At 74.9% G+C, this 57,671-nt stretch carries 46 protein-coding genes and 2 riboswitches; of the genes, 35 read left to right on the top strand and 11 right to left on the bottom strand.

Annotation, left to right across the window (positions count from 1 at the left end; translation table 11 throughout):
* The first annotated feature begins 166 nt into the window (after nt 1-166).
* The 8 genes from EBM89_RS00225 (at nt 167) to EBM89_RS20950 (ending at nt 13,055) form a co-directional block, all read left to right on the top strand.
* A complete protein-coding gene (locus tag EBM89_RS00225; RefSeq protein WP_147463397.1) occupies nt 167-2,995 on the top strand; it encodes a LamG-like jellyroll fold domain-containing protein in 2,829 nt (942 codons plus the stop codon).
* 31 nt (nt 2,996-3,026) lie between these two features.
* Entirely contained in the window at nt 3,027-9,338 is a 6,312-nt protein-coding gene (locus EBM89_RS00220) for an RHS repeat-associated core domain-containing protein (RefSeq protein ID WP_122147451.1), read from the top strand.
* 163 nt (nt 9,339-9,501) lie between these two features.
* Nucleotides 9,502-9,744, top strand: coding sequence for a hypothetical protein (locus EBM89_RS20855; protein ID WP_147463396.1), 243 nt, complete (start codon nt 9,502-9,504; stop codon nt 9,742-9,744).
* A 264-nt stretch (nt 9,745-10,008) separates the two neighbouring features.
* The gene (locus tag EBM89_RS00210) at nt 10,009-10,779 is read left to right on the top strand and encodes a DUF1206 domain-containing protein (protein ID WP_233571436.1); all 771 of its coding nucleotides are present in this window, start codon (nt 10,009-10,011) and stop codon (nt 10,777-10,779) included.
* A 36-nt stretch (nt 10,780-10,815) separates the two neighbouring features.
* Entirely contained in the window at nt 10,816-11,412 is a 597-nt protein-coding gene (locus tag EBM89_RS00205) for a dihydrofolate reductase family protein (RefSeq protein ID WP_122147449.1), read from the top strand.
* A gap of 91 nt (nt 11,413-11,503) precedes the next feature.
* On the top strand, nt 11,504-12,490 hold the full coding sequence (locus EBM89_RS00200; RefSeq protein ID WP_122147448.1) for an LLM class flavin-dependent oxidoreductase: 987 nt from the start codon (nt 11,504-11,506) through the stop codon (nt 12,488-12,490).
* Complete coding sequence (locus EBM89_RS00195) at nt 12,490-12,852, top strand: hypothetical protein (protein WP_122147447.1); 363 nt, start codon at nt 12,490-12,492, stop codon at nt 12,850-12,852. The genes EBM89_RS00200 and EBM89_RS00195 overlap by 1 nt, the downstream gene beginning before the upstream one ends.
* Before the next feature lie 59 nt (nt 12,853-12,911).
* Nucleotides 12,912-13,055: a hypothetical protein gene (locus EBM89_RS20950; RefSeq protein WP_158609418.1), complete on the top strand. Its 144-nt coding sequence runs from the start codon at nt 12,912-12,914 to the stop codon at nt 13,053-13,055.
* Here EBM89_RS20950 and EBM89_RS00190 read toward each other — a convergent pair.
* Nucleotides 13,052-13,567: a hypothetical protein gene (locus tag EBM89_RS00190; RefSeq protein WP_122147446.1), complete on the bottom strand. Its 516-nt coding sequence runs from the start codon at nt 13,565-13,567 to the stop codon at nt 13,052-13,054. The two genes, EBM89_RS20950 and EBM89_RS00190, sit on opposite strands and share 4 nt — an antisense overlap.
* Nucleotides 13,568-13,745: 178 nt before the next feature.
* On the opposite strand from EBM89_RS00190, the gene EBM89_RS00185 reads away from it, so the two are divergent.
* Nucleotides 13,746-14,651: an endo alpha-1,4 polygalactosaminidase gene (locus tag EBM89_RS00185; protein ID WP_122147445.1), complete on the top strand. Its 906-nt coding sequence runs from the start codon at nt 13,746-13,748 to the stop codon at nt 14,649-14,651.
* A gap of 63 nt (nt 14,652-14,714) precedes the next feature.
* Here the strand turns inward: EBM89_RS00185 and EBM89_RS00180 are convergent, their stop codons facing one another.
* The gene (locus EBM89_RS00180) at nt 14,715-17,084 is read right to left on the bottom strand and encodes a hypothetical protein (protein WP_122147444.1); all 2,370 of its coding nucleotides are present in this window, start codon (nt 17,082-17,084) and stop codon (nt 14,715-14,717) included.
* Between the two features lie 256 nt (nt 17,085-17,340).
* Between EBM89_RS00180 and EBM89_RS00175 the strand changes: the two genes are divergently transcribed.
* Nucleotides 17,341-17,730: a winged helix-turn-helix domain-containing protein gene (locus EBM89_RS00175; protein WP_122147443.1), complete on the top strand. Its 390-nt coding sequence runs from the start codon at nt 17,341-17,343 to the stop codon at nt 17,728-17,730.
* A gap of 327 nt (nt 17,731-18,057) precedes the next feature.
* Here the strand turns inward: EBM89_RS00175 and EBM89_RS00170 are convergent, their stop codons facing one another.
* Nucleotides 18,058-18,633 (bottom strand): GNAT family N-acetyltransferase, encoded by a 576-nt coding sequence (locus EBM89_RS00170; RefSeq protein WP_122147442.1) that lies wholly within the window; start codon nt 18,631-18,633, stop codon nt 18,058-18,060.
* Nucleotides 18,634-18,693: 60 nt separating this feature from the next.
* On the opposite strand from EBM89_RS00170, the gene EBM89_RS00165 reads away from it, so the two are divergent.
* From EBM89_RS00165 to map, 3 genes are read left to right on the top strand one after another with little or no spacing between them, the layout of a single operon-like run.
* A complete protein-coding gene (locus EBM89_RS00165) occupies nt 18,694-19,548 on the top strand; it encodes an alpha/beta fold hydrolase (protein ID WP_122147441.1) in 855 nt (284 codons plus the stop codon).
* Nucleotides 19,541-20,146, top strand: a complete 606-nt coding sequence (locus tag EBM89_RS00160) for a TetR/AcrR family transcriptional regulator (protein WP_122147496.1) — start codon at nt 19,541-19,543, stop codon at nt 20,144-20,146. The genes EBM89_RS00165 and EBM89_RS00160 overlap by 8 nt, the downstream gene beginning before the upstream one ends.
* 9 nt (nt 20,147-20,155) lie before the next feature.
* Nucleotides 20,156-20,926: a type I methionyl aminopeptidase gene (gene map / locus EBM89_RS00155; RefSeq protein WP_122147440.1), complete on the top strand. Its 771-nt coding sequence runs from the start codon at nt 20,156-20,158 to the stop codon at nt 20,924-20,926.
* A gap of 207 nt (nt 20,927-21,133) precedes the next feature.
* On the opposite strand, the gene EBM89_RS00150 is transcribed toward map, so the two are convergent.
* Nucleotides 21,134-22,012 carry an NAD(P)H-binding protein gene (locus tag EBM89_RS00150; protein ID WP_122147439.1) on the bottom strand — a complete coding sequence of 293 codons (879 nt, stop codon included), beginning with the start codon at nt 22,010-22,012 and terminating at the stop codon, nt 21,134-21,136.
* Nucleotides 22,013-22,176: 164 nt separating this feature from the next.
* Between EBM89_RS00150 and EBM89_RS00145 the strand changes: the two genes are divergently transcribed.
* From EBM89_RS00145 to EBM89_RS00120, 6 genes are all read left to right on the top strand, one after another.
* The gene (locus tag EBM89_RS00145) at nt 22,177-23,706 is read left to right on the top strand and encodes a SulP family inorganic anion transporter (RefSeq protein ID WP_122147438.1); all 1,530 of its coding nucleotides are present in this window, start codon (nt 22,177-22,179) and stop codon (nt 23,704-23,706) included.
* Between the two features lie 50 nt (nt 23,707-23,756).
* The gene (locus tag EBM89_RS00140; protein WP_122147437.1) at nt 23,757-24,257 is read left to right on the top strand and encodes a low molecular weight protein-tyrosine-phosphatase; all 501 of its coding nucleotides are present in this window, start codon (nt 23,757-23,759) and stop codon (nt 24,255-24,257) included.
* A gap of 54 nt (nt 24,258-24,311) precedes the next feature.
* Nucleotides 24,312-25,496 (top strand): pyridoxal phosphate-dependent aminotransferase, encoded by a 1,185-nt coding sequence (locus EBM89_RS00135; protein ID WP_122147436.1) that lies wholly within the window; start codon nt 24,312-24,314, stop codon nt 25,494-25,496.
* A gap of 88 nt (nt 25,497-25,584) precedes the next feature.
* A complete protein-coding gene (locus tag EBM89_RS00130; RefSeq protein ID WP_122147435.1) occupies nt 25,585-25,989 on the top strand; it encodes a TFIIB-type zinc ribbon-containing protein in 405 nt (134 codons plus the stop codon).
* Between the two features lie 55 nt (nt 25,990-26,044).
* Complete coding sequence (locus EBM89_RS00125) at nt 26,045-27,136, top strand: lactate/malate family dehydrogenase (RefSeq protein WP_122147434.1); 1,092 nt, start codon at nt 26,045-26,047, stop codon at nt 27,134-27,136.
* Entirely contained in the window at nt 27,133-27,459 is a 327-nt protein-coding gene (locus EBM89_RS00120; RefSeq protein WP_122147433.1) for an ACT domain-containing protein, read from the top strand. Before EBM89_RS00125 ends, EBM89_RS00120 begins: the two co-directional genes overlap by 4 nt.
* Here the strand turns inward: EBM89_RS00120 and EBM89_RS00115 are convergent.
* On the bottom strand, nt 27,446-29,152 hold the full coding sequence (locus EBM89_RS00115) for an RNA-binding domain-containing protein (protein ID WP_122147432.1): 1,707 nt from the start codon (nt 29,150-29,152) through the stop codon (nt 27,446-27,448). The genes EBM89_RS00120 and EBM89_RS00115 overlap by 14 nt on opposite strands.
* Before the next feature lie 165 nt (nt 29,153-29,317).
* A riboswitch (glycine riboswitch) is annotated at nt 29,318-29,439 on the top strand.
* 201 nt (nt 29,440-29,640) lie between these two features.
* Here EBM89_RS00115 and gcvP point away from each other — a divergent pair.
* The 4 genes from gcvP (at nt 29,641) to EBM89_RS00095 (ending at nt 34,684) form a co-directional block, all read left to right on the top strand.
* Nucleotides 29,641-32,619, top strand: a complete 2,979-nt coding sequence (gene gcvP / locus EBM89_RS00110) for an aminomethyl-transferring glycine dehydrogenase (RefSeq protein ID WP_122147431.1) — start codon at nt 29,641-29,643, stop codon at nt 32,617-32,619.
* Nucleotides 32,616-33,782, top strand: a complete 1,167-nt coding sequence (gene gcvT, locus EBM89_RS00105; RefSeq protein WP_255414322.1) for a glycine cleavage system aminomethyltransferase GcvT — start codon at nt 32,616-32,618, stop codon at nt 33,780-33,782. The genes gcvP and gcvT overlap by 4 nt, the downstream gene beginning before the upstream one ends.
* A 44-nt stretch (nt 33,783-33,826) precedes the next feature.
* On the top strand, nt 33,827-34,198 hold the full coding sequence (gcvH, locus tag EBM89_RS00100; protein WP_122147430.1) for a glycine cleavage system protein GcvH: 372 nt from the start codon (nt 33,827-33,829) through the stop codon (nt 34,196-34,198).
* 246 nt (nt 34,199-34,444) lie between these two features.
* Nucleotides 34,445-34,684 (top strand): helix-turn-helix domain-containing protein, encoded by a 240-nt coding sequence (locus EBM89_RS00095; protein ID WP_122147429.1) that lies wholly within the window; start codon nt 34,445-34,447, stop codon nt 34,682-34,684.
* A 158-nt stretch (nt 34,685-34,842) separates the two neighbouring features.
* Here the strand turns inward: EBM89_RS00095 and EBM89_RS00090 are convergent, their stop codons facing one another.
* Entirely contained in the window at nt 34,843-35,772 is a 930-nt protein-coding gene (locus EBM89_RS00090) for a LysR family transcriptional regulator (RefSeq protein WP_122147428.1), read from the bottom strand.
* Between the two features lie 69 nt (nt 35,773-35,841).
* Between EBM89_RS00090 and EBM89_RS00085 the strand changes: the two genes are divergently transcribed.
* The 3 genes from EBM89_RS00085 to EBM89_RS00075 all read left to right on the top strand — a co-directional run bounded on the left by EBM89_RS00085 (nt 35,842) and on the right by EBM89_RS00075 (nt 37,985).
* Complete coding sequence (locus tag EBM89_RS00085) at nt 35,842-36,912, top strand: YeiH family protein (RefSeq protein ID WP_147463395.1); 1,071 nt, start codon at nt 35,842-35,844, stop codon at nt 36,910-36,912.
* A 28-nt stretch (nt 36,913-36,940) separates the two neighbouring features.
* Nucleotides 36,941-37,357 carry a (deoxy)nucleoside triphosphate pyrophosphohydrolase gene (locus tag EBM89_RS00080; RefSeq protein WP_122147426.1) on the top strand — a complete coding sequence of 139 codons (417 nt, stop codon included), beginning with the start codon at nt 36,941-36,943 and terminating at the stop codon, nt 37,355-37,357.
* A gap of 175 nt (nt 37,358-37,532) precedes the next feature.
* Nucleotides 37,533-37,985 carry an Hsp20/alpha crystallin family protein gene (locus tag EBM89_RS00075; RefSeq protein WP_122147425.1) on the top strand — a complete coding sequence of 151 codons (453 nt, stop codon included), beginning with the start codon at nt 37,533-37,535 and terminating at the stop codon, nt 37,983-37,985.
* A gap of 69 nt (nt 37,986-38,054) precedes the next feature.
* Here the strand turns inward: EBM89_RS00075 and metE are convergent, their stop codons facing one another.
* The gene (gene metE / locus EBM89_RS00070) at nt 38,055-40,403 is read right to left on the bottom strand and encodes a 5-methyltetrahydropteroyltriglutamate--homocysteine S-methyltransferase (RefSeq protein ID WP_122147424.1); all 2,349 of its coding nucleotides are present in this window, start codon (nt 40,401-40,403) and stop codon (nt 38,055-38,057) included.
* Nucleotides 40,404-40,411: 8 nt separating this feature from the next.
* Nucleotides 40,412-41,449 (bottom strand): methylenetetrahydrofolate reductase, encoded by a 1,038-nt coding sequence (locus EBM89_RS00065; RefSeq protein WP_233571435.1) that lies wholly within the window; start codon nt 41,447-41,449, stop codon nt 40,412-40,414.
* Nucleotides 41,450-41,454: 5 nt separating this feature from the next.
* Nucleotides 41,455-41,551: riboswitch (SAM riboswitch) on the bottom strand.
* Nucleotides 41,552-41,690: 139 nt separating this feature from the next.
* Between EBM89_RS00065 and EBM89_RS00060 the strand changes: the two genes are divergently transcribed.
* Nucleotides 41,691-42,662, top strand: a complete 972-nt coding sequence (locus EBM89_RS00060; RefSeq protein ID WP_122147422.1) for an SMP-30/gluconolactonase/LRE family protein — start codon at nt 41,691-41,693, stop codon at nt 42,660-42,662.
* A 52-nt stretch (nt 42,663-42,714) separates the two neighbouring features.
* On the opposite strand, the gene EBM89_RS00055 is transcribed toward EBM89_RS00060, so the two are convergent.
* On the bottom strand, nt 42,715-43,371 hold the full coding sequence (locus EBM89_RS00055; protein WP_122147421.1) for a DNA-3-methyladenine glycosylase I: 657 nt from the start codon (nt 43,369-43,371) through the stop codon (nt 42,715-42,717).
* Nucleotides 43,372-43,601: 230 nt separating this feature from the next.
* On the opposite strand from EBM89_RS00055, the gene EBM89_RS00050 reads away from it, so the two are divergent.
* From EBM89_RS00050 to EBM89_RS00040, 3 genes are all read left to right on the top strand, one after another.
* Nucleotides 43,602-44,984, top strand: a complete 1,383-nt coding sequence (locus EBM89_RS00050) for an MFS transporter (RefSeq protein WP_199731915.1) — start codon at nt 43,602-43,604, stop codon at nt 44,982-44,984.
* 152 nt (nt 44,985-45,136) lie between these two features.
* Nucleotides 45,137-45,778 carry a GNAT family N-acetyltransferase gene (locus EBM89_RS00045; RefSeq protein ID WP_122147419.1) on the top strand — a complete coding sequence of 214 codons (642 nt, stop codon included), beginning with the start codon at nt 45,137-45,139 and terminating at the stop codon, nt 45,776-45,778.
* Between the two features lie 11 nt (nt 45,779-45,789).
* A complete protein-coding gene (locus tag EBM89_RS00040) occupies nt 45,790-46,395 on the top strand; it encodes a TetR/AcrR family transcriptional regulator (protein WP_122147418.1) in 606 nt (201 codons plus the stop codon).
* 118 nt (nt 46,396-46,513) lie between these two features.
* Here EBM89_RS00040 and EBM89_RS00035 read toward each other — a convergent pair whose 3' ends face one another.
* Both EBM89_RS00035 and EBM89_RS00030 read right to left on the bottom strand, forming a co-directional pair.
* A complete protein-coding gene (locus tag EBM89_RS00035) occupies nt 46,514-50,983 on the bottom strand; it encodes a DUF3418 domain-containing protein (RefSeq protein ID WP_122147417.1) in 4,470 nt (1,489 codons plus the stop codon).
* Between the two features lie 68 nt (nt 50,984-51,051).
* Nucleotides 51,052-51,555, bottom strand: coding sequence for a VOC family protein (locus EBM89_RS00030; RefSeq protein ID WP_122147494.1), 504 nt, complete (start codon nt 51,553-51,555; stop codon nt 51,052-51,054).
* On the opposite strand from EBM89_RS00030, the gene EBM89_RS00025 reads away from it, so the two are divergent.
* The 5 genes from EBM89_RS00025 to EBM89_RS00005 all read left to right on the top strand — a co-directional run.
* Entirely contained in the window at nt 51,523-52,428 is a 906-nt protein-coding gene (locus EBM89_RS00025) for an AraC family transcriptional regulator (RefSeq protein ID WP_233571434.1), read from the top strand. The genes EBM89_RS00030 and EBM89_RS00025 overlap by 33 nt on opposite strands.
* A gap of 108 nt (nt 52,429-52,536) precedes the next feature.
* On the top strand, nt 52,537-54,822 hold the full coding sequence (locus EBM89_RS00020) for an ATP-binding cassette domain-containing protein (RefSeq protein ID WP_199731914.1): 2,286 nt from the start codon (nt 52,537-52,539) through the stop codon (nt 54,820-54,822).
* Between the two features lie 160 nt (nt 54,823-54,982).
* Nucleotides 54,983-55,426, top strand: a complete 444-nt coding sequence (locus tag EBM89_RS00015; RefSeq protein ID WP_233571433.1) for an STAS domain-containing protein — start codon at nt 54,983-54,985, stop codon at nt 55,424-55,426.
* 80 nt (nt 55,427-55,506) lie between these two features.
* The gene (locus tag EBM89_RS00010) at nt 55,507-56,700 is read left to right on the top strand and encodes an exonuclease SbcCD subunit D (RefSeq protein WP_122147415.1); all 1,194 of its coding nucleotides are present in this window, start codon (nt 55,507-55,509) and stop codon (nt 56,698-56,700) included.
* A partial coding sequence (locus EBM89_RS00005; RefSeq protein ID WP_147463394.1) for an AAA family ATPase occupies nt 56,700-57,671 on the top strand: 972 nt, incomplete at its 3' end. The genes EBM89_RS00010 and EBM89_RS00005, both read left to right, overlap by 1 nt.

Genomic DNA, 57,671 nt, shown 5'->3' with positions numbered 1-57,671 from the left:
TCACCCGAACGGCTGCTGTCCAGCAGCGACAGGTGGGCTCTAGGTTCCTCACAGATCGCGCACAGGACTCTCGTGGTACCTCGTGACGGTCGCGGCAGGGGTGCTCGCTCGTGCCGCCGTCATGCCCGGACGCGCAGGCGCCGGGTACCGCAGGGGGAGTTCGCGCGTGTCTCGTGCTGTGTCCACGTCGTGCGCCGCGGTGATCACCGCAGCGCTGGTCGCCACGTTGGCGGCCCCGGCCGGAGCGGTGCCGACCAGCACCGCCGATCCCGTCGCACCGGAGGTCGCATGCACCTCCTCCGCGGCGGACGCGGCGGAGGCCAGCCTGGTCGCGTCGTCGTGCGACACCGACGTCGAGGTGGTCGACGAGCGCACGGAGTGGAACACCCTCTACGCCCAGGCGGACGGGACCTGGCGCCTCGACGTCTCCGCCGTTGCGGTGCGCACGCAGGTGGGCGGCGAGTGGGCCGACATCGACACGGCCGTGGTGCCGGGTGAGGGCGGCCTGACCGTGGCCGCCCCGGTTCGCCCGATGGTCTTCAGCGACGGCACTCCCGGGGTCCCGCTCGCCCAGATCGAGCGCGACGGTCACACGCTGTCGTTCGACGTCCCCTTCGACCTGCCCGCGCCGGGCGTCGAGGGTGACCAGATCACCTACGACGAGGTGCTGCCCGGTGTCGACCTCGTCGTCACGGTGAACGGCGACGCCACCGGCTTCTCCGAGGTCCTGCGGGTGGAGAGCCCGGAGGCCGCTGCGGACCCGCGGCTCGCCGAGCTCACCTTCCCGGTCGAGACCTCGGACGGGCTCGCGCTCGAGGAGGACGACGGCGGGTTCGTGGCCGTGGACGGGGACGGCGAGCGGGTGTTCACGAGCCCGATGCCGGCGATGTGGGACTCGCGCGAGCATCCGGAGGTCCCCGTCGCGGCGCAGCGCAGCAGCGGGGCGATGCTCGCGGACGCGCCCCAGGGCGCCGCGGACGCCGCCGGTGACACCGACGTCGACCTGGAGCAGGCGCCGTCGCTCGCGAGCCAGGTCAGCCACCTGCCGGCCGACCTGGGCGCGGACGGCGTCTCCATCACCCCCGACAGCGGGATGATCGAGGGCGACGACACCGTGTGGCCGCTGTACATCGACCCGGCGATCAGCGGGTCGCTCAACGAGTGGACCGCCGTCCGCGACGTGTTCGGCCAGTCGTACCGGTTCAACCCCGACGAGGGCGTGGGCCTGTGCAACCGTGCGACGTCCACCTCGTGCAGTGCGACGTTCCGCAGCCGGATCCTCTGGAAGTTCGGCGGGCTCGCGTCGATCGGCGCCCTCGAGGGCAGCCACATCACCGGGGCGACCTTCGCCGTCGTCGGCACGCACTCGTACGACTGCACCGCTCGCCCGGTGACCGCGTACCGCGTGGACAACTGGAGCTCGGCGACGCCGTGGCCGGGCGGCCCCACGTGGATCCCGCAGTCGACCATGAACGTGGCGCACAAGTCGAGCTGCGCCGGTCAGCCCGTCCGGTGGCTGGAGTTCTCGGCGCTGGAGGCCGGGCAGGCCGTGGCGATCGCGAACTCGAGCCAGCTGACCATGGGGCTCGCGGTGGACGAGGGGAGCATGGCGTACTGGAAGCGCTTCCGGAACGACGCCGGCCTCTCCATCAGCTTCAACCGCCCGCCGAACCGCCCCACCGAGGTCAAGTTCGCCGATCCCGCCGCCGCCTGCGTGACGGGGGCGAGCCGACCGGTGCTGCGGGTCGTGAACCCGGTGCTCTCCGCGATCTTCACCGACCCCGACGGCGACCCCGTCCAGGCCAACGTCGACGTGTACACCGCCGGTACCTCGAACCCGATCCTGTGGCACGCGCGTCCGGCCGCCCAGGCCTCCGGGACGCGGCAGTCCGTCCGGCTCGGCGGCATGCAGAACGGGAAGATCTACCGGGTCCAGATCAACGGGGTCGACCCGCGGGTCACCGGTGGGGCCGCGGTCGCCTGCGAGATGGAGATCGACACCGTCAGGCCCGTCGCACCTAAGGTCACACCCTCCCTCTACACCACGGGGGTCCCCGCCGGTGGCGTGGGCAAGGCCGGGACCTTCACGTTCGCCAACGGCGGCTCCACCGACGTCGTGTCGTACAAGTACTCGTTCAACTCCTCGGCCCTGAACCTCTCGACCGCGGCGGGGAGCCCGGCCGTGTCGTTCAGCCCGACCTACGCCGGCTCGCAGACGCTGTACTTCCAGTCCGTCGACCGCGCCGGCTGGACGAGCCCGACGCAGACGTACATCTTCAACGTCGCCTTCCCCGCGGCCACGGTCTGGAAGCTGGACGAGACCTCCGGGAGCACCGCGGTCAGCGTCAGCCCCACCGGCAACGTGTTCCCGCTGACGATCGCCGGGACGCCGACCCGGGTCGACGGACCGTACGCGGAGTCCGGGTTCATCCCCGACGACCGGGCCCTCGTGCTGGGTGCCGGGACGACGGCGACCAGCAACCGCATCCCCGTGCAGACCGCGGAGAACTACGCGGTGTCCGCGCTGGTGCGCGCCGACGCGGTCACCGGCACGGCGACCGTCCTGAGCCAGGACGGGACGACCAGGGCCGGTTTCGACCTCGGGTACCGCCCCTGCGACAGCGGGACGGGGAGCTGCTGGGCGTTCTCGATGCCTCGGGCGGACACCGCCAAGGCGGACCTGGACGTCGCCCTGTCGACGGTCCCCGTCGAGGTCGGGCAGTGGACGCTGATCATCGGTATCCAGCAGACCGCGGCAAGCGAGCAGATGGAGCTCGCGGTCTGCACGATCGGTGACGAGCTGAGCGACGGGGTCCCGGAGAGCGCCCGCGCCACCCACACCAGCCGCTGGTCCGCCTCGGGACTGTTCCGGCTCGGGAGCACCGTCACCCCGGGGGTCTCCGGGTGGACCGGAGCGGTGAGCGAGGTCCGTTCCTGGACCGGCGCGATCATCCCGTCCGACCTCCGGCGCCTCTGCAACGAGCCGGCCGCCTGACCCGACCACCAGACCTGCAGGGGAGCACGTGATGAACGGATGGGGTCGAGGGCGCCGCACGGTCGCCGGGTCGGTCGTGGCGACGCTGGTCGGCACGCTCGTGCTGGTCGCGCCGGGTGTCGCGCAGGCGGCGGGCGACAGCCTGATGTCGCCCGCCGAGCGACGGGCGCACGGCGAGGAGGTCGCTCCGGACCTGGAGACCACCGACCCGCTGCCGTCGCGCGACCTGGGGGTCGTGGTCGAGCCGCTGCCGGAGATGCCGATGGCGGACGCGGGTGCCGCCGAGTGGCCGGAGGGCACCGGGACGACGCTGACCGGCGACGCGCCGCAGGTCGAGGGCGACGTGGTCGACCTGGCGTGGGCCGACGGTGCGCCGACGGTCGACGGCGGTGCGGCGGCACGGACCGCGTCGGGACCGGTCACCGCCGTCCCGGAGGTCTCCGTCGAGGTCCTCGACCGCGACGCCGCGCAGGCGGTGGGCGTCGAGGGGGTGCTCCTGGACGTCGTCGCCGAGGAGTCGGTGGACGGCACCCCCGTCGACGTCTCCGTGGACTACTCCGGCTTCGCCGACGCGTTCGGCGGGGACTGGTCGAGCCGGCTCCAGCTGGTCGAGCTCCCCGGGTGCGCGCTCACCGACCCGGACGAGGACCGGTGCCGCACCCAGACCCCGCTGGCGTCGACCAACGACGCCGAGCAGGGCACCGTGTCCGCGACCGTCGCGGCGAGCGGCGCCCGGGTGATGGCGCTCGCCGCGGGCACCTCCGGGTCCACCGGCAACTGGTCCGCGACCCCGCTGTCCCCGTCGGCGTCCTGGCAGGTCTCGGGGCAGACCGGCGACTTCAGCTGGTCCTACCCGATGCGGGTGCCGCCCGTCTCCGGTGGCCCGCAGCCCGAGCTGGCCCTGTCCTACTCGTCGGGTTCGCTCGACGGCCGCGTGGCGTCGACCAACAACCAGACCTCGTGGATCGGCGACGGCTGGAACCTGGACTCCGGGTACGTCGAGCGCAAGTACCAGTCCTGCTCCGAGGACATGGGCGGTGCCGCGACCAACGCGGGCCACCGCACCGGTGACCTGTGCTGGTTCAGCGACAACGCGACGCTGGTGTTCGGCGGGTCGACGACCGAGCTGGTCAAGGACGCGACCACGGGTGCCTGGCGCCCTGCCTCCGACGACGGGTCGCGCGTCGAGCGCCTGACCGGTGGCTGGAACGACGACAACGACGGCGAGTACTGGCGCGTCACGACCACCGACGGCACCCAGTACTACTTCGGCCGGGGCAAGCGGTCGGCCGCCGACCCGCTCCCGCTCAACTCCGCATGGTCGGTGCCGGTGTTCGGCAACCATCCGGGCGACCCGTGCGCGGCCGGGACGTTCGCGGCCTCGGCGTGCACCCAGACGTGGCGGTGGAACCTCGACTACGTCGTCGACCCGTCCGGCAACACCCTGACGTACGTCTACGAGAAGGAGACCAACTCCTACGGCCGGAACCTGAACCAGGGCGTCTCGTCGTACGTGCGCGGCGGTTACCTGAGCCGGATCGAGTACGGGCAGCGCGCCGGCAGCGAGTCCGCGTCCCCGGCGCCCGCGCGCGTGGACTTCACGGTCGCCGAGCGGTGCCTGCCGTCGGGCGGCATCACGTGCGACCCCGGACAGCTCACCGACGCGAACGCGAAGTCGTGGCCGGACGTGCCGGCGGACCTCATCTGCTCGTCGTCCTCGAGCTGCCCCGAGCAGACCTCCCCGGCGTTCTTCACCCGCAAGCGCCTCGTGACGATCAAGACCCAGGTCCTGGTCGGGTCCGCCTACCAGGACGTCGACGCCTGGGACCTGCGGCACACGTTCCCCGACACCGGGGACCGCACCAACTCCGCCCTGTGGCTGGACGGCATCACCCACCGGGGTCTCGTCGGGTCGACGATCACCCTGCCCGAGGTCACCTTCCGCGGCCAGCAGATGGCCAACCGCGTGGACGTGACCGGTGACGCCGGGCCGCCGATGAACCGCTACCGCGTCACCGCCATCGGCTCGGAGTCGGGTGGCACGGTCTCGATCAACTACTCCGCGCCCGACTGCGCGGCGGGCAACGTGCCCGGTGCGCCGGACAGCAACACCCGCCGCTGCTTCCCGGTGACCTGGCAGCCCGAGGGCACGGGGCCCGAGATCCAGGAGTACTTCCACAAGTACGTCGTGGACACCGTCGTCGAGAACCCCAACGACGCGGTGAGCATGGCGGTGGAGACGGCCTACCGCTACGTCGGCGACCCCGCGTGGCACTACGACGACAGCCCGTTCCTCCCGCCGGCGCACCGGACGTGGAGCGAGTTCCGCGGGTACGCGACCGTGGACGTGATCACCGGCTCGCCGCTCGAGCAGCGGTCGCACGAGCGCACCCGCTACTTCCGCGGCATGGACGGCGACCGTCTCGCCGGCGGCGGCACCCGGTCGGTGGCCGTGGACGGCATCGCCGACTCCGAGCGGCTCAACGGCTTCGTGCGCGAGGAGATCACCTACGACGGGCTCGACGGCCCCGAGCTCTCCGGCACGGTGACCACCCCGTGGCTGTCCGGTGCCACCGCCGTCTCGGCGGACGGCACGCGAGCGACGTTCCTCCAGCCCGGGACGGTCGAGTCGCGGACGACCGCACCGGCCCTGCCGGGCGGCAAGCGCACGACGCGCACCGTCACCTCGTACGACAGCACCTACGGCATGGTCACCCAGGTCGACGACCAGGGTGACGTCACCACCGCCGCCGACGACCGCTGCACGCGCGTCCAGTACGCGCGGAACACCGGGGCGCACGTCGTCTCGACCGTGCACCGCACCGAGACGGTCTCCGTCGCGTGCGGCACCACGCCGGTGCGTCCTCGCGATGTCGTGTCGGACGAGCGGACCGCCTACGACGGCGGCGGGTACGGTGCCGCGCCCACCCGGGGTCTGCCGAGCGCGACCCAGGTCCTGGCCTCGTACGCGGGCACCACGCCGACGTATGCGACGACCTCGACGACCACGTACGACGCGCTCGGCCGCCCGACCGTCGCCACCGACGCGATGGGGCGCGCCTCCACCACCGCCTACACCGGCACCGCGGGCCTGGTCACCGGCACGACCGTGACCGCGCCGGACCCCGACGGCGCCGGACCGCTCACCGCGGGCGTCACCAAGGTCGAGCTGCACCCGGCCTGGGGCTCCACGCTCAAGGTCACCGACCCGAACGGCAAGGTCACGTCGTCCACCGTCGACGCGCTCGGACGTACCACCGCGGTGTGGCACCCGGGCCGCGCGCAGGGCAGCAAGTCCGCGCACGTCACCTACGGCTACACGATCTCCAAGACGGCCCCGAACACGGTCACGACCAACACGCTGACCGCGGCCGAGACCTACCTCACGAGCGTCGAGCTGTACGACGGCATGCTCCGGCCCCGGCAGACGCAGTCGCCGTCGGCCGCGCAGGACACCCCCGGCCGGATCGTGACCGAGAGCTACTACGACAGCCGGGGCCTCGCCTGGAAGACGCACGGCAGCTGGTTCACCAACGGCGCGCCGAGCACCACCCTGGTGGTGTCCACGACGGCCGTCCCGTCCCGGACCCGCTACCTCTTCGACGGTGCGGGACGGACCACCGCGGAGATCACGGACGTCGGAGAGGAAGAGGTCTGGCGCAGCACCACCACCTACGGTGGCGACCGCGTCAGCGTGGACCCGCCGCAGGGCGGCACCCCGCAGACCACGATCACCGACGCGCGCGGCCAGGTCACCGAGCTGCGCCAGTACCTCGGTGCTGGCCCCAGCGGCGAGTTCACGGCCGTGACCTACGGCTACGACAAGGCCGGCAACATGACGTCCGTCAAGGACGCCGCGGGCAACGCGTGGACCTACGCGTACGACCTGCGCGGACGGCGGACGTCGGAGAAGGACCCCGACAAGGGCTCGACCACGACGACGTACGACGACGCGGGCCTCGTCCGCTCGTCCACGGACGCCCGCGGGACGACGCTCTTCACGGTCCGCGACCAGCTCGGCCGCCAGACCGAGCTCCGTGAGGGTTCCGCGACCGGGACCCTGCGCGCGAGCTGGGTCTACGACACGCTGCAGAAGGGTCAGGTCACCTCGTCCACCCGGTACGTGGGGACCGCCGCGTACGTCACCGCCGTCACCGGCTACGACGACGCGTCGCGTCCGCTCGGTGCCTCGGTGACCCTGCCCAGCGCCGAGGGGGCGCTCGCCGGGACCTACACGACGAGCTACACGTACACCGCCGACGGGCAGATCCAGTCGATGAAGCTGCCCGCGGGGGGTGGGCTCGGCGCCGAGACCGTCACCACGCGCTACGACTCGCTCTCCCGGCCGGAGTGGATGGCCGGAGGCTCCGGGTGGGGCGTCTACGTCGCGGACACCATCTACGACGTCTACGGCGAGACCCTGCGCCAGGACCTCGGCAACACGTCCGCCTTCTTCGTCAACTACCTGTACGAGGAGGGCACGCGCCGGCTCCAGAAGACCTGGGTCGAGCGCGAGGGGGTCGCGGGCCTGGACATGGACCTGACCTACACCTACGACCAGGCGGGCAACCCGACCTCGGTCGTGGACCGGCCGACCGGCAAGGCCGTCGACGCCCAGTGCTTCGCGTACGACGGGCTGCGCCAGCTCACCTCGGCGTGGACGCCGGGCAACGCCGACTGCTCCGCACCCCGCACGGTGGCGGCCCTCGGCGGTCCCGCGCCCTACTGGACCGACTACGCGCTGGACTCCGCGGGGAACCGCACCAAGGAGACCGTGCACACCGCCGCCGGTGACACCACGCGCACCTACGCGTACCCGGCCGCCGGCGCGACCCGCCCGCACGCCGTCACGACGGTCCAGCAGGCCGGCGCCCAGGGCGCGGCGACCAGCACCTACGGCTACGACGCTGCCGGCAACACCACCACCCGCACCGTGGCCGGGTCGCCGGGGCAGACCCTCACCTGGGACGCCGAAGGACGCCTGGACACCGTCAAGCAGGGCACCACCACCGTGATGTCCGCGCTCTACACCGCCGACGGCGAGCGCCTCATCCGCCGGCAGGGCGGCGTCACGACCGTGTACCTCCCCGGCGGCCAGGAGCTCCAGCTCACCACCGCCACCAAGGTCGTGAAGCCCGTCCGGTACTACTCCTTCAACGGCCAGAACGTCGCGATGCGCACCGCCCTGTCGGGTTCCTCGGTGAGCTCGCTCGTCGCCGACCCGCACCAGACCGCCACCATGGCGATCGCCAACACCACCAAGGCGATCACCCAGCGGCGCACCGACCCGTTCGGCAACGCCCGCGGCACGGCCACGGGGACCTGGCCCGGAGACCGCGGGTTCCTCAACAAGGTGCAGGACAGCACCGGCCTCACCCAGGTCGGGGCGCGGTACTACGACGCCAAGATCGGCAGGTTCGTCAGCGTCGACCCGGTGTTCGACACCTCAGCCCCGCAGCAGTGGGGGGCGTACTCGTACGCGGACAACAACCCGGTGGCGTACTGGGACCCGTCGGGTCTGTGGTCGATCAAGTCGGCGTGGAACAGCACGAAGCGGTGGGTCAACAAGCACAAGGCCGAGATCGTCGGCGGCGTCGTCGGTGTCGTGGTCACATCCGCCTGCCTGACGTTCACGGCGGGGGTCGGCAGCGTGGGGTGCGCCGCGATCGGTGGAGCGGCCGGAGGTGCCGCATCGAACCTGTACCGGACGAAGGTGCAGCGGACGTCACCGTTCTCATGGCGAGGGCTCGTCACGGAGACACTCGTGGGCGGGGCGCTCGGGGCCGTTGCCGGGCCGCTGGCTTCTCGGCTGAAGCCGGTTGTGTCGGCCGCTGCGTCAAAGGTGGTCCCCGGGCTTGCGGCACGATCCGGTGCGACCCAAGTCACCGCAGGTCAGCTGAGCCGCGGGTCCCTGAGTTCAGGCGCCCGAGTGGCGAGTCGGCCGGGTGGGTCTGGCGGCTACATGGGGGACTCCTTCACAGCGTCGGGCGCTACCGTTCGGTACAGCAAGACGGCCACCGCGATCGGCGACGATGTTCAGGGAACACTGACTAACTTCGAGCGTTCCCGCGGGGCGGCCGGCAGGCACGACGTCATCGTTCACGGAACTCGGGACGGGCGCCCTCTCGTCAACGGGGAGGTCACGGGGGTTGGCCAGATCGCTGAGGCGATTACACACAACCCGAACTATGTCCAGGGGTGCGCGATACGACTCGTGATGTGTCACGGTGGTAGGGAAACTGCATCTGAGCTGTCCCAGCTCCTGGGGGTCGATGTGCTCGCGACCACCAGACAGGCTCGACTGGATGCAGTTACGGGACATCTGATGCAGGGTCGATTCTAACCGACGAACTGGGGTTTCTGTGATCTTGCCATTGGTCGGATTTGCGCCTGAAGGGGACGAGGAATGGTCGGCTGAGCACCTCGACCTGACGACAACTCTGCCAAATGAAGTCCGCAGATTGGTCGTTGAGTACCTCGATTCGTGCCCCGTCGTGGTCCCTTGGATGGGGTACACGGAGGACGAGATAGGCGGCCGATTCAGCGTGCCCGCTGGTGCCGCCCTCAGTACGGACGGCGTGTATTTCTGGCGGGTCGACGCGGCGCGATATGTCGAGGAGTACGGATTTGCGATTCCACAGGCCGCGATTGATCATTTTGTAAGTGTCGAGTGGTCGCCTCCGAGTCTCGACCGCGCGACTCTGATCGCGATCGAGAGGGAGATTGACCGCATCACGGGCTGGGCGTGAGGTGCCTCGATCGGAGCGGTCGGAATCGACGCGCCGTCCGACGGTGCGATCTCGTGGCACCCGGCGTGTTCGAACGGTGACGCCAACCGGTGACGTGCGGTCGGGTGTGGGAGACCTGCAGGTCGGCGAACCCTCCGACCGGACGGCTACCTGCGGGCTCGTGGACCTGGGGCCCTAGCCGACGTGCCTCCTGACCTGGCCGTTCCACGTGGAACGGCCGTGCCCGACGCGCGCGCCCACTCGTCCGATGCCACGCTCGTCCTCATGACCGGACACGTGCAGCAGGCCGCCTCCCGCGCCGGGGACCACCCGCTCGTCGAGAGGGGTGCCCGCCTCGGCTACGCCGCGAGCGGGGTGCTGCACCTGCTGCTCGCGTGGGTCACCGTCCAGCTCGCGTGGACGTCGGGCGGGGAGCAGGCGGACCAGTCCGGGGCGATGCAGCAGCTCGCCGACAACGGGCTGGGCAAGGCGCTGCTGTGGGTGCTGCTGGTCGGGTTCGTGCTGCTGGCGCTCTGGCAGGTGACCGAGGCGGTCGCGTGGGGCGAGGTGAAGGACCGCGCGAAGTCTGCCGCGAAGGCCGGGGTGTACGCCGTGCTGGCGTGGACGACGGTGTCGGTGCTGACCAGCGGCTCGGGCGGGGGCTCGGGCGGTGCGACGTCGGGCCTGATGTCGTCGGGGCTCGGTCGGGTCGCCGTCGGGGTGGCCGGGCTCGTGGTGGTCGGCGTCGGGGTCTACCACGTGGTCAAGGGCTGGACCGAGAAGTTCCTGGAGGACCTGGAGTCCCGCCCGGGGACGTGGGTGCGGCGCGCGGGGCGGGTCGGGTACATCGGCAAGGGCGGCGCACTCGGCGTCGTCGGGGTGCTGCTCGTGGTCGCGGCGGTGCAGGCCGACCCGGAGAAGGCCGAGGGCCTGGACGCCGCGCTGCACGCGCTGGCGGGGCTGCCGTTCGGCCCGGTGCTGCTGACCCTCGTGGCGCTCGGGTTCGCGGCGTACGGGGTGTACGGGTTCGGCCGCGCCCGGCACGCAAAGGTCTGACGGGCCCCGCCCGGCACCGAGGTCTACCGTCGAGCCATGGGCCAGGTGATCGCCTCGGCGACCGCGTCGCTCGACGGGTTCATCGCCCGCCGCGACCACGGCGTCGACGAGCTGTTCGGGTGGTACGACGGCGGCGACGTCGTGGTCGAGAACGCCGGCGACCTGCCGCCGTTCCGGCTGACCGAGGCCAGCGCCGCGTACTGGTTGGCGTGGCGGGAGAGCCTCGGTGCACTGGTCGTCGGGCGCGAGCTGTTCGACCTCACCGACGGCTGGGGCGGCACGCACCCGCTGGGGGTGCCGTTCGTGCTGCTCACGCACCGCCCGGTGACGGGGTCGGCGGCGCTCGGGTCGCCGGACCTGGTGGTCATGCACGAGGGCGTCGCCGAGGCGGTCGCCGCCGCGCAGGAGCTCGCGGGGGACAAGGTCGTCGGCGTCGCGGCGGGCACCATCGCCACGCAGGTGCTGCGGGCCGGGCTGCTGGACGCGGTGAACGTGGACCTGGTCCCGGTCGTGCTGGGGGAGGGCCGTCCGTACTTCACGGACGGCGCCCCGGTCGCGCTCGGCGACCCCACGACGGTCGTGCCGGGTCGCGGCGTCACGCACCTGTCGTTCCCGGTCCGGCCGGGCGGGTGAGGACGAGCACGGTCCTTCATGTCGAGGGCGGGTCGCCCTGACCTGCGCGCACGCCCCCGCCGCCACCGCGGCGCTGCGTACAGTCGTCCCCATGAGTGCCGCCGACGCCACCCCCGCCGCCAGCCGCCCCGTCGCGCCCGAGGTCGGCGTGCTGCTGCCCCGCGACCTGCCCGCCGACCAGGTGCTGCCCTACGCGCGGCGCGCCGACGCGCTCGGCTTCGCCGAGCTGTGGGTGGTCGAGGACCTGGGCTTCCGCGGGGGGATGGCGCAGGCCGCCGCGGCGCTCGCGGTGACCGAGCGCATCCGGGTGGGCGTCGGCATCCTCCCGGTCGGCGCGCGCAACGTCGCGTTCGCGGCGATGGAGGCGGCGAGCGTCGCCGAGCTGTTCTCCGGCCGCCTGCACCTCGGCATCGGCCACGGGATGCCGGACTGGATGCGGCAGGCCGGCGCGTGGCCCGCGAGCCCGCTCACGGCGTTCAAGGAGTACGTCACCGCGCTGCGCGCCCTGCTGCGCGGCGAGGAGGTGACGGTCGACGGCCGCTACGTGCGGCTGGACGGCGTCCGGCTGGAGTCGCCTCCGGCGGTGGTGCCGCCGGTGCTGGCCGGGGTGCGCGGACCGCGCTCGCTCGCGGCCGCGGGGCGGTGCGCGGACGGCACGGTCCTCGCCGAGCCCGTCGGCCCGGAGTACGCGCGCGCCGCGCGGTCGCAGATCGGGGACGTCCCCGGTCACCGCGTCGTGGCGTACGACATCGGCGCGGTGGCCGACGACGCCGCGACGGCCCGCGACGCCGCCCGCCCGGCGCTGGCCTGGGTCGGCGACCCCGGGTGGGCGCCGCACATCGACCCGCTGCCGTTCGCGGCGGAGTTCCGCGACCTGCGCGAGCGGACCCCGGACCGCGCGGCGTTCGCGCAGGCGCTGCCGGACGCGTGGGTCGACGCCCTCGCGGTGGTCGGGACGCCCGAGCAGGCCCGCGCCCGGCTCGCGGAGATCGGCGCGGCCGGGGTCGACGCGGTCGTGCTCGCCCCCACCGGCCCGGACCCGCTCGCGGCCCTGGACTCGCTGGCGACGGTGCTCTGATGTCGTCCGCATCGCGGCCGCTCGTCGACGCGCATCTGCTCGAAGCGCTTCCCCTGCCCGTCGAGGGCGTTGAGATTCAGAGCCCCATCCTGACGCTGTTTGGACGCGAGTGGAACCTCACGGTGGCGTGCCCGTGGCGGGGCAGGATCGGGAGCAGGGACCTGGACTGGGAGGACGACGACATGGAGAGCGTCGCGCGCGACCTCATCGACTCCGACCTCGTCGCCGTTCGCCAGGTGGGTGCGTCGGTGGAGTTCGCGTTCTCGAGGGGCACCCTGACCGCGACACCGGATTCGAACCTGGACCCGTGGGTGATGGCGCTCCCCGGCGGGCTGATGGTGGGGCGGGTCGTCGACGGCTGATCCAGAGTTAGATGTGTCGGTACCGGGACATTTCTGGATGTGTCGGTACCGACACATCGGTGCAGCGGCACGTGATGACGAGCCGCCGCACCCCGGAGGGACGGCTGGTCACGCCGTTCCTGGACACGCTGGAGCCCGAGGCGGTGCGCGGCACCCCTGGCACAGCCGCGCGCGACGAGGCGCGGGACCCCGCGAGCCGCTAGACCGACACCCAGCAGTACAGCGCCTCGCCGCGCTCGCGCCCGCCGCGTGCGAGGGCCGCGAGGTCGAGCAGGAACGACGCGAGGGCGTCGGGGTCGGCGTCGCCCCAGAACTCGTCGGTGCGCGACCACGGCCCCGCGACCTCGGCGAGCCGGTCGTCGGAGGCGGTGGCGAGCGCGTCCGCGAGCGGGTCGTTGAGGCGGAGCACCAGGCGCTCGCCGCCGTCGCGCAGCGCGACGGGGTCGCGACGGGCGGACTCGAGGACCTCGTCGAACGTCCGGCCCGTGAGCAGCGCCTCCAGGGTGCCCATCTGGACGACCGGCTCGACGCCGTTGCCGGGCACGGTCGGGAACGCGGGGTCCGTCGCGGTCGTCGCGGGCCGGCCGGTCCGGTAGAGCAGGCCGCGCGGGTCGGGGGACGCGGCGACGGCGGCACCGGGTCCGCCCACCAGGTCGACGGTCCCGGCCGCGGCGTCGTCGGTGGGGGCCACGAAGTAGTCGCAGAGCAGACCCATGCCCCCATCGTGCCGGAGCCCGCCGCGCGGCGGGAGGGGTTCCGCACCCGGCCCGTGTGACTGCACGGGTGAGTGCTCCGGTCTCACCCGGACCGGCACGTCGCAGCGGGCGCGGGCCGTCGCATACTGCGGGGGCGGTACCCCGGACGGGGACGCCGGGGCGACGGAGGGACGGACGATGCGGGTGCGACGGGACGACGGGGCACGAGCGGCACGAGCGGTCGCGGTGGCGGCGGTCGTGCTGGTGCTGACCGCCGCGTGCGGCGACGCCGCCCCGGACGTCACCCCCGACGCCCCGCCGGTCACGAGCCCCGCGGTCACCCTCCCGGCGCCGACGGGCGTGGGGACGGCCACCCACGACGTGGCAGGTCCTCCTGCCGGGGCCGTGGTCGACTACCAGCTCGGGGGCGGCTACCCGCCTGCCGCCGGCATCGGCGGCGTGGTGCGGGACGTGACCGACGTGCCCGAGCCGGGGATGTGGTCCGGCTGCTACGTCAACGGGTTCCAGACGCAGCCCGCGGAGCGGGAGGCGTGGTTGGCGGACCACCCGGACCTGGTGCTGCGCGACGACGACGGCGAGCCGGTCATCGACCCGGGCTGGCCGGACGAGCTGCTGCTCGACACCTCCACGGCGGAGCAGCGCGCGGCCATCGCGGGGGTCGTCGGCGCGCAGGTCACGGCATGCGCGGAGCGCGGCTTCGACGCCGTCGAGCTCGACAACCTGGACTCGTGGACCCGGTCGGACGGGCGGCTCACCGAGGACGGGGCGGTGGACCTCGCGGCCCGGCTGGTCGCGGTCGGCCACGCCGCCGGGCTCGCGGTCGGGCAGAAGAACGCCCCGGACCTCGGCACCCGCGGCCGGGACGAGGCGGGCTTCGACTTCGCGGTCGCGGAGGAGTGCCTGCAGTACGACGAGTGCGCCGCGTACACGGACGTCTACGGCGACGCGGTCGTGGACATCGAGTACGAGGCCGACGACTGGTCGGGGGTCTGCGCCGACCCGCAGCGCCCGACGTCGACGATCCTGCGCGACCGCGACCTGCGCACCCCCGACGACGACGGGTACGTGCTGGAGACCTGCTGACACGCGGACGGCCCCCCACCCCGCCGGGTGGCGGGACGAGGGGCCGTCGGTGGTGCGGGTGGCTCAGCGGGTGGTGCGCACCCGGCGGGCGACGAGCACGAGGCCCCCGCCGACCAGGAGCAGCAGCCACGCGCCGGTCATGAGCGAGCCGGTCTGCGAGCCGGTGACGGCCAGCGCGGCCGGGGCCGTGGCGACCGGCGCCGCGGCGACCGGGTTGGCGACCGGCGTGGCCGCCGGGACGGCCAGCTCGACGGCCAGGGTGGCCCAGCGGCCCGAGGTGCCGCCGGTCGCGATCACGGTGTGCGCACCCGTGGGGGCACCCGCCGGGATCGTGGCGAGCAGGCGGGCGACGCCGTCCGCACCGGCAACCGCGGTGCCGAGGAACATCGGCTCCGAGTGCAGGTAGAACGCGACGGTCTCACCGGGCAGGAAGCCCTCGGCGACGAGCTCCATCTGCTGACCCGGCGTCGTGGCGGCCGCCGGGGTGTCCAGCGTCGTGCCCTGCGTCGGGGTGGTGCCGGTCCGGGCGGGCTCGCCGACCACGGTGACGACCACGGTGGTCGACGCGGCCGCGGACCAGGCGGTCGCCGGGACGTCGAGCACCAGGGTGTGCGTGCCGACGGACAGCACCGGCAGCGTCACCGAGAAGGTGCCCTGCTTGCCGGACTCGCCCCGGGTGAGGACGGTCGAGCCCTCGCGGACGGTCCAGGCCGTCGAGAACGGCTGGCCCTTGAGCGACACGGAGGCGTCGAAGGACGCCGCCGTCGCCACGGCGGTGCGGACCGCACCCGGCGCGGAGACGGCCGGCTTGAGGGCCGTGACCGTCAGGGTGCCGGTGCCCGTGGCCTTGAGGTACGGGCTGTGCGCCGGCCCGGCGTCCAGGAGGGCGACGCGGTTCCAGATGATCTGCTTCGACTGGAAGTACGCCTCGACGTCGTAGACGCCGACCGCGACGTCCGCGACCACGAAGCCGGTGGTGCCGTGGTCGAGCGTCTGCGACGCCAGCCAGATCGCGTCGCCGCCGCCGCGCGGGGTGAGCTTGACCTCGACCTGGCCGGTCGGCACGGGGCCGCCCTTCGGGCCGGAGACGGTGACGGGCAGCAGCGCCTGGTCGCCCACGACGACCGTGGTCGCGGGGACCTTGACCGTCGGGGTGGTGACGACGGTGCCGGCCCAGTGCCAGTCCGACCCGGGCTGGTAGGCCGGGTTCGTCACGGTGAGCTGGACCTCGAGGTACTTGCCCAGGTCGGTGGCCGTCGGGGTGTACGTCGCACCCGTGGCACGCACGTCGCCGTCGGCACGCCAGGTGTAGACGTACGACGAACCGGCGGGCCACGCCTTCGCCGAGGCGGTCAGCGTGCGCCCGAGCACGGTCTGGCCGTCCTCGCCGAGACCGGCGACCTCGACCGAGCCGTGCGGCATCGGCGGGACGTCGATCACCGTCGACGCGGCGTTCACACCGGTCGAGACGGGCTGGAAGCCGGGGGCGGTGACGTCGACGTAGACCCAGATGTCGCGGCCGAGGTCCTGCAGGCTCGGGGTGAAGGCGTTGGTCGTGGAGCGCTCCACGCCGTCGACCTCCCACGACCAGACGAACTGCGCGTCGGCCGGCCAGCCGGCGTCCGGCGAGGCCACCAGCGTGCGGCCGACGTAGGCGACCTTGTCGCCGTACTCGCCCGTGGCGCCGGAGACGTCGATCTGCCCGTACATCTTCTCGAGGCCGGCGACGGTGTCGGACGCGACGGACATGCCGCCGTTGGAGGGCTCGTAGCCGTCGGCGGTGACGGTCCAGGCGATCTCGATCATCTGACCGAGGTCGTCGGACGTCGGGGTGTAGCGCAGGCCGTCGGCGAGGTGCCGCGCGCCGGACCACCAGTCGACGTCGATGACCGCTCCGGCGGGCCAGTCGACGGGGATCGCGTTGATCCGGGTGCCGGTCGTCGCGACCGGCTCGTCCCACTCGTTCGTGGTCAGGCCGCTGAAGTCGAAGGAGCCCCACATCTGCTGGAGCTCCTCGGGGCCCGACTGGCCGGAGGTGGACTGCTGGTTCCCGGAGGAGCCGCCGGGGGCCGGGGTCACGTCGACCGGCTGGGTCTCGGTGTCCTCGGGGACGATGACGACGGTGTCGTCCCCGCCGCCCTCGCTCTCCTCGCCGCCCTCGGTGGTGCTCGTCGTGGTGACCGTGCCCGCGTCGGTGCCCTCGCCGGCGTCCTCGCCGGGCGTGGTCTCGACGGGCTCGGTGGTCTCGGTGGTCTGCACCTCGACCGGCTCGGTCGTGGTGGTCGTGCTGGTGGTCGTGGTGGTCTCGCCGGCGTCCGGCGTGTCGGCGACCGCCGCACCCGCCGGGACCAGCATCGCCGCGATGACCGCGGTCGCTGCCAGGGCCACCGGCCGCCGCACGCGGCCCCGCCCTGCGTCGCGCAGTGTGCGCATGGGAACTCCCCCTGTCGGACGGGGACCGTTCCCCGTGCCTGAGTCAGAACGTGGGGCTCATCGGCGGTTCACCCGGTCGTGTCAGGGATCCTGAGGTTCGGGTTTCGCGGGTGAGGTGCTGGCACCCAGGCCGCTCGGCGACCGCGCAGGTCAGGGGTGTGGAAGGCGATGTCCCCGCATCGGCGAGCTCGGGCGCCTCCCCGACGGCGGGTCTGGTCGCCGCGCGGGATCGAGGGCCTCGCCCTACCGTGAGGTGATGGCGAACGGGACGGATCCCCGCCAGGCGGGCGGGCGGACTCTGGTGCGCGGAGACCTCGTGGTCGAGGTCCCCGCGCGGTGCGTGCGCGTGGCCGAGCACCCGGTGCCGCTGACCCGCAGCGAGTTCGAGATCCTCGTGGCGCTCGCGGAGCGCGCCGGGCAGCCGGTGTCGAAGGACGAGCTCGCGGTGGCCGTCGCCGTGCACGGCCCGCACGCGGTGCCGACGCCGACCGACGCGGACCGGCGCAGCATCGAGGTCCACATGGCGAACCTGCGCCGCAAGCTCGCGGACCGGCTCGGCGACCGGGGTGGCATCCGCACGGTGCGCGGGCTCGGGTACCGGCTGGAGTCCGAGCCGCGCGTGCCGTCCCAGCGCGCCGCGGGCTGACCGCCCTCCGCTTCCGCCCTCGGGTAAATCCGTTGGCGCCCGCAGGACGCGGGCGTACGGTCGAGGCACATGGGAAAGGAGGTGGTCCGAGACATGAAGTCTTCCCGGACGCGTGAGGTGGCTGCCCGCTAGCCGCCCGAGCACATCGGACGGACTGCTCGATCCGGACGTGCGCCCTGCCGGTCCGACCGGCACGGCGGCGGGCGAATCCCCGCAGTCACCGCAGCCCGTGGGAGCCGCGACCTCGTCCCTCGCGGCAGGGCCCCTCTCGAGGGACCCGGCCCACGGGCTGTTCCCTGCCCGGGCGCGCACCGCGCCCGGGCTTCGTCAGGCCCCGGCGAGCCGGGCGAGCAGCCCGGCGCGGACGCCCGGCCACTCCTCCGGCAGCACCGAGAAGTACGCGGTGTCCCCGCGCGAGCCGTCGGGCGCGAGCCGGTGCTGTCGCAGCACGCCCTCGGGCACCGCGCCGAGCCGGGTGATCGCGGCGACCGACCGGGTGTTCCGGCTGTCGGCGCGCAGGGCGACGCGGACGCAGCCCCAGACGTCGAACGCGTGGCCGAGCATGAGCAGCTTGCACGCCGGGTTGTTGCTGGTGCCCCACCACCGGGGAGCGAAGAAGGTGTGCCCGATCTCGACGCGGGGGACGCGCGGCTCCCAGTCGTAGAACGAGGTGCTGCCGCGCACCTCGCCCGTGGCGGCGTCGAGCGCGGCGAACGCGAGCCGGCCGGGTGCGGCGCGTGCGGCCTCCACCTCGGCGACCCAGTCGTCGGTGCCCACCGGGAGGGCGGAGGACATCCCGGCCCAGATGCGGTCGTCGACGAACGCGGCGAGCGCGGGCGCGTGGTCGGGGGCGAGCGGGACCAGGCGGACGCCGTGGCCGTCGAGGACGAGGTCGTGCTGCACGCGACGATCGTCGCAGACGGGTGCTTGCCCTCGGTGGCTAACGGTATTAGCCTGTGGGCTATGGACAACAACCAGGCACGGCGCACGCTCCTGCTGCAGCGCCCCGAGGGCCGCGTCGCCTACGACGACGCCGGCACCGGTCCGCTGGTCGTGGCGGTCCCCGGGATGGGTGACCTCCGCTCCACCTACGACGAGCTCCGCACCGCGCTGCTCGCCGCGGGCTACCGCGTCGTCACCACCGACCTGCGGGGGCACGGGGACTCCGACCCCGGCTTCACCACGCACGGCGACGAGGCGACCGCGGGCGACGTCATCGCCCTGGTCGAGCACCTGGACGCCGGGCCCGCGGTGCTCGTCGGCAACTCGATGGGGTCCTCGGCCGCCGCCGTCGTCGCGGCCGACCGGCCCGACCTGGTGCGGGGCCTCGTCCTGCTCGCCCCGTTCCTGCGCGACCCGGCGGCCGGCGGGGTCAAGAAGGGGGTGCTCGACCTGGTGCTGCGCGCGATGCTCACGCCGCCCTGGGGCGCGGGGGCGTGGGCGCGGTACTACCGCACCCTCAACGCGGGCACCCGCTCGCCCCGCCTCGACGCGCACACCGCCGCGCTCCGGGAGGCCCTGCGCCGCCCCGGGTACCTGCGGGCGTTCCGCCACCTCGCGCTCGCGCTGGACCACTCGGTGGTCGAGCGCCGCCTCGACCGCGTGCGCGTCCCCGCGGTCGCGGTCGTCGGTGCCCTGGACCCCGACTGGCCGGACCCCGCCGCCGAGGCCGCCTGGATCGGCGAGACCATCGGCGCGCGCACCGTCCTGGTGCCCGACGCGGGGCACTACCCCCAGCACCAGACGCCCGACGTCGTCGTGGCGGCGACGCTGGACCTGCTCGCGGCCACCGCGGACCCCCGGGGTGCCGGTGCCTAGGGCCGGGCTGTCCGGCGAGGCCGTCGTCCGGATCGCGCTCGACCTCGTCGACGCGGGCGGCACCACCGGGTTCGCGGACCTCACGCTCGCCAAGGTCGCCGCCGAGGCCGGGGTCGCGACCCCCAGCCTCTACAAGCACGTGGGCTCGCTCGCCGCGCTGCGCCGGGAGGTCGCGGTGCTCGCGGCGCGCGACCTGCGGTCCGTGCTGGTGGACCGCACGCTCGGGCTGTCCGGGCCCGCCGCGCTGCGGGCGCTCGCCGACGGGATGCGGGAGTACGCGCACGCCCGGCCCGGCCGGTACGCGGCCGTCCAGGTGGCCGCCGACCCCGCGGACCCCGCCGACGCCGACCTGGCCGCTGCGGGGGCCGAGGTCGTCACGCTGATCGTCGCGGTGCTGCGCGGCTTCGACCTGCCCGAGGACCGCGCCGTCGACGCGGTGCGGGCCGTGCGCGCGGGCGTGCACGGGTTCGTCGCGCTCGAGCTCGGCGGCGGGTTCCGGCTGCCGCAGGACCTCGACCGCAGCTTCGCCGTCCTGGTGGACCTGCTGGTCGCCGGGGTCGGCGCCCTGGCCGACCCGGGGGAGGGTCGCCGCGTCTAGGGTGGTCCGGTGGCCGAGCTGAAGACACCCCGGGAGATCGAGCAGATGCGGGCCGCCGGGGCGTTCGTCGCCCGGGTGCTCAGCAGCCTGCGGGACGTGGCCCGGGTGGGCACCACCCTGAAGGACCTGGACGCGCACGCGCACCGGATGATCGACGACGCCGGGGCGCACTCCGTCTACCTGGGGTACCACCCGTCGTTCGGCGCGATGCCGTACCCGGGCGTGCTGTGCACCAGCGTCAACGACGCGGCCCTGCACGGGCTGCCCTCGGACCAGGTGCTGGCGGACGGCGACGTGCTGAGCATCGACTTCGCCGCGCAGGTGCAGGGCTGGGTCGCGGACTCGGCGCTGACGTTCCAGGTCGGCACGCCCGACCCCGACGCGCAGCGGCTGATCCAGGTCACCGAGGAGGCGCTCGCGGCCGGGATCGCCCAGGCCCGCCCCGGGAACCGGATGGGCGACATCTCCGCCGCCATCGGCGAGGTCGGTCGCGCCGCCGGGCTCGGGATCAACGCCGACTTCGGCGGGCACGGCGTCGGCCGCACCATGCACGAGGAGCCGCACGTGCCCAACCTCGGCCGCCGGGGCACGGGGCTGAAGCTCCGCGCCGGGCTGGTCATCGCCATCGAGCCGTGGTTCATGGCGGGCGGCGACGGGTACGCGGTCGACGGCGACGGCTGGACGATCCGCACCGCCGACGGCTCGCGGGCCGCGCACGCCGAGCACACCGTCGCGATCACCCCCGACGGCCCGCTCGTGCTCACCGCCCGCAAGGGCTGACCGGTCGGATCGTCGCCGGACCGACGTCTGCGGTTCACCGGCCCGTCGGGTCGCGGCCAGCGCGGGCTGGCAGCGTGCGCAGGACCCCTCCCGTGCGGTGCCCTGCGGCACGCGTCCGGGCGGGGTGAGCCGGTGGGGGCGGCGCGCGCTCGGGGGAGGTCGTGCGTCGCCCCCATCCAGCTGCGTCGGGTTCAGCGGGTCACGTGCTCAGGTGAGCAGGTGGGCCCACGCGTCGGGGTCGAGGTCCAGCCAGTCGCGCAGAGACTGCGCGGGGCGTCCGGTCAGGCGCGGCACCGTCGGGGACACCGTCGCGAGCTCGCCGGTCGCGATGGCCGCGTAGGACGTCACCCAGCCCTCGACCTCCCACGGCTCGGCGTCGTACCCGGCGCGGGACGCGAACGCCTCCTCCCGGGTCTCCGGCTCGTACGTGATCGCTCGGCCGGTCGCCTCGGACAGCACCGCCGCCGCCTCGGTCAGGGAGTACGCCTCGGGTCCGGTCACGTCGTACGCCTGCCCGTCGTGCGCCTCGGCGCGCTCGTCCAGCAGCACGGCCGTCGCCACGTCGGCGACGTCGTCGTGCGAGACGGCCGCGAGCCGTCCGTCGGCGGCGGGCCCGCGCATCACGCCGTCCGCGCCCACGAACCGGGCGACGGCGTCGTGGTACAGGCAGTCCCGCAGGAACGTGAACCGCAGGCCCGAGGCACGCAGGTGCTCCTCGGTGGCCCAGTGGTCCCGGGCGAACGTGAACGTCGCGTCCGGCGCCGCACCCTGGAACGACAGGTACACGACCCGCTCGACGCCCGCGTCGACCGCCGCGTCCACGGCCGCCCGGTGCTCGTCCACCCGGCCCGCCGCCTCGCGCCCCGACACCAGGAACACCGTGCGTGCGCCCGCGAACGCCGCCCGCGTCGCCGCGATGTCCACGTACCCCGGGCTGACCGCGACCTCCGCCCCCGGGACGTCCGGCGCGCGGTCCGGCGAGCGGACCACCAGGCGCTGCCGGGCGCCCTCCGCTGCCAGGCGCACGGCGAGCCGCCGCCCCACCCGGCCGGACGCCCCGGTCACCACGATCAGGTCCTCGTCCACCCGCCCACCTCCGCCTCGGGTCGTGCTGCCTGGCAGCGACGGTAGTCGCCCTCCCGGGCGGTGTCCCCGCGGACCACCGGAGCCCCGGGGGTAACCCTCACGTGACGTGAGAGTAGAGTGCGTCCGCCCCCCGACCCCACCCCTGCGACCCGAACGGATCCGCCGTGCCCGCCACCCCGCCCGCCGCCGAGCCGGCCACCCCCGTGGTGCCCGAGGCCGACACCGCCCACTCCGTCCGGGCGGCCCTGCGCTCGCCGGCGCGGCTGCGCACCGAGGTGCTGGCCGGGCTGGTCGTCGCGCTGGCGCTGATCCCCGAGGCGATCTCGTTCTCCGTGATCGCCGGCGTCGACCCGCGGGTGGGGCTGTTCTCGTCCTTCGTCATGGCGGTGTCGCTCGCGTTCCTCGGCGGTCGCCCCGCGATGATCTCCGCCGCCACCGGTGCTGTCGCCCTCGTCATCGCCCCGGTGATGCGGGACCACGGCCTGCCGTACCTGCTCGCGACCGTCGTGCTCGGCGGCGTGCTCCAGGTGACGATGGGCCTGCTCGGCGTCGCCCGGCTGCTCCGGTTCATCCCGCGCTCGGTGATGGTCGGGTTCGTCAACGCGCTCGCGATCCTCGTGCTGATCGCGCAGGTGCCGCACGTGGTCGGGGTCCCGTGGCTGGTCTACCCGCTGGTCGTCGCCGGGGTCGTCGTCATCGTGCTGCTGCCCCGTCTCACCACCGTCGTGCCCGCGCCGCTGGTCGCGATCGTGCTGCTCACCGTCGTGGTGTCCGTCGCGGGGATCGCGGTGCCGCGGGTGCGGGACGCCGGGCAGCTGCCCGACTCCCTGCCCGCCCTCGCGTTCCCCGACGTGCCCCTGACGCTCGACACCCTGCGGATCATCGCCCCGTACGCGCTGGCGATGGCCCTCGTCGGGCTGCTCGAGTCGCTGATGACCGCCAAGCTCGTCGACGGCGTCACGGGCACCCACTCCGACAAGACCCGCGAGTCCTGGGGTCAGGGCGCAGCCAACGTGCTGTCCGGCCTGTTCGGCGGCATGGGCGGCTGCGCCGTCGTCGGCCAGACGATGATGAACGTCAAGGTCGCCGGGGCGCGCACCCGGCTGTCGACGTTCCTGTCCGGGGCGTTCCTGCTGCTGCTCGTCGTCGTGCTCGGCGACGTCGTCGGGGCGATCCCCATGGCCGCGCTGGTCGCCGTCATGATCATGGTCTGCGTCGCGACGTTCGACTGGCACTCCGTGCGTCCGTCCACGCTGCGGCGCATGCCGCTCAGCGAGACCGGTGTCATGGTCGTGACCGTGGTGGTGGTCGTCGCCACCCACAACCTCGCCTACGGCGTCATCGCGGGCGTGCTCGTCGCCACGGTGCTGTTCGCCCGCCGGGTCGCGCACCTCACCACCGTCACCCGGACGGTCCCCGCCGAGGGCGGGCCCGCGGTGTACGCGGTGTCCGGGGCGCTGTTCTTCGCGTCGTCCAACGACCTCGTCTACCAGTTCGACTACGACGGGGACCCGGAGCAGGTCGTCATCGACCTGTCCGACGCGCACGTCTGGGACGCCTCCACGGCGGCGACGCTCGACGCGATCACCAGCAGCTACGCCGCCAAGGGCAAGGTCGCGACCATCCGCGGGCTGAACGCCGACAGCGCCCGGCGGATCGGGCGCCTCGCCGGTGCGCTGGGCCCGGGTCACTGAGCCCGGTGTTGGATGGGGGTGTGAGCGACGAGCGAGCCCCCTACCGCGTGATGACCGTCTGCACCGGCAACATCTGCCGGTCCCCGATGGCGGAGGTCGTCCTCCGCGACCGCCTCGACGCCGCGGGCCTCGGCGACCAGGTGGTCGTGGACTCCACCGGGGTCAGCGACGAGGAGCACGGCAACCCCCTCGACCGGCGGGCGCGCACCGCCCTGGCCGCGCGCGGCTACGCCGTCCCCGACCGCGCCGCCCGCCAGGTGCGCGCCGCCGACCTGCGCGACCGCGACCTCGTGCTCGCGATGACGGCCTCCCACGCCCGGGCGCTGCGCCGGATCGCGGCCGACCCCGACCTCGCCGACCGCGTCGTGATGTACCGGTCGTTCGACCCTGCGGCGCCGCGGGTCGCCGACCCGCGCGACGAGCACCTGCTCGACGTCGACGACCCCTGGTACGGCGGTCCCGAGAACTTCGAGCACTGCCTGGACGAGATCGAGGCGGCGGCGGACGGCGTCGTCGCGGCGGTCCGGGCGTCCCTGGCCGCGCGCGCCTGACCCGCGCGCCGCACGCCAGGCGCGGCGATCCGCCCGGGCGGGCAGGATGGCGGGATGAAGGTCTCCACCCGCTCGCAGGTGCCGCCGTTCGCCGTCATGGACATCGTGGCCGCCGCCAACGCCCGCCGGGCCGCTGGGCAGTCCGTGCTCAACCTCTGCGTCGGGGAGCCCGCGACCGGCGCGTCCGAGGTCGTGCGCGAGCGGGCGGTGCAGCTGCTCGCGGGCGGGGACCTCGGGTACACCGAGGCCCTGGGGTCGCCCGCGCTGCGGCAGGCCGTCGCCGGGCACTACCGCGCCTGGTACGACGTCGACGTGGACCCCGCGCGGGTGGCCGTCACCACCGGCTCCTCCGGGGGGTTCGTGCTCGCGTTCCTCGCGGCCTTCGACGTCGGCGACCGGGTCGCGCTCGCCCGGCCCGGGTACCCGGCGTACACGAACATCCTGCGGTCGCTCGGCTGCGAGGTCGTGGACCTGCCGTGCGGTCCGGAGACCCGCTACCAGCCGACCGTCGAGCAGCTCGAGGCGCTGGACGCCCCGATCGACGGCCTCGTGGTCGCGGGCCCGGCGAACCCGACGGGGACGCTCGTGGACCGCGGCGCGCTCGACGCCCTCGCCGCCTGGTGCGCGGACCACGGGGTCCGGCTGATCTCCGACGAGATCTACCACGGCATCACCTACGGCGACGCCCCCGGCGCGGAGCCCGGACCCGCCGGCGCGCCCACCGCGGCGACCGCGCTCGGCACCGGCGCGGTGGTGGTCAACTCGTTCTCCAAGTTCTGGGCGATGACCGGCTGGCGGCTCGGGTGGCTGCTGCTGCCCGACGACCTCGTCGCGCCCGTCGACGCGCTCGCGGGCAACGTCACCCTGTGCCCGCCGGCGCTCGCCCAGCACGCGGGTGTCGCCGCGTTCACCGAGGCGGGCTACGCCGCCGCGCACGCCAACGTCGCCCAGTACGCCGCGTCCCGCCGCACGGTCCTCGACCGGCTGCCCGACCTCGGCTGGACCCGTGTCGCCCCCGCCGACGGGGCGTTCTACGTCTACGCGGACATCTCGTCCTCCGGGCTGGACTCCCGCACCTGGTGCGCGCGGCTGCTCGACGAGGCCGGGGTCGCGCTGACCCCCGGCACCGACTTCGACCCCGTCGACGGGCACGACTGGGTGCGGCTGTCGTTCGCCTCGTCCCCGGACGTCGTCGCGGAGGCCGTGGACCGGATCGCCGACTGGCGCACCCGGGGCTGAGACGCGGAACCCCACCGGGCGCCCGTTCGTTCCAGGGCCGGACGGTGCGCGCCGACCCGACGTCGGCGCGCGGGCGAAGGAGGTCGACATGAGGTGTCCCACGGACGGGGCCGAGCTGGTGATGGCGGAGCGGCAGGGCGTCGAGATCGACTACTGCCCGTCGTGCCGCGGCATCTGGCTGGACCGCGGCGAGCTCGACAAGATCCTCGACCGCGCCGCGGGCGTGCCCTCGGCCACCGGCGCCCCCGCGGCGCCCGCCGCGCCGCCTGCCGCCGACCCCCGGTTCGGCGCGTACCCGCCCGCGGCGCCCCCGCCCGCCCCCGGGTACGGCGACGGGTACCGGGACCGCGGCTACGAACAGCCGCGCGACGGCTACCGGGACGAGCGCTACCGCGACGACCGCCGGTACGACGACCGCCGCGACCCGCGCTACCCGTACGGCAAGAAGAAGAAGCGGGAGTCCTGGCTGGGCGACCTGCTCGACTTCGACTGAGCCGCCCCGCCCCCGCGTCACGTGCCGGACACGTCCCCGCACTAGCCTCGGGGCCGTGGACGTGGCGGTGCTGGGTGCGACAGGGGACGTGGGGCGCCAGGTGTGCGCCCAGCTCATCGAGCGGAGGGTGCTGCCGACGACCTCGCGGCTGCAGCTCGTCGGACGGCCGGACGGCTCGTCCGGGCGGGCCTCGTACGGGCTGCGGGCGGACCTGGTCGACGCGTACGACGAGCACGCCCCGCTGATCGACGTGGCGCTGCACCCGGACGACGTGGTCGCGGACGTCATCGTGCTGGCCGCGGGCCGGACGGCTCCGGCGCGCGCGGGCGCGGTCGCGGACCGGGCGGCCCTGGCCGCGGAGAACCACGCCGTGTTCGCCGCGTACGCCCGGTCGATCGCGGAGCACGGCTCCGGGCACGAGGTCGTGGTCGTGGTGTCGAACCCCGTCGAGCTGGGCGTCGCCGTGGTCGCGCGCGAGCTCGGTCGGCACCGGGTGATCGGGATGGGCGCGTGGCTGGACACGCTGCGGTTCCGCCGGGAGGTCGCGGTGTCCCTGGGGGTGCGCCGCCACCGGGTCGGCGGGTTCGCGGCGGGGCAGCACGGCGACGACCTGGTGCCGCTGTGGTCGACGGTGCGGGTCAGCGGCCTGGACGCGGACGAGCGGCGGCGCGCGGTCGCGCAGCTGCGCGGCGGTCGGTCGCTGGACGGCTTCGGCGCGGAGATCGACGAGGCGAAGGTCCGCCTCGGGGGGCTGATGGTGGACGACGTCGCGGGGGCGTTCGACCTGGTCGAGACGTGGCCGCCGGACCTGCGCGGGGTGTCCCGCCCGTGGCTGACGCACCAGAGCGGCGCGAAGACCGCGGCGGCGACGGCGAACGCGACGGTGGACCTGGTGGACACGGTGCTGGACGGCCGGGACATCGTCGTGGCGGGCCAGGTCGCGCTCGCGGGCGAGGTCGAGGTCGCCGGGACCCCGCTGCACGGCGTCCTCGGGGTGCCGGTGGTGCTCGGCCCGGAGGGCTGGTCGCGGGTGCTGCTGGACGAGCCCGAGCCGGACGAGGCGCGGCGGCTGCTGGCGACGGCGGAGCGGATCGACGCGATGCTGCGGCCGTGGGGCCTCGGCGCCGGGGCGGAGGTGGCCCGGTGACCGCGCCGACGATCCCGCCCGCCCCGGGCGACCACCGCTGGGTGGCGTTCGTGCGAGGTGTCGACGCCACGGGGACGCTGACGGCGCTCGCGGGGGTGTTCTCCACCCGCGGGGTGTCGTTCGACTCGCTGGCGACCGGCGACGTGGTCGACGGGGTGGGGCTGATCGTGGTGACGTTCACGGCCTCGGAGCGCCGCCAGCGGCTGCTGACCCGCACGGTCGCCCGGCTCGCGGCCGTCCGTTCGGTCGAGGTGCGCGCGGCGGAGCCGTCCGAGCACGCCGCGGCGGTCGTGACCTCCGACCTCCCCTTCAGGACGAGCTGACCGGCAGCCAACGGATCGAGGGGCCGCGCTGCGGGCCGTCAGGGTCCTTCACCACGACGTTCGCCGAGCGCAGTTCGTTGAGCATCTGCGTCGCCTGCTGCACATCGAGGTCGAACATGTTCCGGATGGTGCGGTTGGTGATCCAGCCGTACTCCTGGAGGTGCGCTTCGACCCGGGGCCGGGCGGAGTCGGCACGTGTGCGGTGGCGCACGGCGGTGCCCAGGGAAGCCGCGACGCCGGGGCGCAGACGCCAACGGACGCCACGCCGGGCGTCGCCGTCTCGCTCGACAAGAGGGACCGGGCCGGACGCCAAGGAGTCGATCCGGTCCTTCGCCTCGACCTCGGTCACCTGCAGCAGCCGCGCGCCGTCGGTCACCGAGAGCGTCGGCCGCGAGCAGAGGTGGACGAGTGCCAGCATGGCGTCCACGTTCTCCCGGAGCGCCCGAGGCAGCGAGGCCACGTAGCCGGCGAACGCCCGGTTCGGCGCCCCGCTCGTGAACGACACCTCGACGGCGTACTCGTCGGCCGAGATGACGGGCACGCGCTGCCCGACGCGCACCTGCTCCCGGAACATTCGGTCGATGCCTCGCGACGCGCGCTCGGCTAGCCCGATCTGCTGCATCGCCGTCATCAGGGTGACGTTGCGAGGGGTCGACACGGTGCTCAGCAGGCGGTCCTCGGTGACCCCGAACGGGAGGCCGCCCGGCGACCAGATGCGGAGCACGTTGGGGGAGTGGTCGACCACCGTCCGCTCGTGTCGCGCGTAGTCGCGGTGGACGAGGGCGTTGGTCACCGCCTCGTCGACCGCGATGGGGGAGAAGTCGGGTAGCGCGACCTCCTGGCCGCCGGAGAGGGCGACACGGGCCACCTCGGGGTCGATCGTCGAGCGGACGAGATCGAGCACCCGGGGGAGCAGGAGCACCAGCGGCTCGCGAAAGCGACGGACGGACGGCTCGGCTCCGGGGGCCGGGCGCATCATGAGGTCGAGGACGTCGTGCTCGGGCACGCAGAGCAGGATCTCGCCCGCGACCAGCAGGCGACCTTCCCGGTCCACGAGGTTGAGAGCGCGGAGCAGGCTCGCGTCGTCCAGGTCGGCCATCTGGCTGCGCAGGTCGACGAGCTGTCCCAGCAGCCTGCGCAGCTCTGCTAACGCGCCGGGCGCGATATCCGCGGCGACGCGCTCCGACTGCCGTGAGGTCAGATCGGGGTTGCGTCGCTCGTGGGCGAGCGCCCGACGAGCTTCTTCGGTCAACGGCCTGCACGACGTCCCGTCGCGGCCGAGCGCCTTGCCCTTGCTGTCGGTGACGAGGTCCAAGCCCTCAGGGACCGTGATGACCAGGAGCCGCGTCCCGTGGAACTCGACCTCCTCGATCGGGACCGTGAGCTGCGGACGAGTGTTCCCGTAGATGCGGTTCCGCAGCGCCGTCGGGTCCGCCTGGGTCCCGAAGAAGGCGCCCGGACCGGGTGTCTTGTCGTCGACGCCGAGGACGATGCGACCACCGCGGGCGTTGGCGAAGCAGATCACGGCGTCGACCAGTACCTCGACCAACCGGGCCTGCGGGTTCGCTGAGGCGCCGCGCCCGGTCACCGTGTGGGGGTCGCGCTTGAAGTCCAGGGTCGGCGACTCGAGGGAGTCTGCGGTCGCCCCGGCGAGGACACGCTCGAGCGCCGGTCCGACTGGATCGAGTTTCATAACAAGTTTCTAGCACGGTGGTGCGTGCAGGCGATACAGAAACTCCCGAGAAACCTCGGAGCGCCTACGGGTCGCACCACCGACTCGCCGACCGGACCGCGGACGCCTGACGACGCCGGGCGGGGCCGCGGTTACGCTGTGACCCAGACAACTTCACACGCTGCTCGAACCGCGGCGGGAGAGCCCTCCCGCACGGTGCCGTCCCGACGCGGGGCGCGCCGGACGCGAGGCGCCGAAGGAGCAACCCTCCCCGGGAATCTCTCAGGCCCCCGTACCGCCGTGGCGAGGCAACTCTGGAAAGCGGCCGACCCCGAGTCGGCCCACCGACGGTGCAAGTCGGCGCGCCCCGGCCCTCACGGGCACGGCGGACCGGCAAAACTCTCAGGTCGTGCGTGCCCGGGCCCCGCCCGAGGCCGGCGGATGACAGAGCGGGGAGACGCGCCACCCCCGCACGTCCGTCCCCGCTCGTCCGATCCCGGAGCAGCCGCGTGACCTCACTCGAGTCCCTCCCGACCCGCACGTCCGCTCCCGCGGGCGCGACCACGACCGACGCCGCGCGCGGCTTCGCCGACCGGCACGTCGGCCCCCGGCCCGGCGACGTCGCGGGCCTGCTCGCGCACGTCGGCGCCGGCTGGCCCAGCCTGGACGCCCTGGTCGACGCGGCCGTCCCGGCGAGCATCCGCACCGACCGCCCGCTGGCGCTGCCGGAGGCGCGTGGCGAGTCCGAGGTGCTGGCCGCGCTGCGGGCCATCGCGGACAAGAACACCGTGCTCACCCAGATGATCGGCCTGGGGTACCACGACACCGTGACCCCGCCGGTGATCCGCCGGAACGTCCTGGAGTCGCCCGCCTGGTACACCGCGTACACGCCGTACCAGCCGGAGATCTCGCAGGGTCGCCTGGAGGCGCTGCTGAACTTCCAGACGGTCGTCGCGGACCTCACGGCGCTGCCGGTCGCGAACGCGTCGCTGCTGGACGAGGCCACCGCCGTCGCCGAGGCCGTCGCGCTGATGCACCGGTCCGCGAAGGGCCGCACGGGCGTCGTCGTGCTGGACGCGGACTGCCTGCCGCAGACGCTCGCCGTGACGCTGGGCCGCGCCGAGGCCGCCGGGCTGGGCGTGCGGGTCGCGGACCTGACCGACGGGCTGCCCGACCTGGGCGACGAGGCGCTGGTCGGCCTGGTGCTCCAGGCGCCCGGCGCGTCCGGCGCGGTGCGGGACCTGGCCCCGCTGGTCGCGGCCGCGAAGGAGGCGGGCGCGCTCGTCACCGTCGCCGCGGACCTGCTGTCGCTGACGCTGCTCACCCCGCCCGGCGAGCTCGGCGCGGACATCGCCGTGGGCTCGGCCCAGCGGTTCGGCGTCCCGCTGTTCTACGGCGGCCCGCACGCCGCGTACATGGCGGTGCGCACCGGCCTGGAGCGCTCGCTGCCCGGCCGCCTGGTCGGGGTCTCGCTCGACGCCGACGGCGCCCGCGCGTACCGCCTCGCGCTGCAGACGCGCGAGCAGCACATCCGCCGCGAGAAGGCCACGAGCAACATCTGCACCGCGCAGGCGCTGCTGGCCATCGTCGCGTCGATGTACGCCGTCTACCACGGCCCGGACGGGCTGCGGGAGATCGCGGAGCGCGTGCACGACCGCGCCGTGGCGCTCGCGGACGGCCTGCGGGCTGCCGGGGTCACGGTGCAGCACGCGCAGTTCTTCGACACCGTCCGCGCCGTCGTCCCCGGGCGGGCGCGCGCGGTGGTCGCCGCCGCGGCGGCCCGGGGCATCAACGTCTGGGCGGCCGACGACGACCACGTGCAGGTCACCTGCGACGAGGTGACGACCCCGGCGCACGTCGCCGAGGTCCTGGCGGCGTTCGGCGACGTCGTCGCCGGGGCGGCCGCGGTCGACGGCGACGCGCCCACGGCGATCCCCGTCGCGCTGCGCCGCACCAGCGCCTACCTCACGCACCCGGTGTTCCACCGGCACCGCTCCGAGACCGCGATGCTGCGCTACCTGCGGTCGCTGTCCGACAAGGACCTCGCGCTGGACCGCACGATGATCCCGCTGGGCTCCTGCACGATGAAGCTCAACGCGACCGTCGAGATGGAGGCCATCTCGTGGCCGGGCTTCGCGGGCATCCACCCGTTCGTCCCGGCGGACCAGGCCGTGGGGTACGCCGAGCTGATCGGTGACCTCGCGGCGTGGCTCGCGGAGATCACCGGCTACGCCGCCGTCTCCGTGCAGCCGAACGCGGGCTCGCAGGGCGAGTTCGCGGGCCTGCTCGCGATCCGTGGGTACCACGAGGGTCGCCGCGCCGAGGCGATCGCGGGCGGGGCCGCCCCCGAGGACGTCGCCGTCCGCGACGTCTGCCTGATCCCCGCGTCCGCGCACGGCACCAACGCCGCGTCCGCCGCGCTCGCCGGGATGCGCGTGGTCGTCGTCGCGACCGCCGAGGACGGCTCGGTGCAGCTGGACGACCTGCGCGCCAAGCTCGAGCAGCACGGCCCGCGGGTCGCGGCGATCATGATCACCTACCCGTCCACGCACGGCGTGTACGAGGAGGACGTCCGCGAGGTCTGCGACCTGGTGCACGCCGCGGGCGGTCAGGTCTACATCGACGGCGCGAACCTCAACGCGCTCGTCGGGCTGGCCCGGCCGGGCGAGTTCGGCGGCGACGTGTCGCACCTGAACCTGCACAAGACGTTCTGCATCCCGCACGGCGGCGGCGGCCCGGGCGTCGGCCCGATCGGCGTCGCGGCGCACCTCGTGCCGTACCTGCCCGCCGCGGACGTGGTCCTCGGCGCGGAGCCGGCGCTCGCGGGCGGGTCCGCCCCCGCCGTGTCGGCGGCGCCGTTCGGCTCGGCGGGCATCCTGCCGATCTCGTGGGCGTACGTCGCGCTGATGGGCGGGGACGGCCTGCGCCGCGCCACCGAGACCGCGGTGCTCTCGGCGAACTACCTGGCCTCGCGGCTGGAGCCGCACTTCCCGGTGCTCTACACGGGCCCCGCCGGGCTGGTCGCGCACGAGTGCATCCTCGACCTGCGGGCCATCACCAAGGCGACCGGCGTCACCGCCGAGGACGTCGCGAAGCGGCTGATGGACTACGGGTTCCACGCCCCGACGCTGTCGTTCCCCGTCGCCGGGACGCTGATGGTCGAGCCGACCGAGTCCGAGGACGTCGCGGAGCTCGACCGGTTCGTGGACGCGATGGTCGCGATCCGCGGCGAGATCGACGCCGTCGCCGCCGGGCGCTGGCCGCTCGCGGACTCGCCGCTGCGCAACGCCCCGCACACCGCCGCCGCCGTGACGGCGGACGCGTGGGAGCACGCCTACGGGCGCGAGCTCGCCGCCTACCCCGTCGCGAGCCTGCGCGCCGGGAAGTACTGGCCGCCGGTCCGGCGGATCGACGGCGCGCACGGGGACCGCAACCTCGTGTGCGCCTGCCCGCCCGTCGAGGCCTACGCCGAGGAGCCCGTCCTGTGACCGAGACCCCCACGCCCACGCCGGCCCCCGAGGTCGTGCTGTCCCCGCTGCACGACGAGCACGTGGCGCTCGGCGCGACGATGACGCCGTTCGCCGGGTGGCAGATGCCGCTGCGCTACGCCGGCGACCTGGCCGAGCACCAGGCGGTGCGCACCGCCGCCGGGCTGTTCGACCTGTCCCACATGGGCGAGCTGCACGTCGACGGACCCGGTGCGGGCGCCGCGCTGGACCACGCCCTGGTCGGCAACCTGTCGGCCCTCGCGATCGGGCGCGCCCGGTACACGATGATCGTCCAGCCCGACGGCGGCATCCTCGACGACCTGATCGTCTACCGGCTGGGCGACGAGGCGTACCTCGTCGTCGCGAACGCGTCGAACGTCGCCGTGGTGCGGGACGCGCTCGCCGTGCGGCTGGAGGGTTTCGACGCCTCGCTGACCGACCGGTCGCTGGAGACGGCGCTGATCGCCGTCCAGGGCCCGCGCGCGGCGGAGATCGTCACCGGCCTCACCGACCCCGCGCACGTCGACGCGGTGCGGGACGTGCGGTACTACGCCGGGATGCCCGCGACGGTCGGCGGGGTCGAGGCCCTGGTCGCCCGCACCGGCTACACCGGCGAGGACGGCTTCGAGCTGTTCGTGCCCGCCGACGCCGCGCCCGGCCTGTGGCGGGACCTGCTCGCCGCCGGGACCCCGCTGGGCCTGGTGCCCGCCGGGCTGTCCGCGCGCGACAGCCTGCGCCTGGAGGCGGGCATGCCGCTGTACGGCAACGAGCTCGACACCACCACCGCCCCGCACGACGCCGGCCTCGGCCGGGTCGTCAAGCTCGACAAGACCGGGCCCGACGGGGAGCCGCTGCCGTTCGTCGGCCGCGAGGCGCTGGCCGCGCGCGCCCACGCCACGCCCTCGCGGGTGCTGGTCGGCCTGGTCGGCTCCGGGCGCCGCGCCGCCCGCCACGGGTACGAGGTCGTCGCGAGCACCGCGGCCGACGCCGTGACCGTCGGCCGGGTCACCTCGGGCGCCCCGTCGCCGACCCTCGGCACCCCGATCGCCATGGCCTACGTGACCCCCGAGGTCAGCGCGGTCGGCACCGAGCTCGCCGTGGACGTCCGGGGGCGGCGCGAGCCGGTCCGGGTCGTCGCGCTGCCGTTCTACACCCGCGCCTGAGCACCCCCACCCCCGTCAGCCCCGCACCGGATCGAGAGAGACCCATGAGCGACTTCCCCAGCACCCTGCAGTACACCGCCGAGCACGAGTGGATCGACTCCGCCGAGCCCGCCACCGTCGGCATCACCCAGACCGCCGCGGACGCGCTCGGCGACATCGTCTACCTGGAGCTGCCGACCGTCGGCAGCGAGGTCGCCGCGGGCGCCGTCGTCGGCGAGGTCGAGTCGACGAAGTCCGTCTCCGAGCTGTTCTCCCCGGTGTCGGGCACCGTCGTCGAGGTGAACCAGTCCGCGGTGGACGAGCCGTCCGTCGTGAACTCCGACCCGTACGGCGCGGGGTGGCTGTTCAAGGTGGACGTCACGAGTGCCGGGACCCTGCTGTCCACGGACGAGTACGCCGCCCTGGCCACGGACTGAGACGCACCCTCACGTGACGTTAGTCCGTTCGGGTGGTGTTCCGGGCGGAATCGGACACCGCTTGCCGCGCGGGTGACCAGGTCCTTTGGTCCTAGCACACGGGGTGCGCGAGCGGGTTCGATCTGAGGCGGTTTCACGCGGGTGAGAACCGAACTGCGATGGACGCGGCCACACTTGCCGATCAACCGGTGAAAGGCCCCGAGAACCCGGGGACCGAACCTCGTCTCATGACAACCGGAGGACAGCATGGCCACCCTGGAGCTCGCACCCACCCCCTCCACCAGCATCCTCGGCGAGCCGCTCACCACGCGTGAGCGGGTCGTCCTCGCGGAGCTCGGGGAGGACGTCACGCTGGAGGACATCGCGCGCCGCCTCTTCGTCACCCGCAACACGGTGAAGTCGCAGGTGCGGTCCGTCTACCGCAAGATCGGCGTCTCGACGCGCGCCGAGGCCGTCGCCTGGGCGAAGGCCGCCGGCATCCGCTGACCTCCGCGCCGACCCACCCCCTGCGGGCCGGCGCCACGCCGCGAGGCCGCTCCCGAGCACGGGAGCGGCCTCTCGCGCTCCCACCCCCACCCCTCGCACCCCTCCGGCCCCCGCCGAGCGGTCAGCAGGTGCGGGTCTCCGGGCCGCGAACCCCGCGCCTAGCGACCGCTCGGCGCCCCCGACTCGCGCAGGACGTGCTCGGCCAGCGCGCGGGCGCCCGGCGTCGGGCGGCGGGAGCGGGACCAGACGACGCGCAGCGTGCGCCGCAGGTCGACGTCCGCGACCGGCACCTGCCGCAGGTCGCCCCGGGCGACCTCGTCGGCCACCGTCAGCCGGGACAGCACCGCGGCGGTGGTGCCCGCGCGCACCACGTTCTTCACCGCCGACGTCGAGCCGAGCTGCGCGGGGGAGCCCGCGACGGGGTGGCCCGCCGCGGCGAGGGCCCGGTCCAGCACCGCGCGGGTGCCCGACCCCGCCTCGCGCACGGCCAGCGGGGCGGACGCGAGCTCGGCGGCCGTGAGCGGCCGGCGGCGCCGTGCCCACGGGTGCCCCGGGGCGACGACGACCACGAGCTCGTCCTCGGCGACCGCCCGGGCGTGCAGGCCGTCGGCGACGTCGGGGCCCTCGACGAACCCCAGGTCGGCGCGGCCGTCCAGCACCGCCGCCATGACGTCCCGGGAGTTCGCCACCGTCAGGTCGACCAGCGGGGCGTCGGCCGGGCGGGAGGCGAGCCAGCCGGGCACCAGGTACTCGGCGATGCTCAGGCTCGCCGCGACCCGGACCCGGGCGCCGCTCGCGGTGCGCAGGGCGAGCACCTCGCGCTCGAGCGCGTCGGACGCGGACAGCACCTCGCGCGCCCGGTCGAGCAGCGTCAGCCCGGCGTCGGTGAGCCGCGTCCCGGACGGGGCGCGGACGACCAGGGCCAGTCCGGTCTGCCGCTCGAGGCGGCGCAGCGCCGTGCTCACGGACGGCTGGGCGAGCCCGAGCGCGCGGGCGGCGCCGGACAGCGACCCCGCGGCGTGCACCGCGTCCAGCACCTCGAGCGCCCCCATGGGGACGCGGCGGGACGGCAGGACGGGTTCGGGCATAGCCTCAGGCTAGAACCCCCGAGCGAGGTCGGCGTTCCCGGCGACGCGTTCGCGGCGGATCGTGGGGGAGTGCCTCGCCCTGCCCTGCCCGACCCCGCCACCCCCGCCACCCCCGCCATGCCCGTCGCCCCCGCCGGTGGCGACACCCCGCGCGGCGCCGCCGTGCGGGCGGTGCTGCCCGGCCTCGTCACCGCGCTGGTCGTGGCGGGCGCGTGCCTCGCGCTGACGGCGTGGGTCCCCGTGCTGCCCGGACTGCTGCTCGCCCTGCTGCTCGGGGCAGGCGCCCGCGCCGCCGGGCTGCTGCCCGCCGCACTCGACCCGGGCCTCGCGTGGACGGGCCGCCGGGTGCTGCGCACCGGGGTGGTGCTGCTGGGGCTGCAGCTGGCGGTCGGCGACCTGCTCGACCTCGGGGCCCGCGAGGTCGCGGTGCTGCTGGTGACGGTCGCCGTCACGTTCGCGGTCACGCGGTGGCTGGGCCCCCGGCTCGGGGTCGGTCGCACGCTGAGCCTGCTGGTGGCGACGGGGTTCTCGATCTGCGGGGCGGCGGCGGTCGCCGCGATGAGCCCGGTCGCGGACGCCGACGAGGAGGACGTCGCGACCGCCGTCGCGCTCGTCACCCTGTACGGCAGCCTCGCCATCGTCGCGGTCCCGGTGCTCGCGGGGGCGCTCGGGCTGTCCGACCGCACCGCCGGGCTGTGGGCGGGCATGGCGGTGCACGAGGTCGCGCAGGTCGTCGCGGCAGCGGGAGCGGTCTCCGCCGCGGCCCTGTCGGTCGCCGTGGTCGCGAAGCTCGCCCGGGTGGTGCTGCTCGCGCCGCTGGTCGCCGGGGTCGGCGTGGCCCGGCGCCGCGCGGGCGGACCGTCCACGACCGGACGGCGGCGGGCGCCGCTGGTGCCGCTGTTCGTCGTCGGGTTCCTGGCGGCGGTGCTGGTGCGGTCCGCAGGTCTGGTCCCGGACGTCGTGCTCCCGGCGGTGAAGCCGGTGACCACGCTGCTGCTCGGTGCCGCGATGGTCGCGCTCGGCAGCCAGATCCGCGTGGACCGGCTGATCCGGACCGGCGCCCGGCCGCTCGCCCTGGGCGGGGTCGCGACCGTGGTGGCGCTCGGTGTCAGCCTGGCGGGCCTGCTCCTGATCGGCTGACCGGCGGCGCCGCTGGCAGACTGCGCGCATGACTCCCGTGCTGGTCGTGGCCGCCGCGATCGTCGACGACCTCGACGCGCCCACCACCCTGCTCGCCGCCCGGCGGCGGTCGCCGGTGAGCCTCGCGGGGCGCTGGGAGTTCCCCGGCGGGAAGGTCGAGCCGGGGGAGACCCCCGAGGAGGCCGTGCACCGGGAGCTGCGCGAGGAGCTCGGGGTCGACGTACGGCTGGGCGCGGAGCTCGTCGGGCCGGACGACGGCGCGTGGGTGCTCACCGAGCGCTACACGATGCGGCTGTGGCGCGCCGTCGTGGTGACGGGCACCCCCGAGCCCCTGGTCGAGCACGACGAGCTGCGCACCCTCCCGGTGGGGGACTGGCTGTCGGTGCCGTGGCTCGACGCGGACGTGCGCATCGTCGGGGCCCTGGCGCGGTCCACCGCCCGGTAATGGCCCCTGACCTGCGAGTTCATCTCTGAGCGAAGTCCGCCGGTCCTGCGCTGGCACTCGACGGTGCCGAGTGCTAGAAATCTGCTCGTAGCCCCTTCCGGTGCCGCGCAGGCACCGGGGCAGCAGCGGTCCCGGACCGTCCGGGACCTCGACCGCTCGGAGGAGGTGACGGGCTGTGGCTACCCGATTCGACCCGTTCCAGGAGATGGACCGGCTGATGGGCCAGGTGCTCGGCACGCAGCGTGCCGCGGCGTCCATGCCGATGGACCTGTACCGCTCCGGTGACCACTACGTGCTGCACGTCGACCTGCCGGGTGCGGACCCCGGCTCCATCGACGTCAACGTGGAGGACCGGACGCTCACGATCCGCGCCCAGCGCACGGCGCGTGCGGAGGACGGCGTGCAGTGGCTGGCCAAGGAGCGCCCGACCGGCACGTACGCGCGCCAGCTGACCGTCGGCCGCGGCCTCGACCTCGACGCCGTCAGCGCGTCGTACGCCGACGGCGTCCTGACGCTCACGATCCCCGTCGCCGACGAGGCACGGCCCCGCCGCATCGAGGTCACCACCGGTGGGACCCCGGCGACCATCGAGGCCCGCGGCGACGCCCCGCAGGGTGCGACCGCCTGATCGGGCGGCAGCGGCGGACGACGACGCCCCGGACGGCAACGGTCCGGGGCGTCGTCGCGCGTCAGGCCGTCAGGCCGTCGGGATCGCCAGGGAGTCCCGCACGGTGCGGGTCGCCGCCAGGACGTGCTCCAGGCTCGGCGTGACCTCCTCGTAGCGGCGGGTCTTGAGGCCGCAGTCGGGGTTCACCCAGAGCTGCGTGGGGTCGACCACGCGCACCGCCGAGGCGAGCAGGTCGGTGACCTCGGCCTCGCTCGGCACCCGCGGGGAGTGGATGTCCCACACGCCCGGGCCGATGCCGCGCGGGTAGCCCTCCGCGGCGATGTCCCCGAGGATCTCCATCTTCGACCGGGCGGCCTCGATGGAGGTCACGTCGGCGTCGAGCCCGTCGATGGCCCCGAAGATCTCGCCGAACTCCGAGTAGCAGAGGTGGGTGTGGATCTGCGTGTCCGGGCGGACCCCGGACGTCGACAGCCGGAACGACGCGACCGACCAGTCCAGGTACGCGGCGTGCGCGTCGGCCCGCAGCGGCAGCAGCTCGCGCAGCGCGGGCTCGTCCACCTGCACGATCGCGGTGCCCGCGGCCTCCAGGTCGGCGATCTCGTCCCGCAGCGCCAGGGCGACCTGGTTCGCGGTGTCGGCCAGCGGCTGGTCGTCGCGCACGAACGACCACGCCAGGATCGTCACCGGGCCGGTGAGCATCCCCTTGACCGGCTTCGGGGTGAGCGACTGCGCGTACGTCGTCCACGGGACCGTGATCGGCGCCGGGCGGGACACGTCGCCCCACAGGATCGACGGGCGGGTGCACCGCGAGCCGTAGGACTGCACCCAGCCGTTCTGCGTGACGGAGAAACCGTCCAGGTTCTCGGCGAAGTACTGGACCATGTCGTTGCGCTCGGGCTCGCCGTGCACGAGGACGTCGAGGCCGATCTGCTCCTGCAGCTCGACCACGCGGCGGACCTCGGCCCGCATCTCGTCCTGGTACTGCTCGGCGCTGATCTCGCCCCGGCCGAACGCGGCGCGCGCGACGCGGATCTCCGGCGTCTGCGGGAACGAGCCGATGGTGGTCGTCGGCAGCGCGGGCAGGCCCAGGCGCTCGGCCTGCGCGGCCTGCCGCGTCGCGAACTCGCCACGACGGAACGCCGTGGCGTCCAGCCCGCCCAGGCGCTCGCGCACCTCCGGCCGCACGACCCCGGGGGCCTCGGCGCGGGAGCGGCGGGCGTCAGCGGCGGCCAGCAGCTCGGCGTGCACGGCCTCGCGACCCTCCGTGACGCCGGTGGCCAGGGTGACGACCTCGCGGACCTTCTGGTCCGCGAACGCCAGCCAGGACCGCAGCGTCGGGTCGAGCTGCGGCTCGTCCTCGACGTCGTGCGGGACGTGGAACAGCGACGTCGACGTGCCCACGGCGACCTGGTGGGCCCCGAGTCCCTCCAGCCGCTCCAGGCCGCCGAGCGCGGCGTCCAGGTCGGCGCGCCAGATGTTGTGGCCGTCGACGACGCCGCCGACGACGACCTTGTCCGCCAGACCCGCGACAGAACCGGTCGGCACGGTGCCGCGCACGAGGTCCAGGGCCAGCCCCTCGACGTCCGTCGCCGCGAGCACCGGCAGGGCGTCGCGCAGGTCGCCGTACGGGGCGGCGACGAGGATCGAGGGCCGCTCCGCGGCGGGCAGGTCCGTCGCGAGCACGCGGTACGCCTCCGTGGCGGCGGCCAGCAGCCGGTCGGCGGGCACGCCCGTGGAGTCGGACACCAGCGCGGGCTCCTCGAGCTGCACCCACGTCGCCCCGGCGGCACGCAGGGCGCGCAGCACCTCGGCGTAGACGGGCAGCACGTCCGCGAGGCGGTCGATCGGGGCGAAGCCCTCCGGGGAGCCCTCCGCCGCCTTGGCCAGCGCCAGGAACGTCACGGGACCGACCAGCACCGGGCGGGTCAGGACGCCGTCGGCCAGACCCTCGGCGAACTCCCGGACCGGGCGGTCGCTGGCGAACCGGAACGTCGTGCCCGGGCCGATCTCCGGCACCAGGTAGTGGTAGTTCGAGTCGAACCACTTGGTCATCTCGAGCGGCAGGTCGTCGCCGCGTCCGCGCGCCACCGTGGAGTACCCGGCGAGGTCCAGCGCACCGGAGCCGTCGACCAGGTCGGCGAACCGGTCCGGGACGGCGCCGAGCACGGTCGCCGCGTCGAGCACCTGGTCGTAGAACGAGAACGCGCTGGGGATCGCCGGCAGGTCCGTGGCGAGGCCGAGCTCCGCCAGGCGCGTGCGGGTGCGGCGGCGCAGGTCGGCGGCGGTCGCCTCGACCTCGGCGGCCTCGGCGCGCCCGGCCCAGAACGCCTCGAGGGCCTTCTTCAGCTCGCGGCGCGGCCCGATGCGCGGGTAGCCGAGGACGGTGCCGGACGGGAACGGGTGGGTCTGGTGGGTCATCTCTCGCCTCAGGTGGTGGGGACGGTGAGCAGGTCGGGTGCGGCCGGGGTGACGCGGCTGTGCGCGCGGGGCGCGTCGCCGCCCAGCCCGGCGCCGTCGAGCAGGTCGAGCGCCGGGCCGTGGGTGTTGAACGTGTACAGGTGGACGCCGGGCGCGCCGCCGTCGAGGACGCCGTTGACGAGGTCGACACCCATCCGCGTACCCGCGCGGTGCCGCCGCGCGACGTCCGCGGGCTCGTCGGCGTCGAACGCGTCGAGCACGTCCAGGACGCGCTGCGGCACCGGGACGCCGGTGAGCTGCGCGACGCGGCGCAGCCGGGCCGGGTCGGTCGTCGGGATGATGCCGGGCACCACCGGGATCGTGACGCCCGCGTCGCGGGCGAGCGCGACCAGCTCGCAGTAGTCGGCGACGTCGTAGAACACCTGGGTGATCGCGAAGTCCGCGCCCGCCTGCTGCTTCGCGAGCAGCGCCGCGACGTCCTGCTCCCGGCTGCTGCCCGACCCGGCGTTGCCGCGCGGGAACGCCGCGACCGCGACCGACAGCGGCCGGGTCGCGGCGCGGACGGCCTGCGCGGGGCTGGACGCGCACCGGCGGCGCTCGACGTCGCGCAGCAGGGCGACCAGGGCGCTCGCGGTCGGCAGGCCCTCCGGGTGCGGGGCCCACGAGCCGTCGGCGGGCGGGTCGCCGCGCAGCGCGAGGAACGACCGCACACCCTCGTCCAGGAACTCCTCGACGGTGCGTGCCAGGTCGTCCGCCGACGCCGCGACGCAGGTGAGGTGCGCGATGGGCGTCAGCGACGTCTCGCGCAGCAGCCGCCGGACCAGCTGCCGGGTGGTGGTGCGGGTGCTGCCGGACGCGCCGTAGGTCACCGAGACGAAGTCGGGACGCGCGGCCGCGAGCTCCTGCACCGTCGCCCAGAGCCGGGGCGCGGCGTCGGGGTTGCGCGGCGGGAACAGCTCGAAGGACACGGTCGGGCGGTCCACGGCGCCCAGGCCGTCGGCCACGGCGTGCGCGTCGAGGGGGTGCGGTGTGTCGCGACTGCTCATCGTCAGCTCCATCGGACCTGGCGGAAGCACCCGCACCCTCCGTCAGGAGGGGGGTTGCTGCGACGTCGTCGAGCCAGGTCTCTCGGTCGCTCTGGATGGTGCCGCCACACTAGGTCGGTCCTCCGCGCCCGTCCAGTGCCCCTGACGCGTCACGTTCCCGTGGCGCGGGTCACACCTGCCGGCGTGCGGGGCGACGGGTCCGCCGCGCGGGGTCCGGGGGCGCGTGCCAGGCTCGACGGCGATGACGCCGACCGACCTGTCCACCGTGCCCGTGCCCGCCGTGCGCGACCGCCCCGACGTCCGCGACCTGGTGCGGGGCGCCCGCGCGGACGGCGAGGTCGTCGGCGACCAGCGCGCCGTGCTCGGGGAGCGGGCGTGGTGGGACGAGCGGGAGGGCGCGCTCGTCTGGGTCGACATCGACGGGCGGGCCGTGCACCGCTGGTCCGGCGCGGACCCGGAGCGGGACCGCGTGCTCAGCACCCCGTCACCGGTCAGCCTCGCCTGGCCCGCCGCGTCCGGCGGGTACCTGCTGGCGACCGCCGACGGCCTCGGGCTCCACGACGGGGTGCGCCTCGGACCGCTGACCCGTCCCGACGGCATGCCCGCGGACTACCGGTTCAACGACGGGGCCTGCGACGGCGCCGGGCGGCTGTGGATCTCGACGATGCCGCGCGCCGGCGTGCCCGGTGACGCCGGGGTGGTGCACCGCGTCGTCGCGGGACGGCACGGCCCCGAGATCAGCACGCCGTTCACCGGGGTGCGGCTCGGCAACGGCCTCCAGTGGAGCCCCGACGGCGGCACCCTCTACCTGACCGACACCCCGACCGGCGTGGTCTTCCGGATGACGTACGACGTCCGCACCGGCGGGGCGGGCACGCCGGAGCCGTTCCTCGCGCTCCGCGACGGCGACGCGGCCGCGCAGCCCGACGGGACGACGGTCGACGCCGACGGCGGGCTCTGGGTGGCGCTGTACGGCGGCGGGCACGTGCTGCGGTTCACCGCCGACGGCGCGTTCGTCGAGGCGCTCGCGGTCGGCACGTCCCGCGTCACCTGCGCCGGGTTCGGCGCGCCGGGCTCCGGTCAGGTGCACGTGACGACGGCTGCGGCGGGCGACGCGGACGTGCCCGAGCGGGACCGGGCGCTCGGCGGCGCCGTCGTGCGGTTCGGGGTCGACGTCGACGGGCAGGCGCTGCGCCCGTACGCCGACGCCTGACCCGGCGCCCCGGCGCTGGCGAGAGCGGGTGCTCGGTGCCCGCTCGCCGGCGTCAGCCGTCCGTGCGCGCGAGCACGACGGGGCAGTCCGCGAGGTGGTCGTCGACCATCCCGCACGCCTGCATCGCGGCGTAGGCGGTGGTCGGGCCCACGAACCGGAAGCCGTGCCGCTTGAGCGTCTTCGCGAGGGCCTTCGACGCGTCGGTGCTCGCCGGGACGTCCGCGAACGTGCGTGGCCGGTCGTCCTCGGAGCGCGCGGTCGCGGCGGCCCAGAACAGCGCGTCGAGGCTGCCCCCGGCGGCCTGCAGGTCCAGCAGCGCGCGGGCGTTGGCGATGGTCGCGGTGACCTTGGCGCGGTTCCGGATGATGCCGGGGTCGCCCATCAGCCGCTCGACGTCGTGCTCGTCGTAGCCCGCGACCACGGTCGGGTCGAAGTCCGCGAAGGCCGCACGGAACCCCTCGCGCTTGCGGAGCACGGTGATCCACGCGAGCCCGGACTGGAACGCCTCCAGCGACATGCGCTCGTACAGGGCGCGGTCGCCGTGCACGGGGTGGCCCCACTCCTCGTCGTGGTAGCGCTCGTACAGCGGGTCGCCGTCGCCGAAGCAGCGCCGCCCCGCGGTCCCGGGGACGGCGGCCGTGGCGACGCGGGGGTGTGCGGGACCGGGGTCGGGAGTGGCGCCGCCGGGGGTGGGCTCGCTGCTGGTCATGCCGCCACTCTGCCGCACACCGCCGACACCCGGACCCCGTCGTCCACAGGCCGCGCAGCACGCCGGACTGGGGACCGACATCCGACATGTGGACGAAGTCTGTCTGAAAGGTGAGACGAGGCGTATCGTCACCGACGCGCTGGAGCCGACGTCGAGGCGACCGCGAGCCGGCCGGCGACGTCCCGGTCCCGACGCCACCCACCGCCGTTCGCCGAACCGGAGCTCTCCGCATGCCAGCCACGTCCGTGCCCACCGCCACGCCGGCCCCCAAGCCGCTGAACTCGCCGTCCCGCGTCATCGCGGCGAGCCTCGTGGGCACCACCATCGAGTTCTACGACTTCTACGTCTACGCGACCGCCGCGGTCCTCGTCTTCCCGCACCTGTTCTTCCCGACGGGCAACGACACCACCGCGCTGCTGGCCTCGTTCGCCGTGTTCGGCGCCGCGATGGTCGCCCGCCCGATCGGAGCGATCTTCTACGGCCACCTCGGTGACCGGAAGGGCCGCAAGACGACGCTCGTGTACTCGCTGCTCACCATGGGCATCGCGACGTTCCTCATCGGCACGCTGCCGACGTTCGACCACATCGGCGTCACCGCGACGGTGCTGCTGCTGGTCCTGCGGCTCGCGCAGGGCTTCGCGCTCGGCGGCGAGTGGTCCGGCGCCGCGCTGGTCGCCACCGAGAACGCCCCCGCGGGCAAGCGCGCCTGGTTCGGCACGTTCCCGCAGCTCGGCGCGCCGCTCGGCTTCATCATCGCCAACGGCATCTTCCTCATCATCAACGCCGTCCTCGGCCAGGGCTCGGACGCGTTCATGTCCTGGGGCTGGCGGATCCCGTTCCTGTTCTCGGCCGTCATGGTGATCATCGGCCTGTGGGTGCGCCTCAAGCTCGTGGAGTCCGAGGCGTTCACCGCCGCGGAGAAGAAGGGCACGATCACCAAGATCCCGCTCGGCACGACGCTGCGGTACCACTGGCGCGAGACGCTGCTCGGCACGTTCATCATGCTGGCGACCTACGTGCTGTTCTACCTGATGACGAACTTCACGCTGACCTACGGCACCCGCGCCGTGGCGCCGGAGACCGACGAGCCCGGCGGTCTCGGCATCCCGTACGTGCACTTCGTGCTCATGCAGATCATCGGCGTGGTGTTCTTCGGGATCTTCACGATGCTGTCCGGGCCGCTGGCCGACAAGCTCGGTCGGCGGCGGCTGCTCATCGGCGTCACCTCGGGGATCGTGGTGTTCGGCCTGTCGTTCCCGCTGTTCCTCACCGTGCGGGACGACCTGGTGTTCACCGGGGCGATGACGCAGGCGTTCCTGGTGTTCGGGTTCCTGCTGATGGGCGCGACGTTCGGGCCCATGGGCGCGCTGCTGCCCGAGCTGTTCCCGACCAACGTCCGCTACACCGGGTCCGCGGTCGCGTACAACGTGTCCTCGATCCTCGGGGCGGCGCTCGCGCCGATCGTCGCGCTGGCCCTGTGGGCGGCCGCCGACGGCAGCACCTGGCTGGTCGGGGTCTACCTGTCCGGCGCGGGCGTGCTCACGCTGATCGCGCTGCTGCTGTCGAAGGAGACGAAGGACCAGGACTACTCGCGGGCGTCGCACGCCGACTGACCCGGTCCTGCCCCGTCGAGGCCGTCACCCCCTGGGGGTGGCGGCCTCGCGGCGTTCGCGGGCTAGCGACTTGGTCGTATGACTTGGGCATATGACCTAAACCGGCTACGGTGGGTCCACCCGCAGCCGCCGCAGACCCGAGGAGAGCCGTCATGGTCGTCGTCACCGCCGCAGCCCCCGTCCACGTCGAGGAGGCCGTCCGCGTCCTGGCCGCCACCTTCCGCGGCGACGCCGTCATGGGCGCCGTCGTCGGCGGACCCGTCACGGACCGCGAGCGGCGCCTCGCGCACGTCTTCCGCGTCATCGTCCGCACCGGCCTGCGCCGCGGGGCCGTCGACCTCGCCCGCGCCCCCGGCGACCCGACCGTCCTCGGCGTCGCGGTCTGGGACGCCCCCGGCCGCACCCGCACCAGCATCCTCGACCTGCTCCGCGACCTCGGCTCCTACCGACGGGCGTTCGGCCTGCGGGGTCTGCGCGAGGCCCTGCGGCTGCAGCGCGCCCTGGACGCGGCGCACCCCCGCGAGCCGCACTGGTTCCTCGCCGCCATCGGCGTCCACGAGACCGGACGCGGCCAGGGCGTCGGCTCCGCCCTCATCGCCTCGCGACTGCGCGCCGTCGACGCCGCCCACCCCGCGATGCCCGCCTACCTGGAGGCGTCCACCGACCGCAGCGCCGCCCTCTACGCCCGCCACGGCTTCCAGCCCACGGGTAGGGTCGGCGGGTTCCCGACCACGTCGCCGATCTCGATGTGGCGGGGCGGGGCCCACGACCGGGTCCTCGCGACCCACGCCTGAGGAGGCCACCGGTGGTACGCACGACCCGGGAGCACCGCCCCGCCGCGGAACGACGCGAGCAGCTGCTCGACGCCGCGGTCGAGGTCATGCGCGCCGGTGGCGTCGCCGCCGCGACCACCCGGGCCGTCGCCGAGCGGGCCGGGCTGCCGCAGGGGGCGTTCCACTACTGCTTCCGGTCCAAGGACGAGCTGTTCGCCGCCCTCCTGGAGCGCGAGCTCGACGCCTCGCTGGGGAAGGCGTGGGAGGCCGTCGCCCAGGCCGACGACCTGGAGTCCGGCATCGCCGGGGCGCTGCGCGCCATCCTCGACCGCGTCCGGTCCGACCCCGAGTACCACCTGCTCACCGCCGAGCTCGTCGACGTCGCCGCCCGCACGCCGGACCTTGCGCACGTCGCCGCGCGCGAGCACCAGGGGTACGTGGAGCAGGCCGAGCAGATGGTGCGCGGGTGGGCCGGGAGCGCCGACGCCGCGCTCGCGGAGCCCCGCGTCGTCGCCGAGGCGCTCGTCGCCGCGTCCACCGGGGTCACGTCCGCGTGGCTCGCGACCCGGGACGACGACGCCGCGCACGCCACCGTGGCGCTGCTGGCGCGGGGGGTGGCGCTCGCGGCCGTGCGGTGAGCCGTGGCCCCTGGTGGCAGAGAAAAACCCGGCCCACGAGGGACCGGGTGAGTCATGGGGTGAGCCTACCGCCGCCCAGCACCACCTACGCGTCCTCGGGTTCCGGTTCTCCGACCCCTCAGGCCAGCGCGGCCAGCGCCTTCCGGATCCGCTTCTCGCTCACCGGCACCGGCGTCCCGATCTGCTGCGCGAACAGGCTGACCCGCAGCTCCTCGACCAGCCACCGGGCGTCGTCCAGCGCGGCGAGGTCGGCGGGTACGAGCGTCCGCGAGGTCACGCGCGCCCGGGTCTGCCCGAGCAGCTGCTCGAGGTCGCGGACCTGCCAGGCGAGCTGCTCGTCGCGGGCGGGGTTGTCGGCGGCCTTGTCGAGCCGGTAGGCGGCGGCGCGCAGGTACCGGGCGAGGTGCGGGAGGCGGGTCGCCCCGACCTCGGCGACGAACCCGTCGTGCACGAGGACCTCGGCCTGCTGCTTGACGTCCTGGACGGCGCCGAGCAGGGCGAGGGACCGGGTGCCGCGGACGGCGGCGTCGAGGTCGCGGGCGGCGGCGAGGACGGTGACGAGGTCCCCGACGAGGCGGTGCACGGCGTCCTCCAGCCCGTCGCGCACGGCGGCGCGCGCCGCCGCGTACGTCTCGGCGGTGCGGACCGTCGTCGCGGGGCGGTCGCCCAGGTGCGCGTCGAGCAGCATGTTCACCGCCGTGAGCTGCACGTCCGCGACGAGGGCGTCCGTGCTGGGGTAGGGGCTGGCCGCGAGGGTGAGCGCCTGGGTGCCTGCCCACCGGCTGGTGATCCGCCCGGTGGGCAGGCCGGCGTCGAGGGCGAGGAGGCGCCGCAGCCCGGCGCGGTGCCGGACGGCCTGGTCGCCGGCGTCGGCCAGCACCTCGACGCGGACGGTCGCCGTGAGCCCCCGGCCGTGCTCCACCAGCGCGGGGTAGCCGCGGACGACGAGCCCGCTGGGGTCCTGGGTCTCGACGCGCTCGGGCAGGGTGCCGCCAGGCAGGTCGGCGGGCCAGGTGGTGAGGTCGCCGCCGTCGAACCCGGGCAGGGCGGTGGGGCCGGTAGGGCGGCGGGGTGCGCCGGGTCGGGGCGCCGGCGCGTCGCCGTCGCCGGAACCACCCGTCGGACGGGCGTCGGCCATCGCGTCGCGCACGGCCGAGCGCACCGCCGTGCTGACGGCGTCCTGGGTGCGGGCGGCGAGCCGTCGCTGCAGCACGGTGAGGTCCTTGCCCTCGTCCACGACGCGGCCCCGGTCGTCCACGACGCGGAACGTCATGCGCAGGTGCGACGGCAGCCGGTCGGCGTCGACGGCGTCGGGCGGCACGTCGACGTCGCGCAGCGCGCGCACGGCCGACGCGAACGCCTCCCGGAACGATGGCGCGGCGTCGGCGGCCCGGACGGTGTCGGCCCAGGACGCGGTGTGCGCGTCGAGCCAGCCGACGACGTCGCGGGCGACGTCGGGAGCGGGGACGAGCTGGACGCGCACCGGCTTGGGCAGGGCGCGGATGGTCGCGGTGGCGAGCTCCTCGCGCAGGCCGGGCACCATCCAGTCGAAGCCCTCGGGCCGGACCCGGGCCAGCGCGACGAGCGGGACGTGCACGGTGACGCCGTCCGCGTCGGTGCCGGGCTGGAACTGGTACGTCAGCGGCAGCGACAGGTCGCCCTGCGGCCACGACGACGGGAACGAGGACTCGTCGACACCGCCGTCGTCGGCGACCAGCAGCTCGCGGGTGAACGTCAGCAGGTCGGGCTGCTCGCGGCGCGCGCCCTTCCACCACTGGTCGAAGTGCCGCGCGGACACGACGTCGTCGGGGATGCGCTCGTCGTAGAACGCGAACAGCGCGTCGTCGTCCACGACCAGGCCGCGGCGCCGGGAGCGGGCCTCCAGGTCCTCGGCCTCGTCCAGCAGCCGCCGGTTCTCGGCGAAGAACGCGTGGTGGGTCGTCCAGTCGCCCTCGACGAGGGCGTGCCGGATGAACAGCTCGCGGGCGTGCTCGGCGTCGACCTTGGCGAACAGCACCCGGCGGCCGGTGACGATGGGGACGCCGTAGAGCATGACCCGCTCGACGGCCATCGCCGCGCCCTGCTTCGAGGACCAGGACGGCTCCGAGTAGGAGCGCTTCACGAGGTGCGCGGCGAGGTCCTCGGCCCACTCCGGCTGGATGCGCGCGGCGTCGCGCGCCCACAGCCGGGACGTCTCCACGAGCTCGCCGGCCATGACCCAGGCCGGGGGCTTCTTCGCGAGCCCGGAGCCCGGGAAGATCGCGAACTTCGCGCCGCGCGCGCCCAGGTACTCGTTGCGCCCGCGCCGGTCGGGGGTGCGGCCGCCGCCGCCCTTGCCCCGCGCCGGGGCGCCGCCGGACAGGTCGGTGGCCTCCTGCATGCCGATCTGGGACAGCAGCCCGGCGAGCAGGGAAACGTGGATCCGGTCGGCGTCCCACTCCAGCCGCAGGGCGCCGCGGCCCTCGGTCGCGGGGTCGCGCTCGGCGGCGGCGAGGTCCCGGTCGGTGCTGCGCGGCGGGTTCACGGTGATGCCGAGCGGCTTCGCCATCTCCTTGAGCTGGGTGACGACGTCCTGCCACTCGCGCAGCCGCAGGTAGTTGAGGTACTCGCCCTTGACCGTGCGGCGGAACGCCGAGCCGGACAGGTCGCGCTGCGCGTCCCGCACGTACTGCCACAGGTTGAGGTACGCGAGGAAGTCCGACGTCGGGTCCGCGAACCGCGCGTGCAGCTGGTCGGCCTGCGCCCGCTGCTCGACGGGGCGCTCGCGCGGGTCCTGGATGGACAGCGCCGCGGCGACGACCATGACCTCGCGGGCGACGCCGCGCCGCCCGCCCTCCACGATCATCCGCGCCAGGCGCGGGTCCATGGGCAGCTGCGCGAGCGCGCGCCCCGTCTCGGTGAGCCGGGTGCCGCGCGGGCCGGTCTCCAGCGCGCCGAGCTCGGTGAGCAGCTGCACGCCGTCCCGCACCGCGCGGGTGTCCGGCGGGTCCACGAACGGGAACGACGCGACGTCGTCCGGCCCGGTCGCGACGCCCACGGAGATCATCTGCAGGATCACCGACGCCAGCGAGGTGCGCAGGATCTCCGGCTCGGTGAACCGCGGCCGGGACTCGAAGTCGTCCTCGGAGTACAGCCGGATCGCGATGCCGTCGGCGACGCGCCCGCACCGCCCGGACCGCTGGTTCGCGGACGCCTGCGAGATCGGCTCGATCGGCAGCCGCTGCACCTTCGTGGCCTTGGAGTACCGCGAGATGCGCGCGGTGCCGGGGTCCACGACGTACCGGATGCCCGGCACCGTCAGCGACGTCTCCGCCACGTTGGTCGCCAGGACCACCCGGCGGGTGCTGTGCTGCTGGAACACCCGGTGCTGCTCCGCCGCGGACAGCCGCCCGTACAGCGGCAGCAGCTCGACGGCGTCCGGGCGGCGCTGGTCCTGCACCCGCACGCCCAGGTGCCCGCGCAGGGCCTCCTCCGCGTCGCGGATCTCCCGCTCGCCGGACAGGAACACCAGCACGTCGCCGGGTCCCTCGGCGGCGAGCTCGTCGACGGCCTCGCAGATCGCGGTCATGAGGTCGCGGTCCTCGGGCGGCGCGGCCTGGGGGGCGGCCTTGGCGGCCTTCGCACGTCGCGCGCGCGGGTCCGGCCCGGGCGCGGCGGGGGGTGCGTCGGTGTCGTCCGTGCCCGGCCCGGGACGGTCCGGGGACAGCGGGCGGTACCGGACCTCGACGGGGTAGGTGCGCCCGGTGACCTCGACGACGGGGGCGGGCACGCCGTCCGGGTGCTCGGCGTCGGCCGCGTCGGCCGGGCTCGCGAAGTGCGCCGCGAACCGCGCCGAGTCGATGGTCGCCGACGTGATGACGACCTTGAGGTCCGGGCGCCGGGGCAGCAGCTGCGCCAGGTACCCGAGGATGAAGTCGATGTTCAGCGACCGCTCGTGCGCCTCGTCGATGATGAGCGTGTCGTACGCCCGCAGCTCCGGGTCGCGCTGGATCTGCGCGAGCAGGATGCCGTCCGTCATGACCTTGACGAGCGTCCGGTCCGACGACTCGTCGGTGAACCGCACCTGGTAGCCGACGAGCGCGCCGATCGTGGTGCCGAGCTCCTCCGCGATGCGCTCCGCGACGGTGCGCGCCGCGATCCGCCGGGGCTGCGTGTGACCGATCTGCCCGTCGCGGCCCCGCCCGAGCTCCAGGGCGATCTTCGGCAGCTGGGTCGTCTTCCCCGAGCCCGTCTCGCCCGCGACGATGACGACCTGGTGGTCCCGGATCGCGTCGGCGATCTCAGCCCGGCGCGCCGAGACCGGCAGCTGCTCGGGGTACACGACCGGCGGGAGGACGACGGCCCTGCGGGCGTCGGCGAGCACGGCCAGGCGCCGGGCGCGGCCGGCGGTGGAGTCGCGGTGCCCGCGACCCCCGGCGCTTCGCGCGCCGCCCTCCTGGGGCTCGCGCGGCTCCTGAGCCTCCCGGGTGCCCGCCGGACGCCGACCACGGCCGCCGCGCCGACGACGCGGACGTCCGGTGCGGTCGCCCCCGGTCGCGTCGTCACCACGGGGGGCGGGCGCGGGGGAGGTGGGGTCGGCGGCAGTCACGGCGGTCCATTGTCACCGCACCGGCGCCCCGGACGCGATCTCGATTCGCGCAGGGCGGACGCGACGCCTCAGGCCTGATGCTGCGCCCACTCCGCGACGCGGCGCGCGCTCTCCTCCTCGGACAGGTCCTCGACCCGGGACATCACCGACCAGCGCACCCCGAACGGGTCGCGCACCGAGGCGAACCGGTCCCCGGACACGAAGGTCGTCGCGGGTTCCCGCACGACGGCCCCGGCGGTGACGGCCCGCGCGACGACGGCGTCCACGTCGGCGCAGTACAGGCCGAGCGAGTAGCAGACGGCGTCGGGGTCGTCGCCGACCGGCGGCGCGACCAGGTGGTACGTCGGGTTCGGCTCCCCGACCTGCAGGTGCCCGTGCCCGAGGTCGAGGTCCGCGTGCACCACGACCCCGCCCATCCGCGTCACGTCGACCACCCGGGCCCCGAACACGTCCCGGTAGAACTCGACGGCCTCCGCCGCGCCGGGCACGGCGAGGAAGGGTGTCAGACTCGTCGCGCCGTGCGGCACGCCGTCGGTGGTGTGGGCGCCGGTGACGCCGAGGGTCTCGTCCATGGCACGACCGTAGGGACGGGCGCCGGGCGGTGGCTTGGAGATTCGCGACGACGGAGGAGGCCCGCCCTGGACGCCCCCGACGGTCGCGGCATCCTGTTCCCCGAGCGGCTGCCGACGTTCACCCGCGTCCCGGCGCCGGAGTCGCTGCACGGTCTGGTCCGGTGGTGCTGGCTGCCGCGCTGGGACCTGCCCGCGGGCGTGGTGTCCCGGCAGGAGGTGCTGCCGTTCCCGGCGTCGAACCTCGTGGTCGAGCCGGGCGGCGTGCGGCTGCACGGGCCGTCGACCCGGGCGTCGCACCGCGACCTCACCGGGTCGGGCTGGGCGGTCGGCCTGCTGCTGCGCCCGGCCGCGTGGACGTCGCTGCCGGGCGGCCCGGCCGCGGTGCGGGACACGTCCGTGCCGCTGGACGAGCCCGACCTGCTCGCGACGGTGACCGCCGCGATGGCCGCCGGTGCCGACGACGAGGCCGTGGCGGTCGCGACCGGGTGGGCGAACGAGCGCCTCGCCCCGCCGGACGAGGGCGGGCTGCTCGCCGACGCGTTCGAGGACCTCGTCGCGGGCGACCGGGACGTCGTGCGGGTCGACCAGGCCGCCGAGCGGCTGGGGCTCACCGTGCGGGCGGTGCAGCGCCTCGCGCGGCGGTACATCGGCGTCGCCCCGCTCGCGGTCATCCGGCGCTACCGGTTGCAGGAGGCCGCGCAGCGGCTGCGCGAGGACCCGTCGGTGACCATCGCGGCGGTCGCCGCCGGGCTCGGCTACGCCGACCAGGCGCACCTGAGCGCGGACTTCCGCCAGGTCCTCGGGCTCGCCCCGCGCGACTACCGCCGGGCCGCGGGCGCGGCGACGTCGAGGGGCGCGTCGAAAACCCCGTGACGGCGCCGCGGGGTCCTGGATACCGTCGTCGCCATGTGGATCTGAACCGCCCCGAGTCCTGTCCCTGACTCCGCCGGCCCCGCGCCGGCGTCCCTGGTGGTGATCTGCGTGCCGGTACCCGACGTCGTCCGTACCCCCTCCTCCGTCGACGGCCCCCGCGGCCCTGTGCTGCGCGCCGTCGGCGTCTCCCGCCTGTTCGGCGAGCACCGGGTGCTCACCGACCTCAGCCTCGCCGTCGACCCGGGCCACCGCCTCGGCGTCGTCGGGGAGAACGGCGCGGGCAAGTCGACCCTCCTGCGGCTGCTCGCGGGCGCCGACCGACCCGACTCCGGCAGCGTGCAGCGACCCGCCGACCTGGCGTACCTGCACCAGGAGCCGCCGTTCGGTCCCGACGCCACCCTCGCGGAGGTGGTGGAGGAGGCCCTGGCCGCGGTGCGCGCCATCGGGGCCTCGCTCGAGGAGGCGGCGACGGCGCTCGCCGACCCCGGGGAGGACGCCGCCGCCCGGTACGACCGGGCGCTCGCCGAGGCCCAGGCCGCGGAGGTGTGGGACGCCGACGCCCGGGCGCAGCGGGTCCTCGCCGGGCTCGGCCTCGCCGACGTCGCCCCCGACCGCCCGACCGGGCGGATGTCCGGCGGGCAGCGCAGCCGCCTGGCGCTCGCGGCCGTCCTGGTGCGCCGCCCCGGCGCGGTCCTGCTGGACGAGCCGACCAACCACCTCGACGACGACGCCGCCGAGTTCCTCGCCGCCGCGCTCGTGGACCTGCCCGGGGCCGTGGTCCTCGCCAGCCACGACCGGGTGTTCCTCGACGAGGTGTGCACCGAGGTCCTCGACCTCGACCCCGGGCTCGACGGCCCGCGCGTCACCGGCGGGCGCTACCGCGACTACCGCGAGGCCAAGCGCGTGGCCCGCGAGCAGTGGGAGCAGCGCTGGCTCGCCGAGCGCGAGGAGATGGCCGGGCTGCGGGCGGCGCTCGCGGCCGACGGCGCCGCGCGGACGGTCGCCCCCGGCCGGGCGATGACCGACCGGAACAAGATGGCCTACGGGATGCACGGCAACCGGGTCGGGCAGCAGCTCTCCCGACGGGTGCGCAACGCCCGGCGGCGCCTGGACGACCTGGAGCGGGAGCAGGTGCCGCGCCCGCCCCGGCCGCTGCGGTTCACCGCCGCGCTCACCTCCGACGGTGGTGCCGCGCCGCGCGACGAGGCCGCCGGGACGCCGGGGTCGACCCGGTCCGCCGGGCAGCACGCCACCGGGGGCACGGCGGTCACGGTGCGGGACGCCGTCGTGCCGGGTCGGCTCCGGGTCGACGCCCTCGACCTGCACCGGGACGCCGCCCTGCTGGTCACCGGGCCGAACGGCTCCGGCAAGTCGACGCTGCTGCACCTGCTCGCCGGGGACCTCGCGCCCGCCTCCGGGTCCGTCGGCCGGGCCCGCGGGGTGTCGGTGGCACTGCTGGAGCAGGACGTCGGCCTCGCGGACGACGCCCGCACGCCGCGCGGCGTCTACGACCTCGTGACCGCTGGTTCCCCGCGACCCGTGCCGCTCGCGGAGCTCGGCCTCGTCGCCCCGCGCGACCTGGACCGGCCGCTGCGCGAGCTGTCGGTCGGGCAGCGACGGCGGGTGGTCCTCGCCCTGCTGGTGGTGCAGAAGCCCGACGTGCTGCTGCTCGACGAGCCGACCAACCACCTGTCGCTGACGCTCGCCGACGAGCTCGCCGAGGCGCTGCGGACGGCGCCCGGCGCCGTCGTGGTGGCGTCGCACGACCGGTGGCTGCGCCGGACGTGGCACGGCGCCGAGGTGGCGGTGGTGGACGGGCGGCTCGTGGGGGCGGCCCGACGGTCCACCGGTGGCGTGTCGGTGGTGCGGCCTACTGTGGGTGGCATGAGCAGCACCGACGTGCCCCCGGCGGGCGAGGGCGAGCAGCGCGCCGCCCGCGCCCTCGCGGAGTCCGGCATCCCGCACACGCTGACCCGGCACGGCCGGGTCGGCTCGCTGGCCGAGGCGGCCGCGGCGCGGGGCGTCGACCCGTCGGGCATCGTCAAGACGCTCGTGGTGCGCCGGGGGGACGACGACTACCTGTTCGTCCTGGTGCCGGGTGACCGCACGATCTCCTGGCCCAAGCTGCGGTCGCTGCTCGGCGTGAGCCGGATGTCCATGCCGGACGCCGCGACCGCCAAGGACGTCACCGGGTACAAGCGCGGGACGATCACGCCGTTCGGCTCGCTGCGGGCGTGGCCCGTGGTCGCGGACGAGAGGGTGCCGGGCCGACCGGCCTCGATCGGCGGGGGCGGCCACGGCGTCGGCGCCACGGTCGACGGGGACGACCTGGCGCGCGTGCTCGACGCGACCGTCGCGGACGTCACGGACCCCCTGCCGGAGGGCGAGGGCTGACCCCGATCCCGACCGACCGGTCAAGTTCTGGTCAAGAGGAGTTCAGCGCCGGGGGAACGTTCCGGCGCGGCATGACGTTGGACCGGACGTGAGCCACCGGAGGAACGCCCACCAGGGCGGCACCGACCGTCCCGGCGTGCGCGCGTGCGCGCGACGGTCCATGATCCCCACGGTCCAGCAGCGGCCGACCGGCACCACCACCAGCACCCCGCACGCGGCGCAGGCCGCGCGCGGACGAGAGGACGAGGACCCGATGGACCCGACCGACAGCACCCCGGCGCCCCTGGGGGGCATCGAGGTCACCACCGCGCACGGGCGCACGGTGGTCCGGCTGCGGGGCGAGGTCGACGGTGCGCTGCGGGCGGAGGCCAGCGCCTCCATGGCGCAGGCGCTCGCCAGCACCGCGCCGATCCTCGTGGACGCGACCGACCTCACCTTCATCGACTCCTCCGGCCTGGCCTTCGTGCTCCAGCTGCACCTGGCCGCGGGGGAGACCGGGCAGCAGATGACCCTGCACGACCCGGGCCGCGAGCTGATCGACAAGCTCGACCTGATCGGGATGGCGGACGTGATCCCGCTCGAGCCCGAGCGCGCCATCGCCTGACCACCGCACCTGCGATCCGTCGTCCCCAGGCGGGGGCGTCGCGGTCGGAGGGTGTCGGGGGTGGCGGCTACGGTCGGGGCATGCGGCTGCTGCACACCTCCGACTGGCACCTGGGCCGCACCCTGCACGGGGTCGACCTGACGGGCCACCAGCAGGTGTTCCTGGACCACCTGGTCGAGGTCGTGCGCACCGAGGACGTCGACGCGGTGCTCGTCGCGGGCGACGTCTACGACCGGGCGATCCCGCCCGTGGAGGCGGTCGCGCAGCTCTCGGACACCCTGCGGCGCCTCGCCGAGCACGCCGTGGTCGTGCTCACGCCCGGCAACCACGACTCGGCGATCCGGCTCGGCTTCGGCGCCTCGGTCATGCAGGACCGGGTGCGGGTGCTCGCCCGCGTCGAGGACCTGGACCGGCCCGTCGTCCTGCCCGCCGCCGACGGGGGAGCGGACGTGCTGGTCTACGGGCTGCCGTACCTCGACCCCGACGCCGCGCGCCGCGCCCTCGGCACGGAGGGCGCGCCGCTCGCCCGCTCGCACGCCGCCGTGCTCGGCGCGGCCATGGACCGGGTCCGCGCCGACCTCGCCGCCCGGACGGCCGCGGCGAGCGCCGCCGGGCGTCCCGCTCCGCGCTCCGCCGTCCTGGCTCACGCCTTCGTCGTCGGCGGCGCCGCCAGCGAGTCCGAGCGGGACATCCGGGTCGGCGGGGTCGACCACGCCCGGGCCGCCGTGTTCGACGGCGTCGACTACGTCGCCCTCGGGCACCTGCACGGGCCGCAGCGCGTCGGGGACGCCGACGGCCCCACCGTCCTGCGCTACTCGGGGTCGCCGCTCGCGTACTCGTTCTCCGAGGCCCGGCACACCAAGTCCACCGCCCTGGTCGACCTCGGCTCCGACGGCCCGGCCACCGTGCGGCTGCTGCCCACGCCCGTGCCACGCCGGCTCACCGACCTCACCGGACCGCTGGAGGACCTGCTCGGACCCGCGGGCGAGCCGCACGTCGAGGACTGGGTGCGCGTCACCGTCACCGACGCGCACCGCCCGACCGACCTGTACCGGCGGGTGCGGGGCCGGTTCCCCCACGCCCTCGTCGTGCAGCACCAGCCGCCGGTCCGCGAGGGTGGACCGCGCGCCGCCGAGGTCACCGCCGCCCGGGACCCGCTGGAGGTCGCGGCCGAGTTCGTCGCGCACGTCAGCGGCACCCGTCCGACCGACGCCGAGGCCGCCGTGCTGCGGCGCGCCTACGAGCACGTCGTCGCCGCGGAGCGGAGCGCCTGATGCGGCTGCACTCCCTCACGCTCCAGGCCGTCGGCCCGTTCGCCGGACGGCACACCGTCGACTTCGCGGCGCTGTCCGCCGGTGGGCTGTTCCTGCTGGAGGGGCCGACCGGCGCGGGCAAGTCCACCGTCATCGACGCCGTCGTGTTCGCGCTCTACGGCAAGGTCGCGTCCGCGTCGGCCAGCGAGGACCGGCTGCGCTCGGCGTTCGCGCCGGACGACACCGAGACGGTCGTGGAGCTCGTCTTCGAGACCGGGTCCGGCGTCTACCGGGTGCGGCGCACCCCTGCGTACGAGCGCGCCAAGAAGCGCGGGACCGGCCGGGCGCGGCAGCAGGCCACCGTGCAGCTCTGGCGGCTCACGTCCGCGCCCGAGGCGGTCTCCGACGCCGGACCGGACGACGCCCTGCTCACGCCCGACGGTCGGATCGCCGAGGCCGCCGTCCCGGGCGGCGAGCTGCTGTCCACCCGCCTGGACGAGGCGGGCGCCGAGCTCACGCGCGTCGTCGGGCTGGACCGCGCCCAGTTCGTGCAGACCATGGTGCTGCCGCAGGGCGAGTTCGCGGCGTTCCTGCGCGCCGACCCCGAGCAGCGGCGCGGGCTGCTGCAGCGGATCTTCGGCACCGAGGTCTACGAGCGCGTGCAGCAGCGCCTGGACGAGCTCCGACGCGAGGCGCAGCGCGCCGTCACCGACTCCCGCGCCGTGCTCCAGCAGACCGCCGCGCGGTTCGCGGGGGCGTCGGGCGCCGACGACGAGACCGCCGCCGCGCTGCGGGAGGTCTCCGCCGACGACCCGGCGGCCATCACCACCGTGGTCGAGGACCGCCTCGCCGCGCTGCGCGCCCGCACCGAGGAGGCCAGGGCCGTCGCGACCCGGGCGGTCGAGCACGCGCAGGCCGCGGCCGCCGCGGCGGAGGCGGCCGAGGCCCGGCAGCGCCTCGTGCAGCGGCGCGCGGCCCTGCTCGCGGAGCAG

Origin of the sequence: Cellulomonas triticagri (assembly GCF_003696205.1) — a bacterium.
Classification (GTDB): Bacteria; Actinomycetota; Actinomycetes; order Actinomycetales; family Cellulomonadaceae; genus Cellulomonas; species Cellulomonas triticagri.
Note: the sequence above shows the minus strand (reverse complement) of the source record. Positions and strands in the feature narration are given on the sequence as shown.

Bases quoted from the DNA above. Each gene is read 5' to 3' on its own strand.
- EBM89_RS00045 (WP_122147419.1), top strand. From the start codon at position 45,137: ATGGTCGTCGTCACCGCCGCAGCCCCCGTCCACGTCGAGGAGGCCGTC.
- EBM89_RS00195 (WP_122147447.1), top strand. From the start codon at position 12,490: ATGTCGTCCGCATCGCGGCCGCTCGTCGACGCGCATCTGCTCGAAGCG.
- EBM89_RS00210 (WP_233571436.1), top strand. From the start codon at position 10,009: ATGACCGGACACGTGCAGCAGGCCGCCTCCCGCGCCGGGGACCACCCG.
- EBM89_RS00095 (WP_122147429.1), top strand. From the start codon at position 34,445: ATGGCCACCCTGGAGCTCGCACCCACCCCCTCCACCAGCATCCTCGGC.
- EBM89_RS00090 (WP_122147428.1), bottom strand. From the start codon at position 35,772: ATGCCCGAACCCGTCCTGCCGTCCCGCCGCGTCCCCATGGGGGCGCTC.
- EBM89_RS00165 (WP_122147441.1), top strand. From the start codon at position 18,694: ATGGACAACAACCAGGCACGGCGCACGCTCCTGCTGCAGCGCCCCGAG.
- metE (WP_122147424.1), bottom strand. From the start codon at position 40,403: ATGACCCACCAGACCCACCCGTTCCCGTCCGGCACCGTCCTCGGCTAC.
- EBM89_RS00190 (WP_122147446.1), bottom strand. From the start codon at position 13,567: ATGGGTCTGCTCTGCGACTACTTCGTGGCCCCCACCGACGACGCCGCG.
- EBM89_RS00050 (WP_199731915.1), top strand. From the start codon at position 43,602: ATGCCAGCCACGTCCGTGCCCACCGCCACGCCGGCCCCCAAGCCGCTG.
- gcvH (WP_122147430.1), top strand. From the start codon at position 33,827: ATGAGCGACTTCCCCAGCACCCTGCAGTACACCGCCGAGCACGAGTGG.
- EBM89_RS00065 (WP_233571435.1), bottom strand. From the start codon at position 41,449: ATGAGCAGTCGCGACACACCGCACCCCCTCGACGCGCACGCCGTGGCC.
- EBM89_RS00220 (WP_122147451.1), top strand. From the start codon at position 3,027: ATGAACGGATGGGGTCGAGGGCGCCGCACGGTCGCCGGGTCGGTCGTG.
- EBM89_RS20855 (WP_147463396.1), top strand. From the start codon at position 9,502: ATGGGGTACACGGAGGACGAGATAGGCGGCCGATTCAGCGTGCCCGCT.
- EBM89_RS00055 (WP_122147421.1), bottom strand. From the start codon at position 43,371: ATGACCAGCAGCGAGCCCACCCCCGGCGGCGCCACTCCCGACCCCGGT.
- EBM89_RS00140 (WP_122147437.1), top strand. From the start codon at position 23,757: ATGACCGTCTGCACCGGCAACATCTGCCGGTCCCCGATGGCGGAGGTC.
- EBM89_RS00030 (WP_122147494.1), bottom strand. From the start codon at position 51,555: ATGGACGAGACCCTCGGCGTCACCGGCGCCCACACCACCGACGGCGTG.
- EBM89_RS00115 (WP_122147432.1), bottom strand. From the start codon at position 29,152: ATGAAACTCGATCCAGTCGGACCGGCGCTCGAGCGTGTCCTCGCCGGG.
- EBM89_RS00200 (WP_122147448.1), top strand. From the start codon at position 11,504: ATGAGTGCCGCCGACGCCACCCCCGCCGCCAGCCGCCCCGTCGCGCCC.
- EBM89_RS00080 (WP_122147426.1), top strand. From the start codon at position 36,941: ATGACTCCCGTGCTGGTCGTGGCCGCCGCGATCGTCGACGACCTCGAC.
- EBM89_RS00175 (WP_122147443.1), top strand. From the start codon at position 17,341: ATGGCGAACGGGACGGATCCCCGCCAGGCGGGCGGGCGGACTCTGGTG.
- EBM89_RS00010 (WP_122147415.1), top strand. From the start codon at position 55,507: ATGCGGCTGCTGCACACCTCCGACTGGCACCTGGGCCGCACCCTGCAC.
- EBM89_RS00130 (WP_122147435.1), top strand. From the start codon at position 25,585: ATGAGGTGTCCCACGGACGGGGCCGAGCTGGTGATGGCGGAGCGGCAG.
- EBM89_RS00205 (WP_122147449.1), top strand. From the start codon at position 10,816: ATGGGCCAGGTGATCGCCTCGGCGACCGCGTCGCTCGACGGGTTCATC.
- EBM89_RS00135 (WP_122147436.1), top strand. From the start codon at position 24,312: ATGAAGGTCTCCACCCGCTCGCAGGTGCCGCCGTTCGCCGTCATGGAC.
- EBM89_RS00180 (WP_122147444.1), bottom strand. From the start codon at position 17,084: ATGCGCACACTGCGCGACGCAGGGCGGGGCCGCGTGCGGCGGCCGGTG.
- EBM89_RS00060 (WP_122147422.1), top strand. From the start codon at position 41,691: ATGACGCCGACCGACCTGTCCACCGTGCCCGTGCCCGCCGTGCGCGAC.
- EBM89_RS00015 (WP_233571433.1), top strand. From the start codon at position 54,983: ATGATCCCCACGGTCCAGCAGCGGCCGACCGGCACCACCACCAGCACC.
- EBM89_RS00185 (WP_122147445.1), top strand. From the start codon at position 13,746: ATGCGGGTGCGACGGGACGACGGGGCACGAGCGGCACGAGCGGTCGCG.